The sequence below is a fragment of the Candidatus Limimorpha avicola genome (genome assembly GCF_056978975.1).
Window position 1 is genome coordinate 1 of the sequence record NZ_DBMCYK010000003.1, and the last position, 57,671, is coordinate 57,671.

Here is a 57,671-nt window from a genome sequence, read left to right on the forward strand (position 1 = left end):
ACCTTTTTTCTTTCTCTACAACACTTTTTTAAACTTTTTTTTATTTATTTTTATCCCTATTGATTATCACTACTTTATACCTTACTCTACCCTCACTCCTACCCCCGTTTTTGCCTCTTCCTGCCCCCTTCCTCCTCTTTTCTTCTCCTTTTTTTACATCGTTTCTACTCCTTTTTCCCACTTCCCATCTTTCCTCTTTTCACAACTTCCCTTTTTCTCCTCCTGTTACTTGTTTTATACCTTATTAATATAACAACGATTTTTCCGTTTCATGTCCATTTACAATTAGAGTAAAAACACAATTTACTATTATAACATGTTAAGTTTAACTCTTTTTATATATCTTTGCAAAGTGAAAAAAATACTGTTCATATCATTGTTTTTATTACTTTCCTGCCGATTTTTATGGGCAGCGAAAAATGACATATTTTCAAATGACAGTATCGCTGTCGATTCAACAAAAGTAAGCTATTTTTATCAGAACTTTGACAATCAATATCTTGGTAAGATAACAGAATATGATACCACTACATTATCAGCTTCATTTTATGATCCTGTCAATACTGAGCATGAGATATACCAGACATTAAGCAATCCGGGATTGGCACATAAAAAATTAGGTTTTCATCATAATGTAATGATAGGATTCAATAATAGACTTCCGGCATTCAACAACTATATAAAAACCGAAGACGATATTATATATCCAATTATATATCAGCCATTTACAGAGATAAGATATATGATGGGAGGTAAAAAAGAGCAGCATTTGAACTTATTATTCAGCCGTGAATTCCTTAAAAATCTGTTTATTACAATAAATTATAACATAGATTTCGCTCCAACTGTTTACCAATACAGCAAGGCTCAGAACACATATTTTACTGCCAATTTACGTTGGAACACACCTAATCAGCGATATGGAATAACCGGATATTATTTTCACAACAAAATAGACGTTCAAGAAAACGGAGGAATAGTTGATGATAATGTTTTTATTGACCTTATCGAAGAAGACAAGACTGTAATAGCCGTCAACCTGCAACAAGCCAACAATCTCATAAAAGTGTCAGGATTTGGATTAAATCAATATTTCAACATACTAAGTCCGAGAGCAGAAAAAAAAGACGATAGCCTAACAACAAAAAAAAGAAAAATCGAGCTTGGAAGAATAAATTACAGTTTCGGTTATCAACAGAATAAATACGTGTATTCCGACAAAAATCCATTATCATCATTTTATCAGAGCCATGATACAGTCATTGACTCAGTCATGACATTCGACAGTATTTATTTTCATACCATAAAAAATTTCATTACGTGGAATACATTAGGTTACAAAAAGTTCCACAATGACATCCCATTTTATCTCACATTAGGTATAGGGCATTGCTATTCCCATCACGCCGGATACAAAGACCTGATAACAAATGAATATTTCGGCAGTCATGACTATTCTGATTTCAGAGTCAATGCCGGAATCATTATCAATCTGTTCAAATCGACAAGATTAACCGGCAATGGAGAATTGATAATAGATGGTTATCATGCAGGAGATTTCAACATTATCGGAGAATGGAGACAATTTTTAGGAACTTCCAACAAAAACATAGGAGCATTGGTTTTCGACCTCAACATTTCGAGAGAGTCTGCCGATTGGTTCGAAGAATCATATTATTCAAATAATTTCAGATGGAATAACAATTTCAGTCCGACGACATATTTAGGGCTTGCCGGAAGCTATGAATTGTCATGGTTAACATTAGGATTGAAACACAACACTATAGACCATTATATATATTTCAATAACGATGCGAAACCAGCACAACACACCGGAACTATCAATATCAGTTCTATTTTTGCATATTTCAACTTAAAATTAAAACATATAGAGTTATCGAGTCATCTGTCATTACAAAAAGCCGACAATGAATCTGTAGTACATCTTCCTTTATTTTACGGCAAATTAAAATTCGGATGGAACATCACTTTGGTAAAAAACGTATCCATGATGCAACCGAGCATCACTGTACACTATTTTACAAACTATTATGCCGATGCATACATGCCGGCGTTAAGGACATTTTACCTTCAGGATGAAGTAAAAATCGGCAATTTCCCATACATAGACCTCTTTGTCACCTTTAAAGTCAAAAGGGCAAACATTTTTGTCGGATACACCAACCTATATTCATTGACAAAAGACAACAGATATTTCACGACTCCACATTATCCTATGAGGGATGCGAGATTCGTGATAGGTGTAAGATGGAGATTATACAAATAAAAAAGTCATCACAAAAAAATGTGACGACTAATTAGAATTGGTTTGTAATTATCAAAATATTCCACGTTGTTTCTTTATTTTCTCGTAAGCATCATTAACTTCTTTAAACTTCTGTTCTGCTGCTTTACGAACGTCGTCACCGAGATAAGACACCTTATCCGGATGATATTTTTTAGCCATTTCGCGATAAGCGTTTTTAACTTCATCATCAGATGCAGAAGGAGACACACCGAGAATAGTATAGGCATTATCGACATTTTGGACAAACATTGCCTTAATGGATTCAAAATCAACATTAGATATTCCCATTGAAGTTGATATTACATTAATAACATTAACTTCACTCTCATGAACAGAGGAATCAGCAGCAGCAATACCGAAAAGATAATGCAACAGTTGAAGTCGCGAAGAATAATCCATATAATGTCCTATCTGCCGGCTTATATCAGTAATATTAAAATCCTGTTTTAATATCTCGCGAAGCATAAGAATATAGCGTTCAGCATGTTGTTGTCCGAAATTGCGAAGGAAAAACTGTTTCACGTAGTCGAGTTCCGATCTTTTCAGAGTGCCATCTGCTTTCATAACGGCGGCAGAAAGCACCAAAAGACTTACATTGAAATCCTGTTGTTGTGTACTACCTCCAATATAATCGGAAATATTACGATTAGAATTGGAATTACCGAAGAAAGAACCTAAAGCGAAGCCTATCACTGCGCCTAAAGGACCGCCAAAAGCCCACCCAAGACCTCCTCCAATCCATTTTGAATAATTACCACCTTTATTATCTGTTTTATTATCAGTATAATTCGTTTTTTTCTTAGGCTTTACACTTTTATACAGGAAATAAACGATAACCAAAATTGCCACAATGCCAATAATACTCATACCCATAAAATACAATTTATCAATACAATAACAATAATCAGGCCAATTTATAAAAAAATGATAAAACATGCCAAAATGGCATATAAAAAATTTTTACAAAACGACAATATTTTTCTTTGAATTATCAACTATTATTCTTATCTTTGCGCGACAAAAAAAACATCTTCATTATATACCAAGGTATAAGAATACAATATATTAATAATATAAAAAATCAACAAAAAAATCAACAATGGAAAAAATCAAGTATGTTTATTCTTTTGGCAACCGTACAGCTGAAGGAAACTCTACGATGAAGAATTTATTAGGTGGCAAAGGTGCTAATCTGGCTGAGATGTGTTTATTAGGTTTGCCTGTACCTGCAGGATTAACCATCACGACAGAATGTTGTACAGCATATTATGCCAATGGCTGTCAGTTACCGGAAGGTTTGATGAATGAGGTTCATGCCGGGATTAAAAAAATGGAAGAAATCATGGGAATGAAATACGGTGATGCAGAGAATCCTCTTTTAGTATCATGCCGTTCAGGTGCGCGTCAGTCAATGCCGGGAATGATGGATACTGTATTAAACATAGGATTGTGTTCAAAGACCATCCCCGGATTGATAAAAAAGACCAACAACCCAAGGTTTGTATATGACTCATACCGTCGTCTTATCATGATGTACGCTGACGTCGTTATGGAGAAAGCTGAAGACAAGGAGCCTGCTGAAGGTAAAGGCATCCGCAAGATCTTAGATGACATGCTTGATGAATTCAAAGTAAAAAAAGGTTATAAATCTGACACCGACATCAATGCAGATGAATTGTTATATCTCGCAGAAGAATTCAAAGCTACCATCAAAAGAGTTTTGGGAACAGAATTTCCCGACGATGCAGAAATGCAACTCGAAGGCGGTATAAGAGCCGTATTCAAGAGTTGGAACGGAAGAAAAGCCGTATCTTATAGAAAAATAGAAGGTATTCCAGAAGATTGGGGTACTGCCGTTAACGTTCAAACCATGGTTTTCGGTAACATGGGTGAAAATTCAGCGACAGGTGTAGCATTCACACGTGACCCTGCAACAGGAGACAACAAATTTTACGGCGAATGGCTCATCAATGCACAAGGCGAAGACGTAGTAGCCGGCATACGTACTCCTAACCCGCTCAACGATGACACCAAAAACGAGAAAAACAAAAACATGCACTCGATGCAAGAGTTGATGCCTGAGACGTACAAAGAATTGTGCGACATACGTACAATATTAGAAGACTTCTATAAAGACATGCTCGACATTGAGTTTACCATTCAGGAAGGTAAATTGTACATGTTGCAATGTCGTGTTGGGAAACGTACAGGTGTAGCTGCTGTCAATATGGCATTAGACATGCTTCATGAAGGTTTCATCGACGAGGCTACAGCTGTTATGAGACTTAATGTCAATCAGATAGATGAATTGCTTCACCCTATTCTCGATGCCAAAGACGAGAAGAATCACTCAATATTGGCACACGGTCTTCCTGCAGGTCCCGGCGGCGCAGTAGGAAAAATCGCTCTTAGCAGCGAGAAAGCCAAAGAGTTACGCGAAGCCGGTCTCAACAACATATTAGTCCGTGAAGAGACTAATCCTGAAGACGTAGAAGGCATGCGCGCTGCAGACGGCATTTTGACAGCCAAAGGCGGTATGACCTCTCATGCAGCTTTGGTGGCCCGCGGCTGGGGCAAATGTTGTATTGTAGGTTGTGAAGACGTCCATATCAACGAGAAAGAAGGCAAAGTGACAATAGGCGGCAAAGTTTATAATGAAGGTGACATCATCAGTCTTAACGGAACAAAAGGTTATGTATATGATGGACAAATAGAAATGATAGATGCCACAGAAAATCCGCGTTTTCAAGAGTTCATGAGACTTGTTGACAAATATCGCAAGATGGGTGTACGTACCAATGCCGACAATCCGGATGATGCAATGAAAGCTATCAGTTTCGGCGCAGAAGGTATAGGACTGTTCCGTATAGAACACATGTTCTATGGTAAGAACAGCGAAAAACCGCTTAGCAAATTACGTAATATGATTCTTGCCAACACAAAAGAAGAGCGTATTGAAGCATTGAATGAGTTGGAACCTTATATTCGCGAGTCAGCGAAGAGCACTCTTAAAGTGATGGATGGCAAACCGTTGACATTCCGTTTGATGGACCCACCACTGCATGAGTTCGTACCACAATCCAACGAAGAAGAAAAACAACGTGAACTTGCAGCACAACGCGGCATGGCCCTCAATGAGTTGAAGAGACGTATCAACGCTCTCCATGAAGTCAATCCAATGATGGGTCTTCGTGGTGTTCGTCTCGGCATACTTTATCCTGAGATTTCAGAGACACAATTCCGTGCCTTGTTCGAAGCAACAGCACAACTGATGAAAGAAGGCAATGATCCTCACCTTGAGATAATGGTACCTTTGACAGTCAATGTGAAAGAGTTGCAGAATCAAAAAGTCATAGCCGACAGAGTAAAAGCTGAAGTTGAAGCACAATATGGTGTAACCATTGATTATCTATACGGCACCATGATTGAAATTCCACGTGCTACTTTGGTGGCAGACAAGATTGCGGAAGTGGCTCAATTCTTCTCATTCGGAACAAACGACTTGACACAAATGACCTTCGGATTCTCACGTGATGATGTCAATGCCATAGTCCACAAATATGTTGAAGAAAAGATTATCCCTGCTGACCCATTCAACACCTTAGACCAGGAAGGTGTAGGACAATTGGTCAAATTGGGTGTAGAACGCGGACGTTCAACAAGAAACAACCTCAAATGCGGTGTCTGCGGTGAACACGGAGGTGACCCGGCATCAGTAGATTTCTTCTACAACACAGGTTTGAATTACGTGTCATGTTCACCATTCCGCGTCCCGGTGGCAAGATTGGCAGCAGCACAAGCAGCCATCAAAGCCGACCGTAAATAATTATCTTTATTTTGACAACTTACAAAGAGGTTGACTTCAGAAGTCAGCCTCTTTTTCATAAAAAAAAGATGAATAACAGTTTGACAATAATAGACAAAAGTTCCATGATGGGACTTTCTCTTCCTCACAAGATTTATATTGACAACTACTATATAGGAATTGTCAAAGGCAAATCCGCCACAATAAACGGATTTCCATTAGGAAGATACAACATAATGATACAGAGCATGATACCATATTTTTCTTCATCATCAACAATAGAAATAAAAGAAGGCTCCAATACGGTAGAATTTAAAGACAAAGAAAAAATATGGGACATATTGTTTACAATAGACATAGTATTATGGATTGTAAAACGTTTCATCACCTTAGAACCCACCATAAACCTATGGTACGAGATAATCACTAACGGTTATCTCATATTATGGATAGTCTATGAATTAAGCATACGAAAAAAATACTTCAAAATACAGCAAACACAATAATCACAGATTTTGGAATTTTGGTTTCCAGCGTCTATGGCTCCACATCCAAAACTGGGGCTGTTTTTGTATAGTCTTCTCGAGAAGTTCAGAATAACGTTGCATGACAGCGCCATCCGGCAAAACATCAGGACTTTCCGTAACAATTTGAACATCTATACGATAACGTCCCCATCTTTCTTTTATCACCTCATAATACAAAACCGGAAGATTATATTTTCGCGCAAATCCCTCTGCACCTCTTATAAATGCAGTTCTTTGATAAAGAAAATCAGTAACATAACAACGCAAAGGATTACTTGGTGACTGGTCTGAAAGTATCATATATGCTGCCGGAAGATGATTTGTCTCATGATATTGCATCACCTCTCTGACATTATCATGAAAAACCACCTGAGTACCATAACGAGTCCTTGCCCTATTAATAAGTTTCTCAAATACCTTGTTAGTATTATGGGCACCAACGCCAATACCATGATGTTTAAATTGCATATCCAAACTCAACACCATCCATTCCCAATTATTATAATGACTTGAAACAAGTACCACACTCTTGCCTTCATCAAAAAATCTATTGACGAGATGCGGATTAGAGCAATGATAACGGCGCATCACATTTTCACGACTCATTGAGAGCATTTTCAACATCTCTGCTGCTATCTGCGTAAGATGCCAATAAAACTTGTTCCTGACTATTTTCACTTCTTTTTTAGACCACTGAGGAAAAGACAAAGACAGATTTTTATCAACGACTTTACGCCTATAACATACAATATAACTCATTATCAAATATATAGGAACAAACAATAGATATAATAGGTATAACGGCAATATCGATAACGGGTATAATATGAAATAGAATAAAAAGCGTGTCAACATAATTTCAAAATATCGCGTAAAATTACAAAAATCGAACAAAAACAAAACAAAACATATAGAAAAAAATCAAAAACAGCAGCTTGCTTACTCATTCTTCTGAAATGAAATCATCAAAATACAAAAACGGAAAATATTTTTGAAACAATAAACAGTTTATATAAAAACCACATTGTATATAAAATTGTTGTATCTTTGCGACGGTAATACTTACACATTCTTTTATAAAAACAACTTATTAGGATATTCAAAAATCATCGTACTAAACAAATTGAAAAAAACAATTAAAATTATAAATCAAAAAAACTAACTTATGGCAAAAAACATTGAAGAAATCAGAGAATCACTAAAATCTTACGGCATTGTAGATGTCAAGGAAATTCAGTACAACCCTTCTTTCGAGACATTATATGAAGACGAGATAGACCCAACATTAACGGGTTATGACAAAGGTGTTGTGACAGAACTTGGTGCTGTCAATGTCATGACGGGTGAATATACCGGACGTTCTCCCAAAGACAAGTATTTCGTCATGGACGACGTAAGTCGCGACACAGTATGGTGGACATCCGATGAATATAAAAACGACAACAAGCCTGTCACTCCCAAAGTATGGGACGAGTTGAAGGACATTGCCGTCAAGGAGTTGTCCGGCAAAAAATTATACGTCATGGATGCCTTTGCCGGAGCCAACAAAAATTCGAGGATAAAAATTCGTTTCATCATGGAGGTTGCATGGCAGGCACATTTTGTCAAGAACATGTTTATTCGTCCAACAGAAGAAGAACTCAATGAATTCGGCAAGCCGGACTTTATCGTTTACACCGCCTCAAAAGCAAAAGTAAAGAATTACAAAGAGTTGGGATTAAATTCCGAAACAGCTGTAGTTTTCAACCTTACTACACAAGAGCAAGTTATTTTGAACACATGGTATGGAGGTGAGATGAAGAAAGGCATGTTTTCCATCATGAACTATCTTCTTCCTCTGAAAGGCATCGCATCGATGCACTGTTCTGCAAATACCAATGAAAAAGGCGAGACCGCCATATTCTTCGGATTGTCGGGAACAGGAAAGACCACATTATCCACAGACCCCAAAAGAGCCTTGATAGGCGATGACGAACATGGTTGGGATGACGACGGAATCTTTAATTTCGAAGGCGGATGTTATGCCAAAGTAATAAATCTCGACAAAGAGAGCGAACCTGACATTTACAACGCCATCAAGAGAAATGCATTGTTGGAAAATGTGACTGTCGATAAAAACGGTAAAATAGATTTTGCTGACAAGAGTGTCACAGAAAACACGAGAGTCTCCTATCCTATATATCACATAGAAAACATAGTGAGACCTGTTTCCAAGGCTCCGGATGCGAAAAAAGTCATTTTCCTTTCAGCAGATGCTTTCGGGGTATTGCCTCCTGTATCTATTTTGACACCTGAACAAACAAAATATTATTTCTTATCAGGATTCACAGCCAAGTTAGCGGGAACAGAGAGAGGAATCACAGAGCCTACACCTACTTTCTCAGCATGTTTTGGTGCTGCATTTCTTTCGCTGCATCCTACAAAATATGCTGAAGAGTTAGTCAAGAAGATGGAAAAAGCCGGAGCAAAAGCATATTTGGTCAATACAGGTTGGAATGGCACCGGCAAACGTATCTCCATAAAAGACACGAGAGGAATCATAGATGCCATCTTGGACGGTTCCATCGACAAAGCACCTACCAAACATATCCCATATTTTGATTTAGAGGTGCCTACCGAATTGCCAGGTGTCAACCCTGCCATTTTAGATCCACGCGACACATATAAAAATGCTGAAGAATGGAATGTCAAAGCCAAAGATTTAGCAAGTCGTTTCATCAACAATTTCAAGAAGTTTGAATACAACGAAGCCGGGAAGGCTTTGGTATCAGCCGGACCACATATAGATTAATTACCGGAACATTGTGTCAAACATTGACGGACAAGTCGCTGAAAACAATTGAATTATTGTCTCAGCGACTTGTTGTCATATAGATAACAACATAAAAAAAGGTGTGTCATCTCACATTAGTTTCAGACACACCATAATTTTTTTCAAAAAACCATCAACTAAGCATAACCGGCATCAAAAGCATCAAAATATCCTCATCTGCATTTTCATTATCCACAGGAGTCATAATACCGGCACGGTTCGGTGCAGAAAGCTCAATTCTCACTGATTGCTGAGTAATATTGGAAAGTATATCCTGTAAAAAACGGGAATTGAAACCTATCTCCATATCAGCACCCTCATAGCTACATGTAAGACGTTCCTTAGCTTCATTATAATAGTCCAAATCCTCTGCCGAGATAAGCAATTCCTGTCCTGATATCTTAAGACGCACCTGGTGAGTAGCCTTATTGGAGAATGTGCCAACACGACGTATTGCAGCATTAAGCAATTGACAATCAGCAACGAGCTTATTAGGATTATTTGTCGGTATTACAGCCTCATAATTAGGATACACACCTTCAATAAGACGACATATAAGACGAAAATCACCGAGATCAAACGATACATTGGTCCGATTAAACTTAACAAGGACCTTATCATCGCCTTTAGTTGACAAAACGGCTTTCAATTGGTTAACAGGCTTTTTAGGAATAATTATAGAAGAGTTTCTGTCAGATTTCACATCGAATCTCTTATAACGTACCAATCTATGAGCGTCAGTAGCCACGAAAGTGAGACAAGTATCGGATACATTAAGATAAACGCCTGTCATCACCGGGCGGATCTCATCAGAGCCTGTAGCAAATATCGTCTTCTCAAAGCCGCATGCCAAAACATCGGCAGGAACTTCAAGGACATCACTATCTTCTATCTTGGGCAATTGAGGAAACTCGCTGCTACTATGTCCTACCATTTTATAAACACCTTCGTTAGTAGTAATTTCTATTGCATAAGTATCTTCCGAAATATTAAATGAAAGCGGTATATCCGGAAAATTCTTAATAGCATCAATAAAAAGACGAGCAGGAATTGTCACCTGGCCACTACCATCGACCATGTCAGGCTGAATAGAAGCGACCATAGTCGTTTCCAAATTAGAAGCTGTGATACTCAACTTGTTATCTGAAAGTTCAAACAAGAAATCTTCTAAGATTGGCATAGTATTAGATGGTGTAATGACGCCACCAAGAGCCTGAACAGCTTTAAACAGTTTAGATCTTGAAACAATAAACTTCATAACTACTTATTTTTTTCAGATTGTAAAAATACAACTTTTAACAATAACAACAAAAATAATTTAATTTTTATTTCTTTTTAAAAAATTTATTTTCATTTCCTTCAATAAGACGCTTGATATTCTTTCTATGAGTTATAGGAACGAACAGTGCCACTGCCACAGCCGGAAAATACAGATAATAATTTGCAGTGGGAAACAGGAAAAAAACGAACAGCGGAAAACTTATTGACGCTGATATACTTGCAAGAGAGACATAATTTTTAAGCAGCAATACTATTACAAATATTGCCAATGCCGACAATGTAGCATAAGGATACAATGCCAGACCTACGCCAAGCAAGGTGGCAACACCCTTACCTCCTCTAAAACCAGCAAATAACGGGAACACATGACCGAGCACAACAGCCACTACAGCTAAAACAGGCATTATCCGGGGCACAGCATCGATTTTCAACATTTCGAAAATATAAGGAATAATAAAAACAGCAAGCCAGCCTTTCAAGACATCAATGACAAATACAGGTATTGCCGCCTTATAACCAAGTACTCTTATCACATTAGTAGTACCGGCATTACCCGAACCATGCTCCCGAACGTCAGTATCATAGAACAATCTGCCCACCCAAACAGCAGTAGGTATTGAACCTAAAATATAAGCCACTGTCAGAGAAACAATAAAAGCGACCCAATCCATTGTCTATCATTTACGTTTGACAAAAGCTGCCGCTGTCCATTCGTTCTCTGCCAAATGTCTGGAAAAGACTAACCCTAAAGATTCCGCCTCTTTGGCAATCATAGGTAAATCCGCCTGATAGAATCCACTAAAAAATATGATACCATTATTATCAAGACATTTAACATATTCTTTCATATCGCGAAGAAGGATGTTACGATTGATATTTGCTATAATAATATCGAAATGTCTGTCCTTCAATGTAGTAGCATCTCCAAGTTCAACACTAATATCGTTAGTGTCATTCATGCGGATATTATCCAAAGCATTACGGTAAGCCCATTCATCATTATCAATTGCCACTGTCGTTGCAGAACCGAGTTTTTTTGCAAGAATGGCAAGGACACCTGTACCTGAACCCATATCGAGTACATCACGATTTCTAAAATCAGTATCAAGCATCATCTTGATAATCAAGGCTGTTGTTTCATGATGAGCCGTACCGAACGACATTTTAGGTTCTATAAGCAAGTCAAATTTATAGCGAGAATCCGGTTGATGGAAAGGTGCTCTTATACGACAAATTTCGTTTATAACGACAGGTTCATAAGAAGACTCCCACACCTCATTCCAATCCCTGTCAGGAATATTTTCCTTCTTCAATATCCTGACAGACTCGAACTGAGACATTGAAAGCAAGTCTTCAACACCTTGTTCATCAAAATCATCTTCTTTACAATAAGCTGTAAATCCGTCATCATCATCCATAAAACTGTCGAATCCCAAAGACCCGAGCAATTCCACGAACATATCTTTCAAAGCATCATTATCAGGATTTGAGAATGAAAAAGCAATATAATTCATCATCAATTATTTAGATGCCTGGACGCAAATACTCACAAAATCCTCTGCTTTAAGGGAAGCGCCGCCAATAAGTCCGCCATCAACATCCAACTGAGCGAAAAGGTCGGCCGCATTTTTAGCATTACAACTGCCACCATAAAGGATATAGAGTTTCTCAGCCATATCATCACCATATTTTTCTCTCACCAAAGAACGAATGAAAGCATGTACCTCCTCCGCCTGTTCCGGCGTTGCAGTCTTGCCTGTGCCAATAGCCCAAACAGGTTCGTAAGCGATAATAACATTCTCAAAATCAGCATCATCAAGGTCGAAAAGGCTTTCTTCTATCTGCTGTCTGATAACATCGAAATGGCGATTTGCTTCACGTTCTTCCAACACTTCGCCTACACAGAAAATAGGAGCCATATCATATTTCAAAGCCATTTTAACCTTTTGTGCAAGAGTAGCATTATCTTCCTTAAAATATTTTCTACGTTCGCTATGTCCGATGATGCAATAGCTTACCCCTATGGAATCGAGCATACGGGCAGACACCTCGCCTGTATAAGCGCCATCTTCAAAAGAACTGACATTTTGAGCGCCTACAGCAAACAACTCCGTTTCAGAAGAACGGTCTGTGGCAAGTTCAAGGAAAGGATAAGGAGTACAGATAACAACATTAGTATCAGGTTCTTTATCAGCAAGTAAATCTTCTATTGAATATAATAAATCTTCAGCCTCCTGGAAATCAGTATTCATCTTCCAGTTTCCGGCAACCATCTTTTTTTTCATAGTTATTTTTATTTGATTCGACAAAGTAATAAGTATTGCAAATTTACATAAAAAACCTAAATTTTCAACCTAATCGAAAAAATATTTGTACAAGTTCTTTCAACATGAATGTGTAAAATTATAAATTAAGACGAAATGAAATTATCTTTGATGGACTGATTTATTTAGCAAGAAGTTCTATTCTGAAATATGTCAAAAAACATCCTCACAAATAATATTCTTCATCTAAACATCATTCAACAGCAACAGATAATTTTCAGCACCATCATAATAAAATGCCATAACATAAATTTCGTTGTCTAAGTTGCAAAATCCGGGAACGGTTATTTCATTACCGTCAACAACGCTGTTAACCAAAACATGTTTTTTCAACTTTACTTTCTTGGTAAATTTCTTCCTTAATACGCATCCATCTTCCGCAGATAATGCATGCACATATTTGGAATCTATATAAATATCGATGACATTATCATGAAATGAATCCTGAAACTGATAAACGTATTCTTCTGTGCCGAAAAAAATCATATCAACGTTAAAGTTTTCATAAGATACAGGAAAAACATCGATTATGGAAACCACTTCATCAGGTTTATTATAATTATATGTATAAACAACACTATATGTTCCGTCGGTTACAGCGACCTCCTGCTCCAAGTGCTTATCTTCGGGTCGGCAAATACAAAACCTGTGTGCAATTCTGAAAAACGGGTCTGAATTGGATATTTCATTAAGATCCATTTGCGCCATCAAATAATCAATCGACAAAATGACACATAAGGAAAGTGGTAATATTTTTTCATAATGACAAGATTTATTTGGTTAATAATTCAACTTTGAACAGCAATAAAATTTCATATAAAAAACACAATATGCAAAACATTAAAATCTTAGAACCATTTCATTATGATTTTCCATCTTTAGTCTCAACAAACGACAATACATTTGATTTTTACCATGAACTCGCAAAACAACTTTAATAATGGTTTTCACATTATTTGGTTTTCAAATCTTCAGAAATAATATAGTGGTAAATTTTTAATACATCAAAATTTTTTATAAAATATTTTAATATAAACCATCAGCACTTTACAAAACCTTATAAATAATTGATTATCAATACAAATACAGCATTCTCACCTAAACGTAATTAGTAGATATAGATCTGATTTTCAAAACATTACAAAGAAAAATCAAAAAATTATACCTGACAGCAATAAAAAACAACTACTGAAGCCGCACTCTCGGGTCAAGAGTTGCATAAATAATATCTACAATGATATTAATAATTATCAGCATGACGCCTATTAGCAGCACTGCGCCCATAACGACGGGGAAATCGAATTTGTCGAGAGCATCTACAATAACGACACCTATGCCTTTCCAATCGAAGACATATTCCACGAACACTGCTCCGGCAAGCATGGAAGCAAACCAACCCGACACTGCCGTTATCACCGGCGTCATGGCATTACGAAGAGCATGTTTTGTTATCACTCTCCATTTTCTCAACCCTTTAGCTTTTGCTGTTCTGATATAATCCATAGACATCACGTCTGACAAAGTCGTACGAGTAAGTTCCACGACTACGGCAAGAGGTCTAAGACCTAATGTAACAGCAGGCAAGATAAGATTTTTCAGATCGAGATATGCACCACTGCCATAATCATCGACTGAATACAGACTGCCTGTCATACTGAGACCGGTCACCGATTCAAGGACAAAGCCAAAAATCCATGCCATGAGTATTGCTGCAAAAAAAGACGGCAACGACATACCTATCGTTGTGATAAACAATGTAATACGATTCAAGACACTGTTATTTGCCACAGCAGTAAGTATTCCTAATGTCACACCGAGAATCAAAGCTATGGAAATGGCGACAACAGCAAGAATCAACGTATTGGGAAATGCTTCCGACAATATCTCACCTACGGGACGTTTACTTTGATAGGAATATCTGAGATAAGGCGATTTAAGAAGCACTGCTACATCCGATATTTCAGCCACTATAAGATAAGGCTTGTATTTTTCAAACTGTTCCTTCTGATTTTCTTTTATCTTGTAAAAAGAAACCGGAGAAAGGTCATTAAGATAAGAACAATACTGATATCCAATACTTTTATCAAGTCCCAATTCCTCTCTTATAACCTGAACATCCTTCTCATCGGCTCTTTGACCCAGCATCATCCTCACAGGGTCGCCCGGCAGTACATTAAACAGGAAAAACACCAATGTTGCGACGCCAAGAAGCACCGCAACACCGTATAACACCTTTCTTACTACATAAGAAAACATGACTTAAATCATTCTGAAACAAGTTTAAGTACTCTTTTCTCCGAGGGGAAGTCTATTTTACTCCATTTATCGACGACGACACCATTTTTCATAAGCATAAGACCCGGACAAGAACGCACCATGGTTTTAAGTTCAAGTTCATCACCATAATACACCTCATCGAGCACATCATAATGTCGATACAAAGAGTCAATAAACTTACTGTTTTCAGAAGTAATCCAGATATAATCCAAGCCATTGGCACGTGCAAGATCAACTATTCTCTCACAATTAACATAATCTTTTGCATCGAACTCATTAATATAAGGTGCTACAAGGACAAGCAAATTGTCCGAATCGAACAAGACATGCGTATAATCGTCTCCATAAGCATCGAGTATGGAAAAGCCGAAAGTATTTTGGTCTCCGTCCACACGCTGAGAGACGAATTCCCATTCACTCATCCACACAGAGTCATTCCATGGATAATTTGGCGACAGATATTCTTTTGTCTCTCCCGTAATTTTATTTTTATAAGTAAGATAAATATCTGCAGAGGCAGTATTTTCTTTAGGAGACATGTCATTGCCAACCTTCCATTCCATAAAATCTATAACGGGGAGATGCCTGATATTATATATCTCGAAACCAAGGAACAAAGCTGCCAATACGACAGCGGCAACAATTTGTTTCACAAAGCCAAATTCCTTGTTTTTTAATGATTTATTATTGAATATCAATGGAATAAGCACACTATCTATGATAAGATTCTTAAAGAAAGTCTGCCAATTGCTCATTTTTATTGCAGTGCCAAAGCAGCCGCAGTCCGGCACGAGATCGAACATGGCATCGAAAAAAGTAGTAATAGTGAAAAAGAGCATCAAAAGAGATGCACCAAGCACAGCAAGACGTGGCAACACATTGACAATAAGACAGGCGCCTACTAAAAACTCAGCAAGTATCATAAAGACAGCAAGAGGCAAAGCCATATCGCCCATTCCCTCAATACCATAAGCGATGAAATAGTCATACATCTTATATTGGGTACCAAGAGGATCAACACCTTTCACGAAACTGCTGAACACGAAAAGCAAACCCACAAGAATACGGCACAACACGAGAGCGCCGTCGGTATAACGCTTTCTAAAAAGACAAGAAGCTGTCAATGTCAACAAGATGGCTATCAAGACAAGCCACGAAAATTCCGGGTTGAAGCCGACAACGACAGCAAGCAACAAGGCGATAAAAGTAACGCCAAACGACAATGTTACAGATTTTTTGGTATCTTCCATATTATTTCCTTTCATTAATTAGAATCAGACAAAATACAGCATAATTAATTATGTCGAAATAGTTGGCATCAAGACCCTCTGAGACAACAGTTTTTCCGTTGTTATCCTCGATACTTTTGATTCTCAGAAGTTTCATCAAGATAAGGTCAGTCATTGAAGATATACGCATATTTCTCCACGCCTCATCATAATCATGATTTTTGCGTTGCATAAGGTAAAAAGCCTCATCAAGCACTTTACTATACATTGTCACCGCCTCATTGCTGTCCAAGTCAGGTTTTTCTGTCACTCCGAGATTCAACTGGATGACAGCCATAGCAGAATAATTGACAATACCTATAAACTCCGGTTCAACACCTTCATTGACAAGAGTTTCTTTCTTTCTTTGAATACTTCTTATTCTATTGGCTTTAATATAAATCTGGTCTGTCAGAGATTCAGTACGCATGATACGCCATGCTGAACCATAATCCAACATCTTATTGTTAAAAACATCCTTACAAGTATTAAGAACCGTTTTATATTCCTCAGCAGTATTAAACATATAATAAAAACTTTGATTGAACTTAACCGACAAAGTGAAAAAACACTTTGCAGTTTGTAAAATTAGTACTTTTTCTGAAAGTATCAATAAATGACACAATATTTTTTTTACTAACCTAAAATAATATGAATAATTGTGTAATTTTGCGAGAAACAAAAGTCAAATATACAAGACATGTTATCGACAACAGATATTTTCAGCCGGAAGGAACCGGTAATAATGGGTATATTGAACGTGACTCCTGATTCTTTTTACGACGGAGGACGGCATAAAGACCTAAATGATGTTTTGAAACATTGCGAGACAATGATAGAAGAAGGCGCCGATGTCATTGACATAGGAGCTTTTTCTACACGTCCCGGAAGTGTTGTCATTACTCCGAAAGAAGAATTGAACAGGATAATTCCGGCACTTGATATTATAAGGACCAACTTTCCGGAAGTCGTTATTTCCATTGACACATATCGGCAATGCGTTGCCGAAGCTGTTTACAATGCCGGTGCCGATATCATCAATGACATATCCGGCGGTATTTTTGACGAAAACATGTTGAAATTCATCGGGACAAAACACATTCCTTATATTTTAATGCATATAACAGGAAAAATCAACAATATGCATAAAGAACTTATTAGTGACAATGTTTGCTTTAAAGTCAAAACCTTCTTTGAGAAACAAATTGATGAGCTACTGCAATACGGTGAACAACAAATCATTCTTGATCCCGGAATTGGATTCAACAAAACAATGGAATGTAATTTTGAACTTTTGAATCATATAGAAGATTATAGGGTCGAAAATTATCCCATACTCATAGGAATATCACATAAATCACTGATATATAAAACATTAGGGATAACACCACAAGAAGCCACGAACGGCACCACAGTATTGAACACCATAGCATTACTCCGTGGTGCTGATATTTTGAGAGTTCACAAGGTAAAAGAAACGATAGAAATCGTCAAGCTTTTACAACAATTAAAATGACATTTAGAAAGATATTTGTAAATCAAAACATAATATTCCAAGAAACAAATCATGGCAGAACTTTTTATCAATATGTTTATACAAATCAGACTGTTAGATATCATTGACATAATATTGGTAGGATTATTGCTTTATGGACTTTATTATCTTGTAAGAGGATCGAGTGCAATAAAAATCTTTTTCGGCATAGTAACTGTCATAATAGCGCTGAAGATTGTGACATTGTTTCACATGGAGTTATTGAGCTATATATTAGGAGCTTTTGTCAATGTAGGTTTTATCGCCTTGATAATCATTTTTCAACCGGAGATACGGCGTTTTTTATTGAGCATAGGCAATACACGTTTTGCAGTTAACTTCAGACAATTTTTCTCATTTCTGGGAGTAAAATATCAAGAAAGAGATGACATAAATTTGGATCCTATATGTGATGCCTGTGCATCCATGTCACAAGGCAAGGTAGGTGCTTTGATACTCATAACTCAGGAAAATGAATTGTCTGAAATAATAGAGACCGGTGTAATTATAGATGCCATAACGAGTAAATCACTGATAGAAAACATTTTTTTCAAGAACAGTCCATTACACGACGGTGCAATGGTAATAAAAAACGACAGGATAGTAGCTGCTCGTTGCATGTTGCCAAACTCCAGCAATCCCAACATTCCGAGTCATTTCGGCATGCGGCACAGAGCCGGAATAGGTGTCACAGAAAACAATGACTGCATTGTCATAGTAGTCTCAGAAGAAACAGGAAGCATCAGAATAATACAAAACGCTGTTGCAACGGAAGTAAAACCGGCTGAAATGAAAGCAGCAATAAGACAAATTATGAATGCTAAAAAACCTAATCACAAAGAACAATAAAAATTCATCTACACCTAAAATGATATTCATGTTTTTTGCAACACGAAATCACCTTAATCTATTACCCCCCCAAAAAAAAAAGAACATGCAAAACCACTTATTTCCATTGCAAATAACATCTACCAAAACTTCTATTGTTCATCTATTCTTATCATACCATCTTTAGAATCATAATACAAAATATATTCGTATGGGTCATATCTGTATTTTTTAATATTTTCAAATGGTATTTTACATTTTTTCGATATGTTATCGTTCATGAAATAATCGAAACAATAGCCGGCATAAAGCTTGCCGAGAGCCACAGCAAAACGATAAAATCCTGATACAGAGATAGTGTCCAAAGAACAATCCAATGATAATAATCCCTTGTCATTAAGGTATATACCACCATTGAAAGTACTTTCATAATTATGTTCCGTAAAAACAAAATCGTCTGTAATACCATTCGACAACTCAAACCAGGATGCGACATTTACATAATCAAATGGACAATCATATTCATACCCTTGTCCGTATATAAATTCAGCATAAGTTCTCATTGCAGTACATTCTTGTATCTCAATACGTTGAATATCCACAATCCAATGCAATGAATCCGGCATAGTGGTATCATTTTCCCAATAGCACAATTCCAAATCATAAGCTTTCAACGACTCCTCAAAAGACGAAATCAGAATAGAAAAAAACATCTCATCATTGATACTGTCAACAACCCTTACAAAAGAACGAAGATATTCCTCTCTATTCTCTTCAGGGATAGTATCAAGTACTTCTTCAGGAACATCAATACGCATATTTTTCTTTATCAATGCGTCAGGAATATACAATGCGACTTTTGCGCCTTTAGTATATTTTACAAAACGTCTTGCAAACTTTTTAGGAGTTGTACAAGAAAAAAGCAACAGCAAAGATACCAGAAGAAGTAAAAAACTGTATTTCATAACAAAAAACTTAGAACAATGTCAATTGTACAGAATCATCATCAATAACAATATCATCATCTAATACTTCATTCTCAGCATTTTGTTCAACAGTATTATCAGATTCATTAATAACATTGTCATCAGCATCATTTTCAGTACTTTCCTGTTCAATATCTTCTTTAACAGGAGGTTCGGCCGGTTCGACAAACTCAAAGTCACGAACGTCTTTAGAAGAAAGGCGTTTACCTTTAGCCTTATAACTCTTGACACCAATATACTCATCAACGGCAACTATCTCATTCTCATATTGTTTACCCGATGGACTATCATTAAAGCGCAACAACAGACGAGGACATACATCCATATTTACGGCAATATACTGTGTATTTTCATTTTCCCCAACGAAAGATATTCTTTTATTGGTTACTGTATCTGAATCTATCATAAAACGTTTGATATACAAAAATCCTGTTTCACCGTCTTTATATATTACAGTAAATATTGTCTCATAATCAAATTTCATAATCATCGACATATCGTCATCGAAATGTGTCGATAAGTCAAAAGACGACAGGCGAAATTCGCCATTGGAATAGATTTGGATAATCTTGTCATCGCCGGAAAACTCACCGAGCAAAACGCCATGTTTAGCTACATTGAGCCGTTTCACAGAATCATCATACCATATCTCACGAGCTGACAATGTAGATAAGCCCTCTTCATGCACCACTATACGGTTTATGGGATGATTGGTAAGCTTATTGCCACGAGAGGAACGACCTTTTATTGCCAATTCCGAAAATTTAAAGTCGAAACTCGTTTTTTTCAATTTAGGATTAGGACGAAGGAACACCTTGATAGTCTCTGCTTCACCATTAGGATTACAAGAAAAATATACCACTTTAGAGCCTTTATTACCATTGGTAAGGTCATAATTTTTATCATGAGTAACACCTTTGACTGCAAAACGTTTCACGTAGTAAGGATTTCCCGATTTTCCATCACGGTACACCATATTATATATTGTCCTGTCATCATTTTTATTAAACACTTTGACAAAAATTGGCGTTTCTGGACCGACAAAACATTTCGGTTGCATTTTAGACACCATAAAAGTACCATCTTCGCGGAAGACTATAAAGTCGTCGAGGTCAGAACATTCGGAAACGAATACATAATCGTCTTTGTTTTGTTCTTTTTTCAATCCTGCAGAAGTACAAACAAAGGCATCTTTCTTATTGAAATACAGTTTCTCATTATTCGCGGCCACAGCAGCAGCCGATATATTGTCAAAATTGCGTATTTCCGTTTTACGTTCCCTACCCTCTCCATATTTTCTTTTTATCTCTTTATAAAAGTCTATAGTATAATCCACGATATGGTCGAGATTATATTTCACCTTTTCTATTTCTTTTTCCAAATTCACGAGAGCATCTTCAGCCTTTTTAATATCGAATTTAGATATCTTGCGCACCGGTTTCTCGCAAAGTTTAAGTATATCGTCGCGTGTTATTTCTTTTTTCAGCAGAGAGCGATACGGGTCGAAGGCACGTTCTATGCCAACAAGTTGTTCTTCAAAAGAATCAGCATCATTTTCGAGTATCTTATAAATACGTTTCTCAAAGAAAATCTTTTCTAAAGATACCCAATGCCATTCCGATTCAAGTTCGTTCAACCTTATCTCGAGTTCCCAACTAAGCAAATCAAGAGTATGGTCAGTATTAGAGCGCAATATTGCAGATACAGTGGTAAACTCCGGCATATCGTTATGAATGACGCAAGTACTCAAGCTATTGAGAGATATTTGGCATTTGGTAAAGGCATAAAGAGCGTCAATAGTCTGATCCGGAGAGACGCCGGGAGAAAGATGTATGATGATCTCGGCATTTTTAGCGGTATTGTCATCTACACGTCTTATCTTTATTTGACCTTTTTCTCCTGCTGCGGTTATCGACTGTATCAGACTTTCCGTTGTAGTGCCGTATGGTATTTCGGTAATGACAAGAGTTTTCTTGTCGATTTGAGAGATGCGTGCACGTACTTTAATTTTACAACCCTTTGCGCCGTCATTATAATAACGTACATCGACGAGACCTCCGGTTTGAAAATCAGGATACAGTTCAAAAGGTTCATCTTTAAGATAAGCTATTGAAGCATCAATCAATTCATTAAAGTTATGAGGCAATATCTCCGATTTCAAGCCTACAGCAATACCCATAGCACCTTGTGCGAGCAATAGCGGGAATTTAACCGGCAGCGATACAGGTTCTTTATTTCTGCCATCGTATGAGAACTTCCAATCGGTAATTTTAGGATTAAAGACCACATCGAGAGCAAATTTCGACAAACGAGCCTCAATATAACGCGGAGCCGCAGCAGGGTCGCCTGTAAGAATATTACCCCAGTTACCCTGACAGTCGATAAGCAAATCTTTCTGTCCCAGATTCACAAGGGCATCACCAATAGAAGCATCACCATGAGGATGATATTTCATGGTATTACCAACTATATTGGCAACCTTGTTATACCTGCCATCGTCTATTTCTTTCATCGAATGAAGAATACGTCGCTGTACCGGCTTGAGACCATCATTTATCTCAGGTACTGCACGGTCAAGAATAACGTATGAAGCATAGTCAAGAAACCAGTTTTCAAACATTTGCTTTAACGGGATTATACGATATCCGTCACCTTGTTTTATACGCATCCCTGACTCATCATCATAATCTGTATGAGTATTATCAGTCACTATTCCCATAGTCTCATCCTCAGCATTGTCAATGCCATCATTATCATAATCTTCAAGACTTTCCAATTCTTTTTCGTCTATATCACTCATACAATACTCGTTTTACTCATAAAATAACAGTTATTTGTCTTGATTTCAATGACAATACCATCCGCACCATTGAATTTCAGACAACATATCTGCAAAGATAATAAATTTTATACAAATTGAGTTCATTAAAATTCAGAAACACCAACATTTCCCAACATCGCAAGAATGCAACAAGAACTTCTATTTCCACAAGCGCAATACAAGCACCTCTCCCAACAAAGCACACAAAGACAACAACACGAGATATTTCCACAATGAAGATTTTTTAGTAAAGGCACCTACGGCTCCGTCGGAATACATATCATCGTATGATACGACAGATATCAGATTTATATCATTTTCATTCAACACCTCTGCTATCTCATCTTCATTCAAAAACTTCAACTCGGATTCTTTTCTATTGTCATTCCATGCCATAACAGAAACAGACTCTCCATTTTTCAAGACCTCATAAAATCCGGATTCCGGCAAATCAGACGTCAAAGTGACAAAACTCCTGTTATTTCTAATATCTACAGCCGGAATCATGGAGAAAGAACGGTCTGCATTAACTATAGAAATCTGTTCTCCATAAAGCAGATTATTTCCATTAATATTAAAGCTATTGTCAACTCCAATGGTATAAGACAATTTTGACAAACCTCCGCCAAGAAAAGCCATTTTATACATCAACGGCACAAAAATAGCATGCTGTGATAAAGCAGAATATTGGGAATCAAATGATGAGGAAAGATAATAAATGGCACCGTTATTATCACGTGACATAAGCATCAGAGGTTCTCCATTTTGTAATCCAATTAGTGTCAATGCATTAGAATTATTATTTAAACGCATGGGGTAATGACGATATACCTCAGGGAGATCTGCATTATCAGGTACATTCAACAAAACATCCTCGAAGAAGGCATGCTGCGAAGCCAAAGCATCAACTGTAACGGTAACAGTATCAGGTTCTTTGTCAATATTTATTCCATTTATCTTATACAGAAAATAATTGTCTGCATTTAACGGAGGCAACACCAAAAGGGAACCACCCTGGGCAGCAAAATCAAAAAGACTCTGTTGGACATTCTCATTGAGAGAGGCATTCTGATTCACAATAATCATCTGATAATCGACAATAGAGAACCTATCAAGTTTAAGAGGATTCACTTTCTCATATATAAACAAAGGGTCATTGTCAAAAAGCAATTCACACTCGCTTGCGACATCATCAGGAATAAGCTCCATTACCTTAATGACAGGACGAACATTAAGAGTAAAATAATAATTGTCATCGAAAGTAATAGGATAATCATTTACAGATACTGTTGCTTTTTTAAAACCTACATTATCGAGTACAAACTGCATAAAGAGATCATTACCGGAGTATGCCGGAATATCGACAGAAGAAAATGCCACTTTTTGACCATCAATATCGAGAGTCACCGGCACGCCTTTAACATCTTTTCCACCTTCGTTTACGATACGTATTCCAATCTCATTGGACAAACCATTTTGAAGCACAGGAGACCTAAGCCATACAGAATCAACAAATATATTACTTTGGAAATCAGAATAAACAGGCAGAGCCACCACACTTACGGCAGAATCAGTCGTCAAGCCGGCAATTGTCATCATACCTTTTTGGAAGTCAGAGTAGGCAAACAAAGCGACAGATTCAAAGTCGTTACGTTTTTTTATCATCGAGACATTATCATAAAGTTCTGCAAAGGACATGGTTGGTGCCTCAGGCTGAATATTGTCAATAGCGAGCAACATTTCATCTCTGCTCATAGGATATTCATTATCAGGCACTCTACTATTAGTCATCAAGACAAAACGTTGAGTAGGATTCATCTCCGAAACGAGTTTTCGGGCAGAGTTGCGGGCATCTTCGAAGAGAGATATCCCAGAAGACAACGACTGCATACTCATAGAGTTGTCAATATAGACAGCGACGAGATTCGTTTCTGTATCATTGGACAAACGTTCATCATGTTTATAAGGATATGCAAAAGCAAGGACTAAAGCTGCAACAAATAACATTCTCAATATCAAGACGACAAGATATTTCAGTTTTTTTGTCTTGGCATTTTCCTGTTCAATAGTTTTCAGTATTGCCGTATTACTAAAAAAAATCACTTTATGACGTCTGAAATTGAAAAGATGTATCGCTAACGGTATCAACAAAGCGATAAGAGCAAAAAGCATATTGGGATACAGGAAAGACATAGTTACAAAAACTAAAAAACTATTAGTACAAATAATTTAGATGCAAAGATAGCAATTTTACAAAAGCTGAAACAATAAAAAACAAAAAAGAAAATACTGTAACAAGACAAAAAACCTCACTATCAATAATAAACTGATATTGTAAACACAATAAATTTGTCTGTAATAAAACAAAACGGTGTGTCAAAATAAATTGACACACCGTAATATTCAAAAATGACTATATTAAAGTTATATAATTCCTTGAGCCAGCATAGCGTTAGCCACTCTCATAAAGCCGGCGATATTAGCACCTTTTACATAATTGATAGAACCATCTTCCTGTTTGCCATACTGCACACACATATCATAAATATCGTTCATGATTTTGTGCAATTTAGCATCAACTTCCTCAGCTGTCCAGTTGATATGACCAGCATTCTGGCAAATCTCGAGACCTGAAGTAGCCACGCCGCCGGCGTTGACGGCCTTACCGGGACCGAAAGGAATACCGGCACCTTGCAATGCTGCTATAGCACCTGGTTGGCAACCCATGTTAGACACCTCAGCAACATATTTAACTCCGTTAGCGATAAGTTCTTTTGCGTCTTCTTCTGCCATTTCATTTTGGAATGCGCAAGGACAAGCTATGTCACATTTCACAGTCCAAGCCTTCTTACCGGGAGTAAATTTGGCAGTTGCCGGGAATTTGTCGGCCATATCTTGAACTTTATTACGGTTTGAAGCACGCATTACCAACATATAGTCGATCATTTCCTTTGTAATACCGTCAGCTATCTCACAAACTCCGTCAGGACCTGAAATAGCGACAACTTTAGCGCCAAGTTCTGTAGCTTTTATTGCAGCACCCCAGGCGACATTACCGAATCCGGAGAGAGCAATACGTTTACCTTTCATGGTATCGCCTTTTTGTTTAACCATTCTTTCGACATAGTAAATAGCTCCGAAACCTGTAGCTTCAGGACGAATCAAAGAGCCGCCCCAGCCGTATGATTTACCAGTCAAAGCGCCTGTGCTGTGTTCACGAGAAAGTTTCTTATAAGCGCCATAGAGGTAACCTATCTCACGACCTCCGACACCGACGTCACCAGCCGGTGAATCTTGGTCAGGACCGATATTTCTCCACAATTCATACATGAAAGCCTGGCAGAAACGCATGATTTCAGCATCTGACTTACCGACAGGGTCGAAATCAGAACCACCTTTACCACCACCGAGAGGAAGGTTTGTCAAAGAATTCTTGAAAATTTGTTCAAAACCCAAGAATTTCAACATTGAAACGTTAACAGCTTTGTGGAAACGGAGACCGCCTTTATATGCACCCAATGCAGCATTGAATTGGACACGGTAACCCAGATTTGTCTGAACTTCACCTTTATCATCAACCCATGTCACACGGAATGTAAAAATACGATCCGGTTCAACAATACGCTCAACGATCTTTGCTTTTTCAAACTCCGGATGTTGATTGTAAACAGATTCAATTGACTCTAAAACTTCGCGAACTGCTTGTAAGTATTCGCTCTCGCCCGGATGCTTGGCTTCCAGGTTTGTCATAATGGTTTGTACGTTCATTATTTTTTATTTTATAACGGTTTAACAATTTTGCGTTAATTTCTAACCGCAAAGATAGTATTTTTAACTATCAAAAAACATTTTTTCAGAAAATTATTTATTTTTTTCCAAATCACTTATATTACTATCAGTTCCAACATATTCTCCATTTTCCCACAACAGTACCTCCTCAACCTCACCTTTTATATTATAGTGTATTTCTCTGCCATGTTTAACATTATCTTTATAATAAATAACCGACCTGAGGTATGAACCACCGTCAGCAAAACCACGTTGCACACCAGTACCTCGGTCAAAAACAGAATTGGAGCCTATGGACCCATCTTCATAATACATCAGCCAACTACCATGCATCATGCCGTCAAGATATTCTCCTTCAATGAATATTTTCCCACTGTCATACCATTGGTTAAATAAGCCATTCAAGACACCATCGACATAATTCTCTCTTTTAACAAGGACACCTGAAACATTATACCATTCAACAATACTATCAAAGACATTATTTTTATAATAAAACACCGACTCGATATTTCCATTTTCATGCCATCGTTTTCCAGGACCCTCAAGCACATTCATATTATATATAACCTCCATCTCCGGTTTACCATTATTATAATACCAACGGCACAATCCATCCAATTTTCCTTCTTTATATCTCAACTCCGACTTCAAATTGCCATTATCCCAATAAGACTTCACAGCATCATCCTTATCAGCACACGACAACAGTAAGATAAACAACAATGAAAAATATATTTTATTCATAATCAATAATTAATTTTATCATTTCATATCAATAATATTGAATGTTTCAATTTTCACTTTCTCATAATTTTTAAACTGGTACATATTCCAATTTATATTTTCCAAACCATCACCATCCTCATTTCTAACAAAAACAAAATCATTATTAAGCAATGGTATTTGATAATATGGCAAGCAAGACGACATATCAGGACCAAAACGCATGAGTGCATTTAGAAAATACCAAGCTATATCAAATCCCTGATAGGCATAATCAGTGGGTTCAGTTCCATAAATTTTTCTGAACTTACAAATAAAACTGTTAACAGCGACGCTATTGTAATCCAAAAATTTGTCATCAAGATACACACTTGACATATTCATAAGATTTTCACTGAACAACTTATCAAACTTACTCCATTCAGGCATACATATTAAAGTAACAGGATATCTTTCTGTAAGCATATTTACCTTATTGATAAGTTGTGTTGCAGCAACACTTTGATCTGTATAAACTATTACCACATTATTTCTGGCGACAGAACCATATTTATTAACAGTTTCAAGTCTATCGTTATTATAATTAACGACATACACATCATTATTAAACCTAACAGAGTCATCTATCAGCACATTTGCCAAGGTATAATCCAATAAAGTACCATCTGAATGAAATTCCACATCTTCAATATTCACCTCATCCTTATCCTCCATTTTGTTGTAAATCATTCTAAGACAGCTTACAATTTTTCTATTTGAAACAAGAGTATATGGATTGATAACCTCTTTTAATTCTCGTGAAAGGTCTGCAATAATAGTTGAATCTCCATTATCATCCATTCTCACAATAAAGACATTATTATCGACATATCTGTCTTTCACAAGATTCCTGACATAGTCAATCTGAGAATAATAAGACGGTTTCACCTTTACAAGATTTGGTTGATTATCAACGAGATTAGACCTATTTGTCAAAGGATTGACGATCATAATTCCATTTGTGTCGGCAAAACCCATCATCATCTCAAAAGGTTTGATATAGAATGGCCCAATAATCAAATCGGCATTTTTAAGCCAAGGGTCTTGCATAGCCACATCTACTTTGGTAATATTATTATCAATGTCATAAATTTTAAGTTCAAGTTTAAGATTACGTGTATTCACCAATGAATCCACAGCTATCATAAAGCCCTCATAAAAGTGAATAAAAGAAAAGGGTTTAGCTGTCAAAAGTTTAACATTGGCAGGTGATTTTAATAATACAGAATCCACCTGTTCGAGAAACAACGGCAACATCAACGCGACACGATATATAGAATCCGGCGAAACAAAAACCATATCGCAATCTTTTTCAATGAGAAATCCAGGGTCAATCATTTCATCCTGTACAATATCATTTTCAAGTTCATTCTGTATGAAAGGTATAAGAAGTTTTTGTCCTGTTTTAACTTTGCCACGTTTAATGTTACTATTATTCAACAATACATCTATTTCAGAAACGTCATATAGTTCTACAATAGAAGACAATGTCTCTTTACGTTTCACTGTATGAACATAAAACTTCTCACCATTTTTCACCGTTATTTCAGTCGATTTCTCAGACAACACCTGAGCTTCAAGAGGTTCGACAAATGGCAATATGCAAAATGTTAAAAACAAAAAAGCTGTAATGTTTTTTAATATATTTTTCATAACTACAAATCCACTTTTAGTATGAACACAATTCTCCAACTTTTATTTCATTGCAAATATACAAAATTTCAACAATCTTTATGTTAAAACGAAATCTTTGAATAACAAATGCTTATTTTTTTCACATGTTTTTAACATTAAAGATTCCCATCACTAAGAAAAACTTAAAATCTTATTATTTTTTCCTATCTTTGCACCATGAGAAAGAACAAACAACCTGAAATAATAGAAGATGTAACTATAATTGATGCCGGTGCGGAAGGCATGAGTGTTGCAAAGCCGAATGATAAAGTTGTGTTCATACCTTTTGGTGCTCCGGATGACATCGTTGACTTACAAGTATTCAAAAAGAGGAAGAATTATCACGAAGGTAAGATTATCAACATCAAAAAGGCATCAGACAAAAGGACAGAACCTATATGCAGCCATTTCACGTTATGCGGAGGTTGCAAATGGCAACATTTGGATTATAAATGGCAATTGTATTACAAACAAAAACAAATTAAAGACAACATAGACAGAATTGCGAAAGTCAGTTATCCCTGCATTATGCCGATAATAGGGTCTGAAAAGCAATATTATTATCGCAACAAGATAGAATACAGTTTTTCCAACAGGAAATGGCTCACCGACGGGGCGCCTGCCGGCACACACGACGAGAACGACGTAAAAGGGTTGGGATATCATCTGCCGGGATTATTCGACAGAGTAATAGACATAGAGAACTGTTACCTTCAAAGTGCACCTTCCAATGACATTAGAATGTTTATCAGAGACTTCACCATGAGACACAATATATCTTATCATAATGTGCGCGCCCATGAAGGCTGTATGCGCAATATCATAATAAGATGCAATTCCAAAGGTGAATTCATGGTGATAATAGTGATCAATGAAAACAACAGTATTGTAAGAGAGTTATTAATCCCTGCCTTGTCAGAACGTTTTCCTGAGGTGGTATCCATAATACTTGTAATAAACAATAAGTTCAACGATGTAATCAACGATATCCCTTTTGAATGTCTTAAAGGCGAACCTTACCTTGTTGAGACAATGAAAGCGCCCAAAGAAGGTTTCGGACCCTTAAAATTCCGCATTGGACCTGTATCATTTTTCCAAACCAATGTATATCAGGCGGAAAAATTATATCATGCAGCATTCGACCTTGCCGAGGTAAAAGGTGATGAGTTGATGTACGACCTTTATACAGGAACAGGCAGCATTGCTCTGTATTTCTCTCGTTTTGTAAAATATGTCATAGGAATAGAATATGTTGAAGAAGCCATAGAAGATGCCAAAGTCAACAGTTGTCTCAACGACATTGGAAACACCGATTTTTATGCCGGTGACATGGCTAAAATATTGACAGACAGTTTTATAGAAAAAAACGGAATCCCAGACATTGTGGTTACAGACCCACCGAGAGCCGGAATGCATGAAAAAGTAATAGAACAACTATTAAAGATAAAAGCAAAAAAAATTGTATATATAAGTTGTAATCCGGCAACACAAGCCCGTGATATTCAATTACTTGATTCCTTATATGAAGTAAAAGCCATACAACCGGTGGACATGTTTCCTCATACCCAGCATGTAGAAAACATCATACTGCTTCATTTAAGATAATTTATTAATTTTGTTTACCTTTTATGACGTAAAAGAATCGCGGATTAAACAATATTGCATTTATTTTTCAATAAAGACAAGAGTTCTTCCATATCCAATGATTCTCCTTTTACGATGACTTGCGACTGATTATAATAATGCAGTCTATTACAATAATGCTTTTCGACATACTGCATCAATTCATTTTCTGTCATGTTCATTGTAAGAGGACGTTTTTTCTTTGAATTCAATATTCTATTCACGGCAGTTTTACAACTGACCTCGACAAATATGGTAATACCGTTGACATTCATCCATTCCATATTATCATAAAAACAAGGTGTACCGCCGCCGGTTGCTATTACCCCTTTTATGATTTGCGATGTTTCTTTTAACAAGGCACTTTCAAGTTTTCTAAACAAAGGTTCGTCGTATTTGTCAAAAAAATCCCGAACTCTTATCTTATATTTCTCTTCGAAGATATCATCGAGGTCGAAAGCCGTCCAACCAAGTTTAGATGCAAGTCTTTTAGAAAGAGATGACTTACCGGCTCCCATATAACCACAAATATAGATACGTTCTTTCATAATATTTATAACGATGCAATATTAAAAATAATATAAAAATGCACCCCAAAAGTTTTTTGACAAACTTTTGGGGTGCGTTTCGCAAAACACATTCACTCATTTAAACTATCACTTACGATTTTTTTGCATTTGCTGCTGTTGTCTTTGCATCTCTTCCAAGCGTTTCTGGAATCTGGATTTTTTCACAGGTTTCTTTTTCGCCTCTTCAATTTTTCTTCTCAACTTATCCTCATTAACAAACAGTCTGAAGAGATACATCTGCAAGAAAGTAAACAAGTTAACCAAAAGGTAATAATAACTTAAACCTGCCGAATAACTATTGAACACGCCAAGGAAAACAATTGGCATGAGATACATCATAAGTTTCATTCCGGGCATAGACTGACTGCCCTGGGCTGACATTATCATCTTATTATTAAGGTAAGTATATAATAAGGTAGCGATAGTCATAAGCAGAGTAAACAGACTTACGTGGTCACCATAGAAAGGGATATTGAACGGCAAATCGAGGACACTGTCGTATGTTGACAAGTCATCTGCCCACAAGAACGGTTGTTGTCTAAGTTCTATACTTGAAGGGAAGAAACGGAAGATAGCCCAAAGTATTGGCAATTGGAGCAACATAGGCAAACAGCCGGACATAGGACTTGCACCTGCTTTTTTATACAAGTCCATAATAGCCTGTTGTTTCTTCATTGCATCTTCCTGTTTAGGATATTTGGCGCTAATCTCATCTATCTCCGGTTTCAAGACACGCATTTTGGCAGATGACATGTACGACTTGAAGGCAAACGGCATAAGGCATATTTTGATTATCACGGTAAGAACCAAAATAACAATACCATAATTCCATCCGTAATTGCCGAGCCAGTTGAACACATTAACAACGATATATCTGTTAATCCAAGATACCAATTTACCACCGAGAGGTATTTGTTTCTCAAGGTCAATGTCATATTTCTCCATTATCTTCAGACTATTGGGGCCAAAATAAAATGACATCTGTATTTTATTGTCAGAATCAAGACCATTATAAGGCAGATTAACATCAACATACATTGATTTGAGATAACGAGGATTATCGCTGTTTTTCAAAGTCTTCATACCGACGACTGCATTATCGAAATAATCTTTTGCCACAAGAGTGTTAGAGAAGAATCTCTGTTTGAAAGATATCCATTTCAAGTTGGAACGAATCTCTTCTTCCTCATCTTCGGTACTTGTCTCCGATAACGACTCCACATCATCATTAAGGTATTTATAATAAACGGTAGAGCCGTTATATCTATCGACAGCCTTTTCCTGTTGCAACAGGTCCACGTTCCAGTCCAAAGTCAAGAAATTGGTATTTGAAGGAATTATATCCTTCATTCCCACCATATTAATATCAAAGTCAACCATATACTCATCAGGTTTCATTGTATAGGCAAACTCAATATAACTTTCCTGAGACTTGTCACCCAAATAATTGTCGGCGTATGCTCTGAAGCTCAATGTAACGGGAGCATCATTCACTGTCAACAAAGGTTCTCCGTTATAAGGTTGATTATTAAGATAAGGTTCAAAATAAAGGTCATAAGTATTTATGCCACGATTTACTGCAAAGAAAGCAATATTAAACTCTGCTGTTTTCTCGTCAAAAGCCACAAGAGGCAAGGAGTCCCAAGTAACATATTCAGTAAGCAGTACATTTTTCACATAGGCACCTTTTGTTGACAATGTCATTTCAAGGAGTTTATTTTTAATGACATACAACTTATCCTCACCTGTTGCAGCAGAAGCGAAGACACCGAAAGCATCTCTCAGTTGTTTCATTTTTGTATCTTCATCATCATTAACAGTCATTTGCTTCTCCAAAGCAGCTTTCTCTGCGATAGCAAAACGTATTGAATCTTCAACTGCACGCTGTTTTTCTGCAAAATAAATAGAATCCTGTATAAATTTCTGTCTTGCCAGTTCTTCTTTAGACGGTGTCATCCAGACAGACCATCCTATCAGGACAGCCATGATAAGGATGATGCCAATAAGAGAATTTTTATTCATATATTACTTTTATATTATTATTGAAAGTAAAAAACGTTTACTAATTATATGTTTATCAATAATCAAAACAACATCCAATTATTTATTGCCATGATAATTCAACATAGCGGCAACGAAACCAACGAACAATGGATGCGGTTTAGCCACTGTACTCTTATATTCAGGGTGATATTGAACGCCAATAAACCACGGATGCGAAGTAAGTTCTATAGCCTCAACGAGATTAGTATTTGGATTAACGCCGGCCATTATCATACCATGCTTAATAAAGTCTCCCATATAATTATTATTGAACTCATAACGATGGCGGTGACGTTCAGATATATCAGTTGTACCATAGAGTTCGAAAAGCTTAGAGTTCTCGTTAACACGACAAGGATAGGCACCAAGACGCATAGTATGTCCCATGTTAACGATATTTTTCTGTTCCTGCATGATATCGATGACCGGATATTCAGTATCAGGGTCCATTTCTCTTGAATTGGCACCACTCATACCGAGAACATTACGTGAGAACTCAATGACAGCACATTGCATACCGAGACAAATACCAAGGAAAGGAATATTGTTCTCTCGAGCATAACGTATTGCCAAAATCTTACCTTCGATACCGCGGTTACCGAAACCGGGAGCGACAAGGATTCCATCGACACCCGACAACAACTCGGCTGCATTACTTTCATCAATATACTCACTGTGAATACTCCTGATATTCACCTTTGTTTCATTAGCAACTCCACCATGAATAAGAGCCTCCCGTATCGATTTATATGCATCTTTAAGTTCTACATATTTACCCACGAGTGCCACAGTAACTTCATAAGAAGGATTATGCAGATGTTTAAGGAACTTTAGCCAATCTTCAATATTTATTTCAGAAGAATATTCAGTATTTGTCTTGCGAAGCACCTCTTTGTCAAGACCTTCATTCATCATAAGTACAGGAACGTCATAAATGGATTCTGCATCTATACATTCGATGACGGAAGTCTTGTCAACATTACAAAACAGTGCTATTTTGGATTTTATAGACTGAGTGATATGTTTCTCACAACGGCAAACTATGATATCAGGCTGCACGCCCTGTTCCTGCAATGCTTTAACGGAATGTTGTGTAGGTTTTGTTTTAAGTTCCTGGGCAGCGGAAAGATATGGAACGAGCGTAAGATGTATAGTAACACTGTTATTGCCGAGTTCCCAGCGCAACTGACGTATAGCCTCGATAAAAGGCAAAGATTCTATATCGCCCACTGTACCACCAATCTCCGTAATAACAAAATCATATTTATTGGTGTGACCGAGCAACTGAATACATCTTTTTATCTCATCGGTGATATGAGGCACCACCTGTACCGTAGAACCAAGATATTCACCTTTTCTTTCTTTATAAATAACACTCTGATATATACGTCCGGTAGTGACATTATTAGCCTGAGATGTAGGAGTATTGGAGAATCGTTCGTAATGACCGAGATCGAGGTCTGTCTCTGCCCCATCTTCCGTAACATAACATTCTCCGTGTTCGTATGGATTCAAAGTACCGGGGTCAATATTGATATAAGGATCCAACTTCTGTATTGTAACCGAAAAACCACGTCCTTGTAACAGTTTTGCCAAAGAAGACGAAATAATTCCTTTTCCCAAAGATGATGTAACACCACCAGTAACAAAGATATATTTAGTTGTTCTCATGAAAAAAATATTTTCTGTATGATGGGTTGCAAAATTAGTAATTTTTATTGACAATTGAAACATTTATTTCAATTTTGTTATATTTGCAAAAAATAACACAATGACTACAGAGAATAAAATAAATAGTTTTAGGATAAGGGCAAGCTATCCCAACTACTACATGGTAAAATTATATGCTGATTATGACAGGTTTATATTCGAGAAGAAAAACGAAAGAGAAGGCAACAAACCCGGCACGGTAATTTTCACCTTAACCGATGACGATACACAATACGAAATTGCACCCAAATGGTATGATATATTTTATTTGTTAAACAAACAAGATACCAATTTATGCAAGCATTATTTATGGTTGCTGATAGAAGAAAGAGACGGTAACAAAAGTGTTATCGAAGAACTGGAATCGTTACGCAACAATTTTTTAAAACGATGCAAAGATTATGTCAAAGACAACCCATTATATGATGATCAATATATTGTAAGTACTTTGACACAACAAAATTTCTCCGAAATTGAAATCAGCAACAAAGGCAAAATGTTATTGGAACTTACACGGCAATGTTATGCCGTACCTGATTTTTGCATTTTGTCGTCCGAAGCATTCAAAGAAGAAAATCAAGAGCCGTTGCTGCGCAAAGCCATTCATAATCTCGAAATCATGACGATGTGCAAACTTGGTGACAGCAAAAATCCGTTAGTATTCGCCTTGCGCAGTGCGATGCCACAGTATATACCGGGTCTCATGCCGACACTTCTCAACATAGGTATCAACAGAACAGCATATCAAGCATTGTCAAGACGTCACGGTGTAAATATGGGCAACCGAATTTACCTTAATACATTAAGCAATTTGTTCGATATGCTGTCCATAGATGATGTCGATAACATTGATGAAAACAAGTTAAGTACAGAAAAACAGTTTGAACGAATAGCATGGATGGAATCTAAAATCATTGAGAAAGAAGGTAATGACAGATTATTGACAGATAGTTTCCATCAGACATTGAGGCTCACCATGTATGTAAGAGATTTTTATATCACCAACAAAGATCTTGTATTGACATTCATGAGAGGTAAACATGCCTATCCATCATTAATAATGCACAAGATGGTATGGACCATAGGCAATGACAGTTCATATCCCGGAGTGTTATACAGCCGTCACAGCCGCACCGGATTAGGAAGACAGATTGAAAGTTTTCCTGACATCTTCGGTGAAGAAATCATGACCGGCAACATCACAGCCGTTGACATCGAATACTTCGACAGAGTTGTCATCAGAGAACAATATCCTGCCGTATATCATTTCGACCCTTTGTTAATCAATCTTGAAAAACGTTTCAAATCACCTGTTACGATAGAATTCGGCGTCGAAACCATACCCGGCAGGGCAAGTCTGTTTGCTGTTTTGCAACTCAACAGGTCAGAATTGACAGGACGTGCTGCATTGTTGTCATCCATAGAGATGTACACAGGCGAAAAGATAAGCAATATCACGTGGAAAAAATACAAAAATGATGAATACAACAAACAACCCAATCCCAACAAGATAATAAACAAAGAAAACTTAATTGAGTTAATACGACCATATCATTTGCGACAGATTTTCTCAGATGCCATAGATGACAAGTCGTTCAAAAATTTGACATTTTTCTGCAATGGCATCAATGTTTTGCCGAGAAGCGCCACTACAGCGAGAATATGTTTCAGTGCATCAAGCGCCAACCTATTAAAAAAAGAAGGCTATCCCGTATGTTTGTGCAAAGAACGTTTCACTCCGGAAGACACCATTGTACTCAATGAAGTTGACGCAATCATGAGCATGACACCTGCTGCCATACATGTCGTGACTGCATGCAGAGGCTATGGAATACCGGCTTTCATCAATCTTCAACTCTATGGCACAAAAATCGCAAACAAGACCTTAGTCAACGACAAAGGCATTGTCATAGAAGAATTTGAATGGATAACGGTATCAAGTCGCAGACAAAGCATCTATAAAGGGAAGGCATCATACACTCCTGCAAGATTCAGAAAATATTTGGACGGTGAGAAATTAGAACTCACTGAGAAAGAAAAACCTGTTTTCCGCAATCTGAAAACAGCATACGACATTTACAGAGACATCATCACTACCAGTCAGGTTAACTTTATAACAGACATTGACTCCCTGGCACGTCTCATAAACTACGACCTTAACAAATCACCGGAAAAAGCCAGACGCATAGCCAATGAATGGTACAACCTACATCCGGACCTTTATGAAGAGCAAGTTTTAGAGAGCCGCATGGGGTCTCACAAAGAACAATCCATGGTTTTTGAGTTGCTCGATAATGATAAGAAAGTCAATTTTTTCAAAAAAGCAATAGCAAAGTGCAAAATTCAGAATTTAAGCGGTTTACAAGCAGGAGCTTTCATGTTGGGACGATTTCTTGCCAAACCGTTGCCAAAAGCATTCTGGACGTCTTTCGACTCCAAAGAGATTGCTTTCATGCTTAACGAATATGTCTTATACGAAAAATATCTGTCTGTGCTTCAAGAAGTTGGAGAAACAAAACTCACCAAGGCACACTCCAAGATAATCTCGGAAGGACTTAAAGAACTCGAACTGAGAAATATCTCCATAGATCTATTTATTCCATTGATGTTCTGCAATATTGACTGGGACGAAGTAGAAATAGAAGTCAACAGACTCAACAACAGACAAAACAACACTTTATTTGTAACTCGCAAATTGTCAAGTCCTGTGGAAGAAGTCTTCGATTTAAGCAAGCCATGGGTTAAAGACAAGGTTGATAAATTGAAAATGTTTTAAAAAAAGGTGCAAGATTCAACAATGAAATCTCACACCATCAACAAGAAAGACAGGCAATTCACTTCCAAAAGACATGGGTAATGTCAATTGCAGTGCCATTGTCTATTTGAAAAAAAAGCTGATTTGTATTCTTGGACCTAAGACCTCCTTTTTCTTTAATATAAGGTCCGAGTTTTATGTAATCAAAAGAAGAAATATTATCCGGCATACGATATTGTCCTGAGTACCATGCGACTTTAAGACGATATTTAGTCTTGACATAATTGGCTACATGTTCGACTTCTTTACGGCACGCATCACCGCCCATGATACAAAAACATGTTATAGAGCCTATGTATGGCTTCAACATCCTATCGACTTCATTGTCAGTAAGTACAATACCGACATCTTCATGAAGATACATACTGTGACAACCTATACAGTCATTGGGACAGTTAGTAATGTTCACAGCAAGAGAAATTTCATCCGGAACTTCTTGAAAGACAATATCAGCATTATAATATTTCATTTGTCCCAGCATAATACCTCCTTCGGGCTTCTTTCTGTCTTTGTTCAGAAAAACAACTGATACGTTTCATATAACCTATCACACGAGTCAGATAATCCACATCATCACTGTTGCAATGGGGACATTTTTTAAGATAACGTTTGTCGATATTGCCGCATGCATTACAAATAGTATTAGGAATATTGAAAGTAAAATAATTGCATCCTTCAGAAGCCATCACTTTGAGCAGTTGACGGTATTGTTTAAACGACAGATGTTCATCGAGGTTAAGATGCAATGCCGAACCTCCTGTAAGATGTTTTATATAACGTTCACCATGAAGTTTTATCTTATCTATAATGTTAACAGATTCATCCTCAACAATATAAAAATAACTATTATAACAATCACGAGGCACCTTGTAACCATCTTCACGATCCCATTTAGCATGTTTCACACCAACATTTTCTGCTGGTATCATCTCGCAGTTAAACATGTGACCATTACCTTTATAACGTTTATTATATCGTTCCACGAGACCGAGTACATCTTCAACAAAATGCTGATATTCAGGATTATCATTTATTTTTATTCCAAGATATTCTGCGGCTTCCACCAAGCCGTTGACTCCTATTGTAAGATATTGTCTATCCATAGCTATATAACCTGCATCGAATAGAGGCAGCATACCTTTTGATTGAAGATAACGCAGATTTTCATCATAGGCGAGTTGTACTTTGTGCATGACATCTATTGTCTGATCCACAAAACTCAGAAACGGCATTTTTTCTTTAACTTCATATTGAATACACCGATTAAGATTGATTGTCAATACGCTTTTCGAACCTGTTGACACACCTCCGGCGCCAAGAGTATAACTGAACTCATTATCCTGAATCTCATTTCTAAGACGGCAGCAACTGCTGAGAGAATCGGCATTATCACTGACATAAGTAAAGAAAGAATGTCCTTCTGAATACATTTTGGCCGTAAAATCGGCATATTCCTTATCAGCCAAGTCGCCGTCGGAAGAGAGAAGCGCCATTGTCTCGACAGGGAATGTCAACACTGCCTTTGTTCTTTCAGCATTAAACCATCGCATAAAACGTTTCTGGAGCCAATTCAATGAATCCCAATGAGGTTTAGAACCGTCAGGAAAATAAAAGTTTCCAAAAAGACTTTCAAAATAATACTTATCATAATATGAAATATTCCAAAACACAGACTGAAAATTTCTTGCGCCTGTAGGTTGATTTATGGAATATACAATCTGTTCAAAGCAATCTGTAATAACCTTGTCGAGTGTTCTTTTACGCAACGACAAATCCACCACCTCATCAACACGATGGTAATAATCATCACCATATTCTTTTTCAATAAAATGATTCAGGTACATGAGAAATTCCGGAGTAGCACATGCACCGCTCAACATGCTGGAAACCATAAACACCATATTGACGAAGCCACCACAAAACGATTTAAGATTAGTAGGACGAGTCGCATTACCGCCAATAGACTTCGTCCCTTCCAACATCCAAGGATACATAGTAATACTTGCACAATAATTGGCAATACTTGTTTCATCATTTTTATATATGAAATGATTATTTAACAGATAAAGATATCTGTCTGCCAATTCCTTACCATACATATCTTTTATTCTGTCACATAACATCCTTCTATTGAGACGAATAAAGTTGGACTTTGGCAATTCTCCTATCAATGTTGCAATATTCTTTTTCTCGACATTGGCATTTGCATCATATTTACTACCGGAAGCCGCATTACGGGCATTGCAGTAATTTATAAGAAAATCAAGTTTTTCTTTTACCTCTCTGTCTTCATAATGGCGTTGGCGATAAAGTATATAAGCTTTTGCAACATTATAATAACGTTCCGCCATCAAGGCATTTTCTACCTGATTTTGAATATCTTCCACAGATATTCCGTCATAAATATTCAGACGAGAGAGAATGTTGGCAAGTATTTCCCGGGAGGCAAAACCACCGACAGACAGAAAAGCCTTTTGAACAGCATTCTTTATCTTGTCAACAGAAAAGACAACTCTTTTTCCTGTCCTTTTTATAATATATAACTCATCAAAACTTACCATAATAATTGTTTTTATTTACAAAACAATATTTTCAGCATATAAAAAACCTGAAAAATCAATACTCTGAAAATACCACATTAATAATTGAACAGCATATAGTTAGGTATAATACCTGCAGTAAAAGAAGTTATCAAATTACCATCGGAAGTATAACGGAACACCTCGCCATTCTGTGTATAATTTTTTACATCAATAACATATATGTCACCGTTTTCAGGAGATACTGCCACATTATAGAAATTACGTGAGCCGGCTGTGATAAAAGGTGTATCCGGCAATGTCTTGTCATTTATTGACATACTGTACAAATCCAATGTGCCATAACCTCCATTCAAGAAATAGAGTATATTTCCCGTATTGTCGATAGCCAATGAAGAAGGGTAATACTGAGTATCGAACATGAATATATCAACTACAGAACAGGTTGCCGGGTCAATACGATACAGGGCTGGTTCTTTTTCTCCGGAATAACCACCGCTACACAACACCCATAACATTCCGGCAGAATCGAGGACCATGCTATTGGGCTCTTTCGACACCTTAATGTCAGCAATATAAGAATCAGAGGCAATATCTATTACCTGAACCGTTTCATTGGAAGTTTCCGGCAGATAGTAATTAGACCAGTTACACACGAACAACTTATCTCCTATACGTATCATTCTGTCCGTAGTATTGCCGGTTTCCACAAAACCAGTCACTTTCATTTCATTTATATCGACCACCCACAAACCGGTACGTTCGAGGTCAGAGATGTAAGCCTTACCGTCTCCAACCGGAATCATAAAACGAGGTGAGTTCAGATTATCCAACTTTGCCTGATATTTCACAGTTTTCGCATCGACTTTATACACATAGCCACTGTTGTTCACCACAATAAAAAGGCTATTGTCATGAAGGCACAACGATTGAGCAATATCACCAATTGGAGCCATATTAGCCTTGTAAAAAATATTATTTCCTACAGTATCGGCAACATTATCATAAAATGTCAACGAAGAGTTGGCATAAGTAAATGTACCTTCATTCAACACAAATACTCCTTTCCCAATCTCATTGTTATAAATTGGAGTGTCAATAGTTTTTTTATTACATGAAGTCAACAATGCCGAAAATATCAGCAATGCAATACAAATATTTACAAAAATCTTTTTCATATTATCTAAATTTAAATTATAATTTATATCCTATCATTACTTCCCAACTTATACCAGGCATAGCTCGCCACAGAACAGCCTGATAATCGACGTTAGTAAAATTATTAAGACGTGCTTCTATGTTAAATTTACAAATCTGTTTTCCAAAACTGAGATGGTGCAACATATAAGGGTCCAACTGAAAAGCGAAAAACTCATCATCATTCATGGAAGTATTACGTCTGCCGGTAAACTCCATAGTATATGAAACATTCCATGTTTTCCAACGAGCTGACAAAAAAGCATTGGCATGATGTTTTGGTATATATATCAATTGTTTCCCTTTCGTATTCTGCAATTCTGCCATTCCACTCATATCAGATGTACTGCTATATACATAATTACCTGACAATGAGAGGTTCAAGTCCTTAAATGAATAATTAAGACCAAAATGGAGCTCTAAACCGTATGCAAGTACCTCAGATACATTTTCAGGTATCCAGTAACGATAAGTTGTTGGTACCCATTGTATCCAATCATTAACCATTGAATAATAAATACCAAGCTGCGACTCTATTTTCAATCTTTTAATTTCTTTCTGATATTTCAGATTAAAATCCCATGTTTTACCATTTTCCGGTTCAAGTTCCGGATTACCACCCGGAGTCCAGTATAAATCATTAAGGCTCGGATTCCTATAGTTGTGACTATAACCCACATTAGCAGAAAGATTCTTGATATTATTGAAAGTATAGGAAAGCGTTGCAGTAGGGAAAAGACCGACATTTTTACCATCGACGACATCGTCACGTAAAGTGAACCGCAAATCGACATTGGCAAACAAGTTACCATCGACGGCTGCATAAAAAGACAGCATATCGCGCTTTTTCCTGCTGTCGTAACTATCAGCCTCAACATTTTCGTTGTCCCATTGTATCTTGGCATTAACAGTCCAATTCGGTGACAGATATTGTTCTACATCTACCATATTAAAAAATGAGAGAGCGTCATTATCAGTATCAACGGTAGTCACAGGATCTCCTCCGGAAGTATAGGACTGCAGAAAATAATGTTGCTGTTCGAAAAAGCACGCCGTTTTCAACATCAAACGTCCGGTAGTCCAATAATACTTATAAGAAATGAAATTGCGTGAAAAGACATTTTCATTATATTCCTTAGTATTGTCATTGTTGACATTGGGCATTATCTGAGGTTGGTTTCTGTAACTCCACTGATTCCATGACACTACTGACAACAGAGAATTTTTAAATTTGAACTCTGCTTCCGGCATGACACCATAATCAACAAAGTCGGCATTTTTTTGTCTCATAATCTGATGAGGAATAAGAGCCACATTATTATATTCAAAATCATTGTCTGATGAATTACGATATGCTTTTACCCTAACAAAACATTTTTCGGCAGAATATCCCAATGTCAGATAAGAACCGATAGAATTAAAACTGCCATAACTTTGTTTAAGATCCAATATCAAGCCATCACCATAATGTCCGTTATTTTCTATTTTGACTACGCCACCGAGACCTCCGCTATTTGAAGAAGTACTGCTCCCCCACTGCAAAGCTATATTGTCAGTCATGAAAACAGGTATGGTACTAAAATCGACCTGTCCCAAAGAAGGAGTATTAAGTCTGAAACCATTCCACAACACGAGGGTATGACTTGGCGTAGTACCTCTGAATGAAGCCGTGGCAAGACCTCCGGGACCATAAGTCTTAATGAAAACAGGACTATGCTGTATTAAAAGCTGTGACATGGAGACGGTATTAAGCCGTTTTATCAATGAAGGATCCATAGAACGTTCCATAGAAGCCTCAGCTGTCTTTTTCAATGGAGAATCCACAACTTCCACTGTCTGAAGTACTATGGTATCCTGCGCCTTTGCCATAAAAACAAACAGCATCAACGACAAAACGACAAAACACCTTTTTAACATCATTTCTTAATCATTTTTTTATTGACAATATGACCATCAATAATCAAACGAATGACATAACAACCGGGATGCAAATCTGCAGTTGCAACTCGTGTTACACCGGAAGACAAAGATTTTTGTATTACGATCTGACCCATAATATCATACACGGCACAATCGGCATTTCCTGAAATATCAAACACGATAAAATCATGGAACGGATTAGGATAAACCATTCTGTCGGCAACATTAATATCTGTCAGGGCATTATGCAACACATCGTGTATCACACCTACTGCATCGGCATCGAATCCCGAAGAAAAAAACGGCGTTGGCCATGGGTCATTAACAATATTGCCATTGGAATCATAAGTAGCATATTGAGGGTCGATAGAGCCTACCACATCGATTATGCGCACATAACGCACATTATTTTTGTCGAGCAAAGGAGAATCCTCAACATCGTCAAGGTCAAAAGGAGTGCCATACAAGGCTCTGTATTTGCCGGCGAAGTTATGTATCAAAGCAGCATCAATATTACCATAGCCATCAATTTGAGTATCAGTCTGTGTCAATGACACTGCCGGGAATCTGAAATAATTGATTCCATCAGAGCTAACCTCTACGAAAGCAAGTTCAAGGAAATCATCGTCGAAAGAGTTCTCGAAGACGGCAAAATCGGGTCCCGGTGCATTACAAACAGGAGAATCGAAAGAAAACACCGCCATGCCACCGTCGCCAAGGCTCACAACATTGTTGTCAGCCTTTCCACAACCGGCAGCATCTTCGCCATAGGAAGCATATCCAAGTGAAGGATTGCCGAGCTGTTGCAAACCGCGTTCTATCACACATGAAGTCGCCCAACCTACAAAAACAGAAGAATCGCAATGTATGGCAGTACTGCCGTCCTGTCCTGCCGGCGGTGCATACTGACCAAGAGACAGCATGGGAAGGACGGTCAATACAAAACAAAATAATATGATTTTTTTCATCTTACCTTACCATAAGTTTATACATTCTACTGACGCCACCGCCATTCACACTTATTACATACAACCCTGGAACAAGATCACTAACAGACAATGTGATTTCTTCAACACCATTGACATAAACTTTTCTACTATCATAAATCCTACCCTGAATGTCAAGGATTGATACATTCAAAATTTCATTTTCAGCAGTAAGAGACAATTTACAGACATCCGATGCAGGATTTGGAAACATTGACAATACATACTGCTTATTATCAGCCACATCATTATACTGTGTCACCGGAGTCACTGTCTGCGTCCAAACATAAACCCAGTTACCGAGGTCAGTAGCACATGACTCATCGCCCCATTTGATATAATCACCATCCACAACAGGCTGTTCAGTAAAAGAATACATTGACATAGTACCATTCAGTAAATAAAGCCAGTATTGTCCGTAAAGTGACAAATTATAGTGTTCATCGGAATATGTCAAATTAGTGAGAAAACCTGCAGATTCCTGATAGGCGAAGCGGGCATCCTCAGCAGCGACAGCATCCATCACATCTTTAACTACTACACTTTCTCCATCAAAACGGTAGCCCCAGGCCAAAGCCACATTGGGATTGTTCCAATTTACGATGAAGATGACTTCGTTATCTCCCTCTCCTATCCAATAAAGTATGTCTTCGGCAGCAATAGTGGCATCATCGGCAAGAGGATATACCGGAGCGACATCTTTAGTCCAGACAAAATTCCATTCACCCACAACAGTAGAACAAGACTCGTCGCCCCATTTGACATAATCACCGTCGGATACCATTTCAGTATCATAATAATTCATTGCCATTGTACCATTCACAAGGTAAAGCCAATACTGACCGCTAAGTGAGAGATCGAGAGTTCCATTGTTAAAGGTCAGATTTTGAACCATAACACCATCAGCCTGATAGGTAAAACGTTCATCGGCAGCTGCAATATCATCCATAATAGTTTTTACAGTCACCATTTCATCTGAAAAACGGTAGCCCCAAGCCAAAGCAGTATCAGGGTCATTCCAATTAACGATAAAGACCACCTCATTATCGCCATCACCTATCCAAAAACGGATCTCATCCGGTGAGATAGAAGCATCTTGTTGAGCATAAAGGTGCAACATCGGGAACATCATTCCCAAAAGAAAAAACAAAATAATTTTTTTTAACATAACTGTTTAGTTTTAAGGTTTAAAAATAATTTCCTCAAAACTTTTAGGATAAAACCATCGAAAGTCAAACTTTTTCGACACGCTTTTGTCCCGAAAGCTTTGTTGTCAATGACAGATGGCAGGTCTTCTGACTTACTTCCAACTGAGACCGCCTTCCCGTGTATTTTGGGACACACAGTGACATAATAGTCTCAGCTACAAAAGATCACAGCAGCGGGAACTGTCCGGGATTCACACCCGATTCCCTATTAAGTCCTATCGGACACCACTTATCGTCTGCAAAAATACATTAAATTGTCACATCAATAATAAATCGTAAAAATATTTTTATTAACACAAGTTGTTAATATTTTATATTTCAAAAAAAATAAAAAATTTCGTTACGACATAAAATAATTGTAATTTTACGACGTAAAATCTTTGAAGAAAAAAATTGAAATATGGCAAAATTCAGCACCTACATAATTATAGCAATATCATTATGCATCATAGTCGGGATATCCTCATGCGCCTCGAAAAGCAGTTATCCGTTTTCCATAACATATAACAAGAGCTACACTCACGAAAGGGCATCATCTCCTACAATACGCCCAGTAGAGCCCAAGAACGAAAATGCAATAAGTAACTTCAGTGTAAAACCGAAGAGAAACAAATATATGGGTCAAAAAGCCACTGCCAAAAAAAAGAAGAATAGCAACACTATCAGCAGTATTCGTCATAAAACATTAGGACAACAATAATCAAAGTCTTTTCTCACCTTTTTTATATTCTTTCATACTGCCGGAGAGAGAGCCTTTTTTATAGTTGGCTTCTGTTTTTACACTTCCATCCTCATAAAACTCATAAGCCATACCATTTTGCACATTGTTAGAGAACATCTTGCGTGATTTCACAGTACCGTTATCATAATAAGTCTCTTGCAGTCCTTCAAAAAGTCCGTCCTTATAATTATAAGCAGCATATTTCGAGCCTTGTTCTCTATCAGCATAATTGTACCATATCGTAAGACCATCGCGCAAGCCATTTTTGTAATTAGACTCTTCCTGAATCGGGCCTCTGTCGTAACAAATAACAGAAGGTCCATGTAAAACTCCATTAAGATACGAAAATGATTTTGCGAGGCGGCCACCTTTATACCATTGATAATAAACCCCATTCATCTCTCCGTCCTTATATTCGATTTTTTTCAACAGAGATGCCTGTTTGTCAAACTCAAGAAACAATCCATCTTTTTTACCATTTTTAAATTGAATGATAAAATGAGGCACTTCCGTTTTAGAATAGGTCTCAACCCAGGTACCATTCTTCTTACCATTCAACACTTCACCTTCAATGGTGATATCACTACTATCATCAAGATATTTACCATCAGGTTTACCGGCAACATCGACATATTCAATACGTTGGGCAAACATTGAAATACAAGACAATACAAAAGTGAAAGTAAAAAACAATTTTCTGCAATTCATAATAACAAGTCTTTAAATATTACACATTCAATGATTTAACATATTCATCAATAGCATGGGCAGCTTTTTTACCGGCGCCCATAGCAAGTATTACAGTTGCGGCACCACTTACGGCGTCACCGCCGGCAAAAATGCCTTTGCGAGATGTGGCACCTGTTGCTTCATTGGCAATGATACAATTATGTTTATCGACATCAAGACCTTTTGTAGTAGATGATATCAACGGGTTAGGTGAAGTACCAAGAGACATTATCACCATATCGACATCCATGACAAATTCCGAGCCAGGTATTTCAACAGGTCTGCGACGTCCGGAAGCATCAGGTTCACCAAGTTCCATTTTGACACATCTCATTCCATTGACCCAACCATTCTCATCTCCCAATATTTCCACCGGGTTGGTAAGAAGATGGAAAACTATGCCTTCTTCCTTAGCATGATGCACCTCTTCCACACGAGCCGGCAACTCTTTCTCTGAACGGCGATATACTATGAACACTTCCGAACCAAGACGCAAGGCGGTACGTGCCGCATCCATAGCCACATTGCCACCACCTACGACAGCCACACGTTTTCCGACATAGTTAGGGGTGTCATATCCTTCCTTATAAGAAAACAGAAGATTGTTACGTGTAAGGAACTCATTGGCAGACACCACTCCGCAGTAGTTTTCACCCTTGATATTCATAAACTTAGGCAGTCCGGCACCAGAACCCACAAAAACGGCATCAAAGCCTTCCTTATCCAACAAGTCATCTATTGACAAAGTACGACCAATAATGACATCACGCTCGAATTTAGCACCAAGTTTCTCCACATTATTTATCTCATGACGCACCACTGTATGTTTCGGCAGACGGAATGAAGGGATTCCATACACGAGAACGCCGCCGCACTCATGAAGAGCCTCAAACACAGTAACGTCATATCCCATAGTCAGCAATTCTTTGGCACAAGTTATTCCGGAAGGGCCACTCCCAACGACAGCTACTTTATGACCATTTTTTGCCATAGGTTTGGCAAGTTCGAGATTATTTTCACGAGACCAGTCTCCAATAAAACGTTCCAATTTACCAATGGCAATAGGTTCATATTTCTTACCCATGACACAATTACCCTCACATTGAGACTCTTGAGGGCAGACACGACCACAAACGGCCGGTAATGCCGAGTCTTTATCTATTACTATGGCAGCCTTCTCAAAATCACCTTCCTGTATATATTTTATAAATTGAGGTATGTTGATATTCACCGGACAGCCATCCACACAGGCCGGCTTTCTGCATTGAAGACAACGCTGAGCCTCAACAACAGCCTCGTCCATAGAATAACCTAGACATACTTCATTGAAATTATGTCTTCTCTCTTCGGGAGATTGTTCTCTTACAGGCACTCTATAACGTTTATCGCGAACCTCTTCAGCTATACCACCGATATGACAAATATGGCCTTCATCCATCTCTTCTTTTTCAAGAATCTTACGTCCCTTCACATTGTTATACATAGCCTGACGTTTCATAGCGAGGTCGAAATCAACCTTAGAACCGTCAAATTCCGGACCATCCACACAGGTAAACTTCATCTCACCACCAACCATGACACGACACGCGCCACACATTCCTGTACCATCAACCATCAGCGAGTTAAGACTCACAGTACATTTTATACCGAGACGCATTGCCATCATTGTTACAAATTTCATCATTATCATCGGACCTATTGCCACTATCTCATCATAATGTTTACCTCTGTCAATAAGAGTCTGCAAAGTATCGGTAACAAGCCCTTTATACTCCGATGTACCATCGTCGGTAGTAACATAAAGATTTGATATCGACGATAATTCATCAACATAAACCAACAAGTTTTTCGTTTTGGCTCCAATAATGACATCTGCTTTTACACCATGTTTATAAAGCCATTTAACTTGAGGATAAATAGGAGCTATGCCGACGCCACCTCCAATAAACACGAATTTTTTATTATGTCTTTCCTCGTCAGTCATGCTGATAAATTCGGAAGGACGACCAAGAGGACCGACGACATCAGCAAAGACATCCCCAATATCATATTGTGACATTTCTTGTGTAGATTTACCGATGACCTTATAAACTATTTTAACAGTACCTTTTTCAGCGTCATTATCACTAATAGTCAATGGAATACGTTCAGAACCTTCTTTCATTCTTATAATAAGGAACTGTCCGGGAAGAGCAGATGATGCAATACGAGGGACATAAAGTTCCATCATAAACGTATCTTTGTCCAATGCTTTTTTATCGACGATTTTAAACATAAAATTTTATTTTATTTTAAGATTCAAAGAAAATACAAAATTACAAAAAAAGTATTCGTCATAAAAATTATGTTACAAAAAATAACATATATAAATAGGTACATCAAAAAACAGAAAAACAAAAAGGCCGTCTCTCGACAGCCTTATATACAAGTTCACGATGTCAATCAATTATATTCTGCTATAACTTCCTTAACTTTATCAGGTGTCATACGACCATAGACCTTATCACCTATCGTCAAGACCGGAGCCAGACCGCAAGCACCGACACAACGCAAACAGTTCAATGAGAATTTTCCATCCTCTGTTGTGCCGCCCACCTGAATATTAAGTAAACGTTTGAACTCATCGAGTACTTTTTCTGCACCACGCACATAACATGCTGTACCAAGACAGATAGAAATCGGATAACGACCTTTTGGTGTCATGGTAAAGAAAGAATAGAACGAGACAATACCATAAACCTTTGATATAGGAATATTAAGTTCATTAGCAATTACTTCCTGAACTTCTGCAGAAAGGTATCCATATTCGCCCTGTACTTTGTGAAGCACATTGATAACTTCGCCTGGTTTATTGCCGAAAGATTTGCAAACGTCCTTAATGAAGTTCACCTTGGATTCTGATAATTTTATTACTGCCATAATATTAATTTTTCTATTTTTTACTTAGTTAACAAAACATATTATTCGGCAATCTCCACATAGTCTGACTTGTCGAAATAATGAGTATGCAACAACTCATGAGATTTATGTCCGCAAGGTTCCCCGAGGTATTCAGCATAAAGTTTCTGTATCGAAGGATTCTCGTGAGATTTACGGATAGTTTTGTTGGCATCTTCGCGATATATAGCATCATAACGTTTTTTCAGTATGCTGCTATTTCCATGATGATAAGGTTGACCGGCACCACCTATGCAGCCTCCGGGGCAAGCCATAACTTCAATAGCATGGAATTGTTCCTTACCTTCACGTATTCTTTCAAGAAGTATCCTTGCATTTTTAAGACCATTAGCAATACCGATATGTATAGGAGTACCATTAAAATCGACCCAGGCTTCACGAATACCTTCAAGACCACGAAGTTCTGTAAAATCGACTTTCTCCAATTTTTTACCTGTAAAAAACTCATAAGCTGTACGTGTTGCAGCTTCAATAACACCTCCGGTTGCACCGAAAATAACTGCAGCACCTGTCGATTCGCCAAGCGGATCATCGTAATCTTCACAAGACATGTCCTTGATATCGAGATTGAATTGTTTGATAAGACGCGCCAATTCTCGTGTTGAGAGTACATAATCCACATCCGGATTCCCGTTGACACTGAACTCTTCACGTTTACATTCAAATTTCTTGGCGAGACAAGGCATTATAGACACCACTATCAAATCTTCACGGTTGATACCCATTTTCTCAGCCCAATAACTCTTTGCTATAGCGCCAAACATTTGCTGAGGTGATTTTGCCGTTGAAGGTACATCGAGCATATCAGGGAAATTATGCTCAAAGAAATTAATCCAACCGGGACAACATGACGTCAAGATAGGCAGACGAACAGACTTGTCACCTTGCATAAACTTGGAGATACGGCCTAAGAGTTCCGTACCTTCTTCCATGATTGTCAAGTCGGCTGCAAAATCTGTATCGAAGACATAGTCAAATCCGAGGCGACGCAATACAGCAGCGAGTTGACCTGTCACAATGGTACCTGGTTCCAAGCCGAACTCTTCGCCTATAGCAACACGTACTGCAGGAGCTGTTTGTACGATGACGGTTTTTTTAGGATTATTGATGGCAGCCATAACATTACGGGTATCATCCACCTCGCTGAGAGCGCCCACAGGACATACCTGTACGCACTGACCGCACATTGTACATGGAGAATCCACCATATCCTGTTCAAAAGCCGTTGCCACCACAGCCTGGAAGCCACGATTCACTGCCGACAAAGCACCGACACTCTGAATGTTGTTACATATATTCTCGCAACGACGGCACATTATACATTTGTCAACGTCACGAATGATAGAAGGTGACATATCCATACGATACGTCGATTGTTCACCTTTGAAAGGAATCTCTCGGATACCGAGGTTTTGAGCCAATTTCTGCAACTCGCATTGTCCTGACTTAGCGCAAGTAAGACAGTCTGTCGGGTGGTCAGAAAGGATAAGTTCCACTACAGTACGGCGAGCATTGATAACACGTTGCGAGTGTGTAAATACCACCATTCCTTCCATACAGTCGGTAGCACATGCCGGAGCGAGGTTTCTTCTTCCTGCGACTTCAACGACGCAAACACGGCAACCACCAGGTTTGTTCTCAAAATTCATTCCTGCCAATTCAAAATAACACAAGGTAGGAATATGAATACCGGCCTGACGGGCAGCTTTCAATATCGTTGTGCCTTCTGCAACTTCTACCGGTTTATTGTCTATAGTTAATTTTACCATTTTAATGTTCCTTTCTAAGATTATTTCACAGAGATTGCACCAAATTTACATTTTTCATAGCAAGCACCACACTTGATACACTTCAAGTTATCAATATAATGTGCCATCTTCTTCTCACCCGAGATAGCATTTTGAGGACATACGCGAGCACAAGCACCGCAACCGATACATTTGACAGGATCTATTTCATAATGCATCAATTGTTTACAAACGCCGGCACGACACTTCTTGTCAACGACATGTTCGACGTATTCATCCCAGAAGTTATCCAATGTTGACAATACAGGATTCGGAGATGTCTGACCGAGCCCGCACAAAGCTGTATCTTTAATAACGGTTGCAAGGTTACGCAACTCTTCAAGGTCATGCATTGTACCATTACCCTTGGTAATCTTGTCAAGGATTTCGAGCATTCTCTTGTTGCCGATACGACATGGCGAGCATTTACCACAGCTCTCTTCGCAAGTAAATTCAAGATAGAACTTAGCAATAGCTACCATACAAGATGTTTCGTCCATGACCACCATACCGCCAGAACCCATCATGGAGCCGGCAGCCACGAGGTTGTCATAATCAATAGCTGTATCCAAATGTTTAGCTGTCAAGCAGCCTCCTGAAGGACCACCTGTCTGTACTGCCTTGAACTCGCGTCCGTTCTTGATACCGCCACCAATTTCATATATGATGTCACGCAAAGTGATACCCATAGGGACCTCAATGAGACCGACATTATTGATTTGTCCTGCCAAAGCAAATACTTTAGTTCCTTTTGATTTCTCCGAACCTATCTTTGAGAACCATTCAGCACCTTTTGTGATAATAATTGGAATATTTGCAAATGTTTCGACGTTGTTAACGTTGGTAGGTTTTCCGAGGTAGCCAGACACAGCTGGGAACGGTGGCTTGAAAGTAGGCTCGCCACGTTGGCCTTCCATAGAATGAATAAGAGCAGTCTCTTCACCGCACACGAAAGCGCCGGCACCATATCGCAATTCTATATCAAATTCGAAGTCTGTTCCAAGGATACCCTGACCTAACAAGCCGTATTCACGTGCCTGTGTTATTGCCACCTGTAAACGATGTATGGCTAGAGGATATTCGGCACGTATATACACGAGACCTTTGGTTGCACCTATCGCATAACCGCATATTGCCATAGCTTCTATTACAGAATGCGGGTCGCCTTCCATAATGGAACGATCCATAAATGCACCCGGGTCACCTTCATCAGCATTACATACCACATATTTCTGGTCTGCCTTATTTTTTGCACAAAGCCCCCATTTCACACCTGTCGGGAAACCGGCCCCGCCACGACCACGAAGTCCTGACCTTGTAACCTCATCGACAACCTGTTCAGGCGTCATTTCTGTCAATACCTTACCCAAAGCCTCATAACCGCCACGTGAGATACATTCATCAATGTCCTCAGGATTGATAAAGCCGCAGTTACGCAAAGCGATACGAAGCTGTTTCTTGTAAAATCCCATGTGTTTGGAGTCAGAAACATGCTGTTTGTTTTCAGGGTCGAGATAGAGTAAATCCGTAACTTTACGTCCTTTGATGATATGTTCTTCAACGATTTTCCTCACATCCGAAGGTTTTACCTGAGTATAAAATGTATTATCAGGCAACATTTTTACTATAGGTCCCTTTTCACAAAAACCGAAGCAACCTGTTCTAATGACTTGTACTTCATTTTCAAGACCTTTTTCCTTTAATATGGCATTGAAATTATTGATAATTTCATCGCCTGCAGATGCTTTACAACCGGTACCGCCGCAGCAAAGCACGTGCGTTTTGATTTTTGTCATATAAAGTCCTCCTATTTATTCAATTAATCGATAGTTTCATAGTTAACCGGAATAATTCCCTCGACCAACTCATTGTTCATGATGTATTTTTCGAGAATCTCATCAGCCCTTTTGTTGTCAACATGACCAAAAACAATAGGGTCTTTGCCGGGAACCTTAACTTCTATCGTAGGTTCTGCATGACAATAACCCATACATCCTGTTTGTGTGAAAACAATACGAAGTTTCAACTCGTCCGCTTTTTCCATCATGTGCTCCATAACTTGCTTTGCACCGGATGCAATACCGCATGTAGCCATAGCGACTTTGATCTGGACCAATGATTCCGGATCATCACTCTTTTCGCGAAGGTCCAGATTCGACTGAAGCTTCTCTCTCATAGCTTTCAGTTCTGCCAAAGATTTTACTTTTGCCATTTTCTTAATATTATGTTAATGAATGATTTAAGTTATAATTCAAATTATTCTTTACATTTCGTAAAGAAAAGGCAAATATACAATTTCTTTTTTTATTTACAAAAAATTGCCAATAATTTTTTGTTAAATTTCATCATTTTTCTTCACTTTTTTATCTTCATCCTCAACTCCCATCAACAGACATAAAAAACATTATTATTATACAATTATTTTTAATACTTATTCAATTATTTAATCATCAAATATTTTTCTTTATATTCAGAACATATAACAAACATTCCGCTTTTCTTGACGAAATTAACAACAATTGCAAAAACACTTTAAATCAATTATTTCAATCTTTCTTTTCTTAATTTTCTATTACAGTTATAAAAAAGTACAACAAAAACTTGATTTATATGCATTTCTTTGATAAATTTGCACTTTAAACAAAACCATTCAATCATGAAAGTTAAAGAATTAGTTGAAAAATTAGGGCTTAAAATTCTTTCCGGGAAAAACGGCTTGGAACGCGAAATTGACGGTTGCTACATTTCCGACCTTCTAAGTGATGTCATGGGCAATGCCGATGCCGGGAATATTTGGATCACACTCCAAACACATAAAAACGTCATGGCTGTAGCTTCATTAAAAGAATTGTCTTGCATCATATTAGTCAAGAATCTTGAAGCCAATGAAGACACCTTAAAACAGAGTAACGAAGAAGAAATACCCATACTTCAAACAAGTATGACAACATACGAAATAGCAGGACGAGTATATAATTTATTAAACAATTAATTAATAATACGACACAAGTGCCGGCAATGGAACTGAAAAAATATCGTGCCGATCTGCATCTTCACACTGTACTTTCACCGTGCGGAGACATCTATATGTCTCCTTCCGCCATTGTTGAGCAAGCCAAGAAACTGCACCTCGACGCGATAGCAATAACAGACCATAATACGACAAGACAAGTCAAAGTCACACGGCAACTTGGAATCGAAAACGGTCTATTAGTCATTGGAGGAGTTGAAATTACAACAATGGAAGAAGCACATGCCCTTGCGTATTTTGAAACAGACGAGCAATTAGATGCTTTTCAGGAATTTTTAGACGCACATCTACCTCATATTCCCAATGATGAAGAACGTTTTGGTTATCAACTTATTGTAGATAAAGATGAAGAAGTCGTAGGTGAAGAGGCATGCTTGTTGCTAACCGCCCTGGATGCCGGTTTAGATGAATTATACGACAAGGTCCATGAAATAGGAGGACTGTTTGTTCCTGCGCATGTCAACAAACCTGCTTACAGTCTTATGAGTCAGCTCGGATTTGTTCCACCGGACATCAAAGCTGATGCCCTCGAGATATCGAAACATGTCAGAAAAGAAGATTTTCTCAAGAAATTTGCATATCTGAAACGGTTCAGTTTCATCAAAAGTTCCGATGCTCATTTCATTCATATCATAGGAGAAGTACACAGTATTTTAAACATGTATGACCTCACTTTCGATGAGTTTCGACGCACACTCAAAGGAGAAGACGGCAGATTTGTGGAAACAGAACCAAAAGAGAAGCTACAACTTCTGTATGGATAATATAATCAATATGTTATGAAAGAATTGTCATTACACGTATATGATCTCTTGGAGAATTCCATAGCAGCCAATGCCACGCTGATAGAACTCACAATACACGAAAGCATAAAAGACAACATCTATGCTTTCACAATAAAAGACAATGGCAAAGGCATGAGTCCGGAATTTCTTGCCAAAGTTACAGACCCGTGGACAACCACACGCAAAACTCGTAAAGTAGGGATAGGACTGCCTCTCATCAAGATGAACACGGAACTTTGCGGTGGAGGCATGAAGATAGAAAGTGTATTGGGTAAAGGGACCACACTAGATTTTTGGTTTCAACATGACCATATCGACAGACCTCCAATGGGTGACATTGCAGGAACCATAGTGATGCTATGTTCACAATATCAGAATATCAGATTCGTTTATAAACATATAACGGACAACGACGAGTTTATTTTCGATACTGAAGAAATAAAAGAAGCTCTTGATGGAATGCCTATGCAGGATGTCTCTATTATGAAGTATCTTAAAGAAATGATAGAAGAAAATCTTAAAGAGATAGGCTCTTCACAATAATTTAGTAATTGATTAAATTTCAAGCAACGAATGATATAATTAAATTCAAATATCAATATGAAAATTAGAACAATAGTAGAATTGCTTAACGGCAAAGTGGCATGCGGAGAAGAACGTCTTGACGAGGAATATGACTATGCCTTCGCATCAGATCTGATGAGCGACATTCTGACACTTGGCGACAACAATCCTGTCATTATGACCGGATTATGCACTGTTCAGACAATACGGACATGTGAGATGGGCAATTTGGATGTGATAATCTTCGTTAGAAAGAAAAAACCGACGCCTGAGATGATAGAATTGGCGAAAGACAACGACATGGTACTTATCGAATGTGATTATTCCATGTTCAAGACCAGCGGCATACTATACAGCAATGGCATGTTACCTGTTTATTAACCATAAATCCATCATCATGCACCTTGAATTTACAGTAATAGAAAACGATTTCGTCAATGCCGGTTCTGCCTCAAGTTCAATAAAAAAAACTTTGAAGCAACTTGCAGTCAACCCTTCCATAATAAAAAGAGTGGTTGTAGCTCTATACGAAGCGGAAGTCAATGCCATAGCACATGCTTATGGCGGTGTGATAACTGCCGACATAGACGCCGACAAGATAATAATGAAAGTAATAGACAAAGGACCCGGCATCCCTGATATAGAATGGGCAATGCAGGAAGGCAATTCTACGGCAAGTCCGGAAGTCAGAGATATGGGATTCGGTGCCGGCATGGGTCTTCCCAACATAAAGAAAAATGTTGACAGACTTAACGTCTCCTCTACCGTTGGAGTTGGAACGACAGTAGAAATGGAGGTTAACCTCGGTTGACAATGACAAGATAAACAAACAAGAAATGAAAACTGACCGATAATGACTTTTTTTCACGCCCTTCAAATAAATGAAGATATTTGTGCCGGATGCTCTCACTGCATGAGGGTCTGTCCTACCGAAGCGATTAGAGTACGTGACGGTAAAGCCAATATATATGAAAACAGATGTATCGACTGCGGAGAATGTTTCAAGGCATGTCCCAATAAAGCCATTTATGTAAAACAAGATGACTTCAACCTGATATTCAACTATAAATGCCGCGTCGCCCTGATACCGTCGGTATTTTTGGGACAGTTTCAGAATGACATCAGCGTGTCGCGCATATATTCCATATTACAAGACATTGGCTTTACCCATGTCATTGAAACAGAAATAACCACACCAATATATACTCTCGCCAAAAACAACTATGAAAGGGAAAATCCTGACAAATATCCACTTATCTCAACATTCTGTCCTGCAATAGTCAGACTTATTCAAGTCAAGTTTCCCGGTCTTGTTGACAATTTGATACCGCTTAAAGCCCCCATCGACATAACTGCCATCTATATACGCCGCAAACTAAAGAAAGAAATGGGGTATTCTGACAATGAAATAGGAATATTCTACATAACTCCTTGCGCCGCTAAGATAGCTGCTGTAAAAAGTCCGGTAGGAGAAACAAAATCCAAT

Annotated in this window: 47 protein-coding genes and 1 riboswitch (1 of these 48 running past the window's edge); of the genes, 15 read left to right on the plus strand and 32 right to left on the minus strand. The window is 37.8% G+C overall.

Features of this window, described 5'->3' with window-relative positions:
* Window positions 1-40 precede the first annotated feature (40 nt).
* On the minus strand, window positions 41-181 hold the full coding sequence (locus tag ACZOVS_RS02060; RefSeq protein ID WP_483995572.1) for a hypothetical protein: 141 nt from the start codon (window positions 179-181) through the stop codon (window positions 41-43).
* 171 nt (window positions 182-352) lie between these two features.
* On the opposite strand from ACZOVS_RS02060, the gene ACZOVS_RS02065 reads away from it, so the two are divergent.
* On the plus strand, window positions 353-2,287 hold the full coding sequence (locus tag ACZOVS_RS02065) for a putative porin (protein WP_483995573.1): 1,935 nt from the start codon (window positions 353-355) through the stop codon (window positions 2,285-2,287).
* Between the two features lie 51 nt (window positions 2,288-2,338).
* Here the strand turns inward: ACZOVS_RS02065 and ACZOVS_RS02070 are convergent, their stop codons facing one another.
* The gene (locus tag ACZOVS_RS02070) at window positions 2,339-3,181 is read right to left on the minus strand and encodes a TerB family tellurite resistance protein (RefSeq protein ID WP_483995574.1); all 843 of its coding nucleotides are present in this window, start codon (window positions 3,179-3,181) and stop codon (window positions 2,339-2,341) included.
* A gap of 226 nt (window positions 3,182-3,407) precedes the next feature.
* On the opposite strand from ACZOVS_RS02070, the gene ppdK reads away from it, so the two are divergent.
* Window positions 3,408-6,134, plus strand: a complete 2,727-nt coding sequence (gene ppdK, locus ACZOVS_RS02075; protein ID WP_483995575.1) for a pyruvate, phosphate dikinase — start codon at window positions 3,408-3,410, stop codon at window positions 6,132-6,134.
* Window positions 6,135-6,202: 68 nt separating this feature from the next.
* The gene (locus tag ACZOVS_RS02080; RefSeq protein ID WP_483995576.1) at window positions 6,203-6,619 is read left to right on the plus strand and encodes a hypothetical protein; all 417 of its coding nucleotides are present in this window, start codon (window positions 6,203-6,205) and stop codon (window positions 6,617-6,619) included.
* On the opposite strand, the gene ACZOVS_RS02085 is transcribed toward ACZOVS_RS02080, so the two are convergent.
* On the minus strand, window positions 6,620-7,495 hold the full coding sequence (locus ACZOVS_RS02085; protein ID WP_483995577.1) for a lysophospholipid acyltransferase family protein: 876 nt from the start codon (window positions 7,493-7,495) through the stop codon (window positions 6,620-6,622).
* A gap of 310 nt (window positions 7,496-7,805) precedes the next feature.
* Between ACZOVS_RS02085 and pckA the strand changes: the two genes are divergently transcribed.
* A complete protein-coding gene (gene pckA / locus ACZOVS_RS02090; protein ID WP_483995578.1) occupies window positions 7,806-9,431 on the plus strand; it encodes a phosphoenolpyruvate carboxykinase (ATP) in 1,626 nt (541 codons plus the stop codon).
* 154 nt (window positions 9,432-9,585) lie between these two features.
* Here pckA and dnaN read toward each other — a convergent pair whose 3' ends face one another.
* The 8 genes from dnaN to ACZOVS_RS02130 form a co-directional block, all read right to left on the minus strand.
* Window positions 9,586-10,710, minus strand: a complete 1,125-nt coding sequence (gene dnaN, locus ACZOVS_RS02095) for a DNA polymerase III subunit beta (protein WP_483995579.1) — start codon at window positions 10,708-10,710, stop codon at window positions 9,586-9,588.
* 67 nt (window positions 10,711-10,777) lie between these two features.
* A complete protein-coding gene (plsY, locus tag ACZOVS_RS02100) occupies window positions 10,778-11,404 on the minus strand; it encodes a glycerol-3-phosphate 1-O-acyltransferase PlsY (RefSeq protein ID WP_483995580.1) in 627 nt (208 codons plus the stop codon).
* Window positions 11,405-11,410: 6 nt separating this feature from the next.
* Window positions 11,411-12,247 carry a 50S ribosomal protein L11 methyltransferase gene (gene prmA / locus ACZOVS_RS02105; protein WP_483995581.1) on the minus strand — a complete coding sequence of 279 codons (837 nt, stop codon included), beginning with the start codon at window positions 12,245-12,247 and terminating at the stop codon, window positions 11,411-11,413.
* A gap of 6 nt (window positions 12,248-12,253) precedes the next feature.
* Entirely contained in the window at window positions 12,254-13,018 is a 765-nt protein-coding gene (gene tpiA, locus ACZOVS_RS02110) for a triose-phosphate isomerase (RefSeq protein ID WP_483995582.1), read from the minus strand.
* A gap of 225 nt (window positions 13,019-13,243) precedes the next feature.
* Entirely contained in the window at window positions 13,244-13,756 is a 513-nt protein-coding gene (locus ACZOVS_RS02115; RefSeq protein ID WP_483995583.1) for a hypothetical protein, read from the minus strand.
* A 486-nt stretch (window positions 13,757-14,242) separates the two neighbouring features.
* Entirely contained in the window at window positions 14,243-15,313 is a 1,071-nt protein-coding gene (locus ACZOVS_RS02120) for an ABC transporter permease (RefSeq protein WP_483995584.1), read from the minus strand.
* An 8-nt stretch (window positions 15,314-15,321) separates the two neighbouring features.
* Window positions 15,322-16,584: a BT_3928 family protein gene (locus ACZOVS_RS02125; RefSeq protein ID WP_483995585.1), complete on the minus strand. Its 1,263-nt coding sequence runs from the start codon at window positions 16,582-16,584 to the stop codon at window positions 15,322-15,324.
* A 1-nt stretch (window position 16,585) separates the two neighbouring features.
* The gene (locus ACZOVS_RS02130; protein WP_483995586.1) at window positions 16,586-17,128 is read right to left on the minus strand and encodes a DUF1599 domain-containing protein; all 543 of its coding nucleotides are present in this window, start codon (window positions 17,126-17,128) and stop codon (window positions 16,586-16,588) included.
* 174 nt (window positions 17,129-17,302) lie between these two features.
* On the opposite strand from ACZOVS_RS02130, the gene folP reads away from it, so the two are divergent.
* Window positions 17,303-18,118 (plus strand): dihydropteroate synthase, encoded by an 816-nt coding sequence (gene folP / locus ACZOVS_RS02135; RefSeq protein WP_483995587.1) that lies wholly within the window; start codon window positions 17,303-17,305, stop codon window positions 18,116-18,118.
* A gap of 51 nt (window positions 18,119-18,169) precedes the next feature.
* The gene (cdaA, locus tag ACZOVS_RS02140) at window positions 18,170-18,985 is read left to right on the plus strand and encodes a diadenylate cyclase CdaA (RefSeq protein WP_483995588.1); all 816 of its coding nucleotides are present in this window, start codon (window positions 18,170-18,172) and stop codon (window positions 18,983-18,985) included.
* 131 nt (window positions 18,986-19,116) lie between these two features.
* Here the strand turns inward: cdaA and ACZOVS_RS02145 are convergent, their stop codons facing one another.
* The 6 genes from ACZOVS_RS02145 to ACZOVS_RS02170 all read right to left on the minus strand — a co-directional run bounded on the left by ACZOVS_RS02145 (window position 19,117) and on the right by ACZOVS_RS02170 (window position 28,978).
* On the minus strand, window positions 19,117-19,929 hold the full coding sequence (locus ACZOVS_RS02145; protein ID WP_483995589.1) for a hypothetical protein: 813 nt from the start codon (window positions 19,927-19,929) through the stop codon (window positions 19,117-19,119).
* Window positions 19,930-19,939: 10 nt separating this feature from the next.
* Window positions 19,940-22,750: a DNA gyrase/topoisomerase IV subunit A gene (locus ACZOVS_RS02150; RefSeq protein WP_483995590.1), complete on the minus strand. Its 2,811-nt coding sequence runs from the start codon at window positions 22,748-22,750 to the stop codon at window positions 19,940-19,942.
* A gap of 180 nt (window positions 22,751-22,930) precedes the next feature.
* Window positions 22,931-24,964, minus strand: coding sequence for a BatA domain-containing protein (locus ACZOVS_RS02155; RefSeq protein WP_483995591.1), 2,034 nt, complete (start codon window positions 24,962-24,964; stop codon window positions 22,931-22,933).
* 231 nt (window positions 24,965-25,195) lie between these two features.
* Window positions 25,196-26,539, minus strand: coding sequence for an NADP-specific glutamate dehydrogenase (gene gdhA / locus ACZOVS_RS02160; protein WP_483995592.1), 1,344 nt, complete (start codon window positions 26,537-26,539; stop codon window positions 25,196-25,198).
* Window positions 26,540-26,632: 93 nt separating this feature from the next.
* On the minus strand, window positions 26,633-27,307 hold the full coding sequence (locus tag ACZOVS_RS02165) for a toxin-antitoxin system YwqK family antitoxin (protein WP_483995593.1): 675 nt from the start codon (window positions 27,305-27,307) through the stop codon (window positions 26,633-26,635).
* A gap of 18 nt (window positions 27,308-27,325) precedes the next feature.
* The gene (locus ACZOVS_RS02170; RefSeq protein ID WP_483995594.1) at window positions 27,326-28,978 is read right to left on the minus strand and encodes a LysM peptidoglycan-binding domain-containing protein; all 1,653 of its coding nucleotides are present in this window, start codon (window positions 28,976-28,978) and stop codon (window positions 27,326-27,328) included.
* Between the two features lie 198 nt (window positions 28,979-29,176).
* On the opposite strand from ACZOVS_RS02170, the gene rlmD reads away from it, so the two are divergent.
* Complete coding sequence (gene rlmD / locus ACZOVS_RS02175) at window positions 29,177-30,604, plus strand: 23S rRNA (uracil(1939)-C(5))-methyltransferase RlmD (protein WP_483995595.1); 1,428 nt, start codon at window positions 29,177-29,179, stop codon at window positions 30,602-30,604.
* Between the two features lie 44 nt (window positions 30,605-30,648).
* On the opposite strand, the gene ACZOVS_RS02180 is transcribed toward rlmD, so the two are convergent.
* The 3 genes from ACZOVS_RS02180 to ACZOVS_RS02190 form a co-directional block, all read right to left on the minus strand.
* Window positions 30,649-31,170 carry a shikimate kinase gene (locus tag ACZOVS_RS02180; protein WP_483995596.1) on the minus strand — a complete coding sequence of 174 codons (522 nt, stop codon included), beginning with the start codon at window positions 31,168-31,170 and terminating at the stop codon, window positions 30,649-30,651.
* 108 nt (window positions 31,171-31,278) lie between these two features.
* Entirely contained in the window at window positions 31,279-33,213 is a 1,935-nt protein-coding gene (gene yidC, locus ACZOVS_RS02185; RefSeq protein WP_483995597.1) for a membrane protein insertase YidC, read from the minus strand.
* 78 nt (window positions 33,214-33,291) lie between these two features.
* On the minus strand, window positions 33,292-34,905 hold the full coding sequence (locus ACZOVS_RS02190) for a CTP synthase (protein ID WP_483995598.1): 1,614 nt from the start codon (window positions 34,903-34,905) through the stop codon (window positions 33,292-33,294).
* A 100-nt stretch (window positions 34,906-35,005) separates the two neighbouring features.
* Here ACZOVS_RS02190 and ACZOVS_RS02195 point away from each other — a divergent pair, with 100 nt between their 5' ends.
* Window positions 35,006-37,720 carry a hypothetical protein gene (locus ACZOVS_RS02195; protein WP_483995599.1) on the plus strand — a complete coding sequence of 905 codons (2,715 nt, stop codon included), beginning with the start codon at window positions 35,006-35,008 and terminating at the stop codon, window positions 37,718-37,720.
* Between the two features lie 58 nt (window positions 37,721-37,778).
* Here ACZOVS_RS02195 and nrdG read toward each other — a convergent pair whose 3' ends face one another.
* The 6 genes from nrdG to ACZOVS_RS02225 form a co-directional block, all read right to left on the minus strand.
* Window positions 37,779-38,228: an anaerobic ribonucleoside-triphosphate reductase activating protein gene (nrdG, locus tag ACZOVS_RS02200; protein ID WP_483995600.1), complete on the minus strand. Its 450-nt coding sequence runs from the start codon at window positions 38,226-38,228 to the stop codon at window positions 37,779-37,781.
* On the minus strand, window positions 38,215-40,320 hold the full coding sequence (gene nrdD, locus ACZOVS_RS02205) for an anaerobic ribonucleoside-triphosphate reductase (RefSeq protein ID WP_483995601.1): 2,106 nt from the start codon (window positions 40,318-40,320) through the stop codon (window positions 38,215-38,217). The genes nrdG and nrdD overlap by 14 nt, the downstream gene beginning before the upstream one ends.
* A 77-nt stretch (window positions 40,321-40,397) precedes the next feature.
* On the minus strand, window positions 40,398-41,477 hold the full coding sequence (locus ACZOVS_RS02210) for a YncE family protein (protein ID WP_483995602.1): 1,080 nt from the start codon (window positions 41,475-41,477) through the stop codon (window positions 40,398-40,400).
* Window positions 41,478-41,493: 16 nt separating this feature from the next.
* Window positions 41,494-43,416, minus strand: a complete 1,923-nt coding sequence (locus ACZOVS_RS02215) for a TonB-dependent receptor plug domain-containing protein (protein WP_483995603.1) — start codon at window positions 43,414-43,416, stop codon at window positions 41,494-41,496.
* Complete coding sequence (locus tag ACZOVS_RS02220) at window positions 43,413-44,384, minus strand: T9SS type A sorting domain-containing protein (RefSeq protein WP_483995604.1); 972 nt, start codon at window positions 44,382-44,384, stop codon at window positions 43,413-43,415. Before ACZOVS_RS02220 ends, ACZOVS_RS02215 begins: the two co-directional genes overlap by 4 nt.
* 1 nt (window position 44,385) lies before the next feature.
* Window positions 44,386-45,570: a T9SS type A sorting domain-containing protein gene (locus ACZOVS_RS02225; RefSeq protein WP_483995605.1), complete on the minus strand. Its 1,185-nt coding sequence runs from the start codon at window positions 45,568-45,570 to the stop codon at window positions 44,386-44,388.
* A gap of 100 nt (window positions 45,571-45,670) precedes the next feature.
* Window positions 45,671-45,855, minus strand: a riboswitch (cobalamin riboswitch).
* A 155-nt stretch (window positions 45,856-46,010) separates the two neighbouring features.
* Between ACZOVS_RS02225 and ACZOVS_RS02230 the strand changes: the two genes are divergently transcribed.
* Window positions 46,011-46,310 carry a hypothetical protein gene (locus tag ACZOVS_RS02230; RefSeq protein ID WP_483995606.1) on the plus strand — a complete coding sequence of 100 codons (300 nt, stop codon included), beginning with the start codon at window positions 46,011-46,013 and terminating at the stop codon, window positions 46,308-46,310.
* Here the strand turns inward: ACZOVS_RS02230 and ACZOVS_RS02235 are convergent, their stop codons facing one another.
* The 6 genes from ACZOVS_RS02235 to ACZOVS_RS02260 all read right to left on the minus strand — a co-directional run bounded on the left by ACZOVS_RS02235 (window position 46,311) and on the right by ACZOVS_RS02260 (window position 54,017).
* Window positions 46,311-47,039, minus strand: coding sequence for a toxin-antitoxin system YwqK family antitoxin (locus ACZOVS_RS02235; RefSeq protein WP_483995607.1), 729 nt, complete (start codon window positions 47,037-47,039; stop codon window positions 46,311-46,313).
* A 19-nt stretch (window positions 47,040-47,058) separates the two neighbouring features.
* Window positions 47,059-49,335, minus strand: a complete 2,277-nt coding sequence (locus ACZOVS_RS02240; RefSeq protein WP_483995608.1) for a bifunctional dihydroorotate dehydrogenase B NAD binding subunit/NADPH-dependent glutamate synthase — start codon at window positions 49,333-49,335, stop codon at window positions 47,059-47,061.
* A 167-nt stretch (window positions 49,336-49,502) separates the two neighbouring features.
* Window positions 49,503-49,979, minus strand: coding sequence for an NADH-quinone oxidoreductase subunit NuoE (nuoE, locus tag ACZOVS_RS02245; protein WP_483995609.1), 477 nt, complete (start codon window positions 49,977-49,979; stop codon window positions 49,503-49,505).
* Window positions 49,980-50,020: 41 nt separating this feature from the next.
* A complete protein-coding gene (locus ACZOVS_RS02250; RefSeq protein WP_483995610.1) occupies window positions 50,021-51,787 on the minus strand; it encodes an NADH-dependent [FeFe] hydrogenase, group A6 in 1,767 nt (588 codons plus the stop codon).
* A 20-nt stretch (window positions 51,788-51,807) separates the two neighbouring features.
* The gene (locus tag ACZOVS_RS02255; RefSeq protein ID WP_483995611.1) at window positions 51,808-53,601 is read right to left on the minus strand and encodes an NADH-ubiquinone oxidoreductase-F iron-sulfur binding region domain-containing protein; all 1,794 of its coding nucleotides are present in this window, start codon (window positions 53,599-53,601) and stop codon (window positions 51,808-51,810) included.
* A gap of 23 nt (window positions 53,602-53,624) precedes the next feature.
* Window positions 53,625-54,017: a (2Fe-2S) ferredoxin domain-containing protein gene (locus ACZOVS_RS02260; RefSeq protein ID WP_483995612.1), complete on the minus strand. Its 393-nt coding sequence runs from the start codon at window positions 54,015-54,017 to the stop codon at window positions 53,625-53,627.
* A gap of 444 nt (window positions 54,018-54,461) precedes the next feature.
* On the opposite strand from ACZOVS_RS02260, the gene ACZOVS_RS02265 reads away from it, so the two are divergent.
* The 6 genes in view from ACZOVS_RS02265 to ACZOVS_RS02290 are tightly spaced (at most 57 nt apart) and all read left to right on the plus strand, a layout consistent with a single transcriptional unit that may run on beyond the window.
* Complete coding sequence (locus ACZOVS_RS02265) at window positions 54,462-54,797, plus strand: DRTGG domain-containing protein (protein ID WP_483995613.1); 336 nt, start codon at window positions 54,462-54,464, stop codon at window positions 54,795-54,797.
* 26 nt (window positions 54,798-54,823) lie between these two features.
* Window positions 54,824-55,600 (plus strand): PHP domain-containing protein, encoded by a 777-nt coding sequence (locus tag ACZOVS_RS02270; RefSeq protein WP_483995614.1) that lies wholly within the window; start codon window positions 54,824-54,826, stop codon window positions 55,598-55,600.
* Window positions 55,601-55,615: 15 nt separating this feature from the next.
* Window positions 55,616-56,164, plus strand: a complete 549-nt coding sequence (locus ACZOVS_RS02275) for an ATP-binding protein (protein ID WP_483995615.1) — start codon at window positions 55,616-55,618, stop codon at window positions 56,162-56,164.
* Between the two features lie 57 nt (window positions 56,165-56,221).
* Entirely contained in the window at window positions 56,222-56,566 is a 345-nt protein-coding gene (locus tag ACZOVS_RS02280; RefSeq protein WP_483995616.1) for a DRTGG domain-containing protein, read from the plus strand.
* Between the two features lie 16 nt (window positions 56,567-56,582).
* Window positions 56,583-56,996: an ATP-binding protein gene (locus ACZOVS_RS02285; RefSeq protein WP_483995617.1), complete on the plus strand. Its 414-nt coding sequence runs from the start codon at window positions 56,583-56,585 to the stop codon at window positions 56,994-56,996.
* Between the two features lie 42 nt (window positions 56,997-57,038).
* Window positions 57,039-57,671 carry the 5' portion of a [Fe-Fe] hydrogenase large subunit C-terminal domain-containing protein gene (locus tag ACZOVS_RS02290; protein ID WP_483995618.1) on the plus strand. Its footprint extends 738 nt past the window's final position, so only the first 633 of its 1,371 coding nucleotides appear in the window; the start codon lies at window positions 57,039-57,041; its stop codon lies off the right edge, out of view.

Excerpts from the sequence above, each read along its gene's own strand:
- ACZOVS_RS02070 (WP_483995574.1), bottom strand. The coding sequence starts at position 3,181 with ATGGGTATGAGTATTATTGGCATTGTGGCAATTTTGGTTATCGTTTAT.
- ppdK (WP_483995575.1), top strand. The coding sequence starts at position 3,408 with ATGGAAAAAATCAAGTATGTTTATTCTTTTGGCAACCGTACAGCTGAA.
- ACZOVS_RS02080 (WP_483995576.1), top strand. The coding sequence starts at position 6,203 with ATGAATAACAGTTTGACAATAATAGACAAAAGTTCCATGATGGGACTT.
- ACZOVS_RS02085 (WP_483995577.1), bottom strand. The coding sequence starts at position 7,495 with ATGTTGACACGCTTTTTATTCTATTTCATATTATACCCGTTATCGATA.
- pckA (WP_483995578.1), top strand. The coding sequence starts at position 7,806 with ATGGCAAAAAACATTGAAGAAATCAGAGAATCACTAAAATCTTACGGC.
- dnaN (WP_483995579.1), bottom strand. The coding sequence starts at position 10,710 with ATGAAGTTTATTGTTTCAAGATCTAAACTGTTTAAAGCTGTTCAGGCT.
- plsY (WP_483995580.1), bottom strand. The coding sequence starts at position 11,404 with ATGGATTGGGTCGCTTTTATTGTTTCTCTGACAGTGGCTTATATTTTA.
- prmA (WP_483995581.1), bottom strand. The coding sequence starts at position 12,247 with ATGAATTATATTGCTTTTTCATTCTCAAATCCTGATAATGATGCTTTG.
- tpiA (WP_483995582.1), bottom strand. The coding sequence starts at position 13,018 with ATGAAAAAAAAGATGGTTGCCGGAAACTGGAAGATGAATACTGATTTC.
- ACZOVS_RS02115 (WP_483995583.1), bottom strand. The coding sequence starts at position 13,756 with ATGGATCTTAATGAAATATCCAATTCAGACCCGTTTTTCAGAATTGCA.
- ACZOVS_RS02120 (WP_483995584.1), bottom strand. The coding sequence starts at position 15,313 with ATGTTTTCTTATGTAGTAAGAAAGGTGTTATACGGTGTTGCGGTGCTT.
- ACZOVS_RS02125 (WP_483995585.1), bottom strand. The coding sequence starts at position 16,584 with ATGGAAGATACCAAAAAATCTGTAACATTGTCGTTTGGCGTTACTTTT.
- ACZOVS_RS02130 (WP_483995586.1), bottom strand. The coding sequence starts at position 17,128 with ATGTTTAATACTGCTGAGGAATATAAAACGGTTCTTAATACTTGTAAG.
- folP (WP_483995587.1), top strand. The coding sequence starts at position 17,303 with ATGTTATCGACAACAGATATTTTCAGCCGGAAGGAACCGGTAATAATG.
- cdaA (WP_483995588.1), top strand. The coding sequence starts at position 18,170 with ATGGCAGAACTTTTTATCAATATGTTTATACAAATCAGACTGTTAGAT.
- ACZOVS_RS02145 (WP_483995589.1), bottom strand. The coding sequence starts at position 19,929 with ATGAAATACAGTTTTTTACTTCTTCTGGTATCTTTGCTGTTGCTTTTT.
- ACZOVS_RS02150 (WP_483995590.1), bottom strand. The coding sequence starts at position 22,750 with ATGAGTGATATAGACGAAAAAGAATTGGAAAGTCTTGAAGATTATGAT.
- ACZOVS_RS02155 (WP_483995591.1), bottom strand. The coding sequence starts at position 24,964 with ATGTCTTTCCTGTATCCCAATATGCTTTTTGCTCTTATCGCTTTGTTG.
- gdhA (WP_483995592.1), bottom strand. The coding sequence starts at position 26,539 with ATGAACGTACAAACCATTATGACAAACCTGGAAGCCAAGCATCCGGGC.
- ACZOVS_RS02165 (WP_483995593.1), bottom strand. The coding sequence starts at position 27,307 with ATGAATAAAATATATTTTTCATTGTTGTTTATCTTACTGTTGTCGTGT.
- ACZOVS_RS02170 (WP_483995594.1), bottom strand. The coding sequence starts at position 28,978 with ATGAAAAATATATTAAAAAACATTACAGCTTTTTTGTTTTTAACATTT.
- rlmD (WP_483995595.1), top strand. The coding sequence starts at position 29,177 with ATGAGAAAGAACAAACAACCTGAAATAATAGAAGATGTAACTATAATT.
- ACZOVS_RS02180 (WP_483995596.1), bottom strand. The coding sequence starts at position 31,170 with ATGAAAGAACGTATCTATATTTGTGGTTATATGGGAGCCGGTAAGTCA.
- yidC (WP_483995597.1), bottom strand. The coding sequence starts at position 33,213 with ATGAATAAAAATTCTCTTATTGGCATCATCCTTATCATGGCTGTCCTG.
- ACZOVS_RS02190 (WP_483995598.1), bottom strand. The coding sequence starts at position 34,905 with ATGAGAACAACTAAATATATCTTTGTTACTGGTGGTGTTACATCATCT.
- ACZOVS_RS02195 (WP_483995599.1), top strand. The coding sequence starts at position 35,006 with ATGACTACAGAGAATAAAATAAATAGTTTTAGGATAAGGGCAAGCTAT.
- nrdG (WP_483995600.1), bottom strand. The coding sequence starts at position 38,228 with ATGAAATATTATAATGCTGATATTGTCTTTCAAGAAGTTCCGGATGAA.
- nrdD (WP_483995601.1), bottom strand. The coding sequence starts at position 40,320 with ATGGTAAGTTTTGATGAGTTATATATTATAAAAAGGACAGGAAAAAGA.
- ACZOVS_RS02210 (WP_483995602.1), bottom strand. The coding sequence starts at position 41,477 with ATGAAAAAGATTTTTGTAAATATTTGTATTGCATTGCTGATATTTTCG.
- ACZOVS_RS02215 (WP_483995603.1), bottom strand. The coding sequence starts at position 43,416 with ATGATGTTAAAAAGGTGTTTTGTCGTTTTGTCGTTGATGCTGTTTGTT.
- ACZOVS_RS02220 (WP_483995604.1), bottom strand. The coding sequence starts at position 44,384 with ATGAAAAAAATCATATTATTTTGTTTTGTATTGACCGTCCTTCCCATG.
- ACZOVS_RS02225 (WP_483995605.1), bottom strand. The coding sequence starts at position 45,570 with ATGTTAAAAAAAATTATTTTGTTTTTTCTTTTGGGAATGATGTTCCCG.
- ACZOVS_RS02230 (WP_483995606.1), top strand. The coding sequence starts at position 46,011 with ATGGCAAAATTCAGCACCTACATAATTATAGCAATATCATTATGCATC.
- ACZOVS_RS02235 (WP_483995607.1), bottom strand. The coding sequence starts at position 47,039 with ATGAATTGCAGAAAATTGTTTTTTACTTTCACTTTTGTATTGTCTTGT.
- ACZOVS_RS02240 (WP_483995608.1), bottom strand. The coding sequence starts at position 49,335 with ATGTTTAAAATCGTCGATAAAAAAGCATTGGACAAAGATACGTTTATG.
- nuoE (WP_483995609.1), bottom strand. The coding sequence starts at position 49,979 with ATGGCAGTAATAAAATTATCAGAATCCAAGGTGAACTTCATTAAGGAC.
- ACZOVS_RS02250 (WP_483995610.1), bottom strand. The coding sequence starts at position 51,787 with ATGGTAAAATTAACTATAGACAATAAACCGGTAGAAGTTGCAGAAGGC.
- ACZOVS_RS02255 (WP_483995611.1), bottom strand. The coding sequence starts at position 53,601 with ATGACAAAAATCAAAACGCACGTGCTTTGCTGCGGCGGTACCGGTTGT.
- ACZOVS_RS02260 (WP_483995612.1), bottom strand. The coding sequence starts at position 54,017 with ATGGCAAAAGTAAAATCTTTGGCAGAACTGAAAGCTATGAGAGAGAAG.
- ACZOVS_RS02265 (WP_483995613.1), top strand. The coding sequence starts at position 54,462 with ATGAAAGTTAAAGAATTAGTTGAAAAATTAGGGCTTAAAATTCTTTCC.
- ACZOVS_RS02270 (WP_483995614.1), top strand. The coding sequence starts at position 54,824 with ATGGAACTGAAAAAATATCGTGCCGATCTGCATCTTCACACTGTACTT.
- ACZOVS_RS02275 (WP_483995615.1), top strand. The coding sequence starts at position 55,616 with ATGAAAGAATTGTCATTACACGTATATGATCTCTTGGAGAATTCCATA.
- ACZOVS_RS02280 (WP_483995616.1), top strand. The coding sequence starts at position 56,222 with ATGAAAATTAGAACAATAGTAGAATTGCTTAACGGCAAAGTGGCATGC.
- ACZOVS_RS02285 (WP_483995617.1), top strand. The coding sequence starts at position 56,583 with ATGCACCTTGAATTTACAGTAATAGAAAACGATTTCGTCAATGCCGGT.